Raw genomic sequence first — 57,671 nt, forward strand, 5'->3', positions numbered from 1 at the left:
GTGGCGGTGATGTACACCTGTTTCATCTTCAGCTTCACCGAACTGACCACCGCCATCCCCAACGCCGGCGGCCCGTTCGCCTACAGCCTGCGCGCGTTCGGCACCGCCGGCGGCATGATCGCCGGCATCGCCACCCTGATCGAGTTCGTGTTCGCGCCGCCGGCGATCGCGATGGCGATCGGCGCCTACCTCAACGTGCAGTTCCCGACCCTGGACCCGCGCCTGGCCGCGGTCAGCGCCTATGCCATCTTCATGACCTTGAACATCCTCGGCGTCGGCATCGCCGCCACCTTCGAACTGATCGTCACGGTGCTGGCGGTGATCGAGCTGCTGGTATTCATGGGCGTGGTCGCGCCGGGCTTCAGCGTGGCCAACTTCGTGCGCGGCGGCTGGGCCGGGTCGGACACGTTCGGCGTGGCGGCGATCGGCGGCATCTTCGCCGCGATCCCGTTCGCGATCTGGTTCTTCCTGGCGATCGAGGGCGCGGCGATGGCCGCCGAGGAGGCCAAGGACCCCAGGCGCACCATCCCGCGCGCCTACATCGCCGGCATCCTGACCCTGGTGACGCTGGCGTTCGGGGTGATGATCATGGCCGGCGGCGTCGGCGACTGGCGCACCCTGTCCAACATCAACGATCCGCTGCCGCAGGCGATGAAGGCGGTGGTCGGGCACAACTCGACCTGGCTGCACATGCTGGTGTGGATCGGCCTGTTCGGCCTGGTGGCCAGCTTCCACGGCATCATCCTCGGCTATTCGCGGCAGTTCTTCGCGCTGGCGCGCGCCGGCTTCCTGCCGCACGGCCTGGCCAGGCTGTCGCGCTTCCGCACCCCGCACCGCGCGATCCTGGCCGGCGGCGTGGTCGGCGTGGCGGCGATCTACAGCGACGGACTGGTGCAGGTGCAGGGCATGTCGCTGACCGCGGCGATGATCACCTTGTCGGTGTTCGGCGCGATCGTCATGTACATCATGAGCATGCTCAGCCTGTTCAAGCTGCGCCGCGCCGAGCCGCAGCTGGAACGCAGCTACCGCGCGCCGGGCTATCCGCTGGTGCCGGCGCTGGCGCTGCTGCTGGCAGTGGTGTGCCTGGCGGCGATGGTGTGGTTCAACGCGTTGCTGGCGCTGCTGTTCCTGGGCCTGATGCTGCTCGGCGCCGGCTGCTGCGCGCTGAGACTGCGCGGCAACGGCGGCGTCATCGCCGCCGAGGCCAGCGGCGAGGCATGATCGAGGACACGGCGCCCGCCGCGCGCGGGCGCCTGCAGGAGGATCCGGCATGAGCGGTTTCGCACACAGCGTCGGCGGCCAGAGCTGGCGCTTCGACGACCTCAAGGACCTGCTGGCCAAGGCCACGCCGGCGCGCTCGGGCGACCGCCTGGCCGGGCTGGCCGCGGCCAGCGAGCCGCAGCGGGTGGCGGCGCAGATGGCATTGGCCGATCTCCCGCTGCGGCACTTCCTGCACGAGGCGGTGATTCCCTACGAGGACGACGAGGTGACCCGGCTGATCGTCGACAGCCACGACGCCGCCGCGTTCGCGCCGGTGGCGCACCTGACCGTCGGCGGCTTCCGCGACTGGCTGCTCGGCGAAGCGGCCGACGAAGCCGCGCTGGCCGCGCTGGCCCCGGGCCTGACTCCGGAGATGGTCGCGGCGGTGTCCAAGCTGATGCGCATCCAGGACCTGATCCTGGTGGCGCAGAAGATCCGCGTGGTCACCGCGTTCCGCAACACGCTCGGCTTGCGCGGGCGGCTGTCCACCCGGCTGCAACCCAACCACCCCACCGACGACCTGGCCGGCATCGCCGCCAGCGTGCTCGACGGGCTGCTGTACGCCAACGGCGATGCGGTGATCGGGATCAACCCGGCCAGCGACAACACCCAGACCATCTGCGAACTGCTGAAGATGCTCGACGCGGTGATCGCCGGCTACCAGATTCCGACCCAGGCCTGCGTGCTGACCCACGTCACCACCTCGATCGAGGCGATCGAACGCGGCGTGCCGCTGGACCTGGTGTTCCAGTCCATCGCCGGCACGCAGAAGGCCAACGCCAGCTTCGGCATCGACCTGGCGCTGCTGCAGCAAGGCTACGAGGCCGGGCTGAGCCTCAGGCGCGGCAGCGTCGGCGACAACGTGATGTATTTCGAGACCGGCCAGGGCAGCGCGCTGTCGGCCGACGCGCACCACGGCGTGGACCAGCAGACCTGCGAGGTGCGCGCCTATGCGGTGGCGCGCCGCTTCAAGCCGCTGCTGGTCAACACCGTGGTCGGCTTCATCGGCCCCGAATACCTGTACGACGGCAAGCAGATCATCCGCGCCGGCCTGGAAGACCACTTCTGCGGCAAGCTGCTCGGCGTGCCGATGGGCTGCGACATCTGCTACACCAACCATGCCGAGGCCGACCAGGACGACATGGACGTGCTGCTGACCCTGCTCGGCACCGCCGGGATCAACTTCATCATGGGCATCCCCGGCTCCGACGACGTGATGCTCAACTATCAGACCACCTCGTTCCACGATGCGCTGTACGCGCGCCAGGCGCTGGGCCTGCGTCCGGCGCCGGAGTTCGAAGCCTGGCTGGAGCGGCTGGACATCCTGCGCCTGGACAACGGCCGCTTCCGCCTCGGCCACGAGCCGCCGGCCGCGTTCCGGCGCGCGCTGGCGCAACTGAGCTGAGCGGGCCGCGCATGCACGACGACAGCGAACGCCCCTCCCGCGCCGATCCATGGGCCGCGCTGCGCCGGCTGACCCCGGCGCGCATCGCCCTGGGCCGCACCGGCACCAGCCTGCCGACCGCGGCGCAACTGGACTTCCAGTTCGCGCATGCGCAGGCGCGCGACGCGGTGCACCTGCGCTTCGATCCGGCACCGCTGGCCGCGGCGCTGGACGCACGCGGCCGCGCGCACGTCGCGCTGCGCAGCGCCGCGGCCGACCGCCACCTTTACCTGCAGCGGCCCGACCTGGGCCGCCGGCTGAGCGAGGACGCGGCCAGCGAACTGCGCGGCCTTGTAGCCATGCAACGCCGCAGCTACGACCTGGCCGTGATGGTGGCCGACGGCCTGTCGGCGCTGGCGGTGCATCGCCACGCCACGCCGATGCTGGAACGCATCGACGCGCTGGCCGCGGCCGAAGGCTGGACGCTGGCGCCGGTGGCGCTGGTCGAACAGGGCCGCGTGGCGATCGGCGACGAGATCGGCGAACTGCTGGACGCGCGCATGAGCGTGGTGCTGATCGGCGAACGCCCCGGCCTCAGCTCGCCGGACAGCCTCGGCCTGTACTTCACCTACGCCCCGCGCGTGGGCCTCAACGACGCCTGCCGCAACTGCATCTCCAATGTGCGCGAGGCCGGCCTGAGCTATGCGCAGGCCGCGCACAAACTGGCCTGGCTGATGCGCGAGGCGTGCCGGCGGCAGCTGTCCGGCGTGCAGCTGAAGGACCAGGCCGACACGCCGGCGCTGTCGGCCGACGACGATCCGCCACGCAAGCCGCTGGGCAATTTCCTGATCCCCGAGTAAGTCGGCTCCGGGACTGAGCCCCGCCCCGACTGTCCACGCCATGGACAGCGCCGCCGCAGACACATAGCTGCGCGCGCAACCGGCGGTCCCGGCAAGCGCAGGCGCTGCACGCGGCCCCGTTTCGGCAACGCGCCCTCACCGGCGTTGCCAGCGTCGGGCCTCCGCCTGAAAACGTGGCCTGCGATCCTGTCGGGCATCGCGCAGCGCCGTGGCGCAACGCAGCAGCCTGCGCGACGCGCGCACGGGGCCGCCGACTGGCCTGGGATCCGATTCCGCGCAGGCGCTGCAACCGATCACACAAGCCGCGCCGACGACGACAGCGGCCGGGGCGCGTCCCGCGTCAAAGCGTGATCGCTCCGCCACAACCGGGATTTGGCTGCGGCATCGAACGGCAGCGCGCCAAGGCGCGCCTAGCATTCGCGCCGGCCACGCCATGGCCACCGATCGCCACCATGCGGCTACCGGATGACACCGGTATCAATCGCCTGTCGGCGACGGTGTGCCGCTGTGGCGCAGGCCCCATCCCAACCGAGAGAGCACCGCCATGACCGCATCGCGCTGGTTCCAGATCCCCGCCACCCTCGCCCTGGCCGGCGGCGCCATCGCCACCGCCTGGGCGCTGACCGGTACCGCCTCCAGGCCGCAACTGACCAGCTCGGAAGCGGCCAACCAGACCGTCGCCAAGCACCTGGCCCAGGCCGGCACCATCGGCGCGCTGACGACCGACAACTGGAACCCCAGCGCCGGCGTCGCCCTGCTCACGGCCGACTACGCGGTCGCCGCCGACGGCTCCACCCGCTACCGCACCGTGCAGGCCGCGGTCGATGCCGCGGTCGCAGCCGGCGGCACGATGCGGCGCTACATCAGCGTCAAGCCGGGCACCTACAAGGAAGTGGTCTGCGTGCCCGCGGCGGCGCCGCCGATCACCCTGTTCGGCCTGGGCAGCGCGCCGGCCAACACCACCATCAGCTTCGGCAACGCCAACCCGACGCCGAAACCCAGCGGCAGCGCCACCCATCCCTGCGCCAGCAACGCGGCCAGCACCACCGTCGGCACCTCCGACAGCGGCACCGTCACCGTGCGCGCGGCGCAGTTCCAGGCGCGCAACCTGGCGATCGTCAACAGCTACGTCGAGGACACCTACGCCAGCAGCAACCAGTCGGCGGTGGCGCTGGCGCTGCGCGGCGACAAGGCGGTGCTGGAGAACGTAGCGCTCACCGGCAACCAGGACACCCTGCTGGTCAGCGCCGGCAGCGCCAACACGGTGATCCGCGCGTTCTTCAAGGGCGGCAGCATCGAGGGCGATACCGACTTCATCTTCGGCTCCGGCGTGGCGGTGTTCTCCGGCAGCACCATCCGCTACACCGCCGCGCGCCGCGGCGCCGGCAACGGCGGGGTGATCTTCGCCCCCAGCACCCGCCCCGGCAGCGGCTACGGCTTCCTGGCCGTCGCCAGCATCTTCGACGCGGTCGGCAGCCCGTCGGCGAACACGGTGTACCTGGGCCGCGCCTGGGACGAGAGCGTCGGCAGCCTGTCCAACTACGTCAACGGCAGCTCGCCCAACGGCAAGGTGGTGATCCGCGAATCCACCTTGGGCGCGCACGTGCGCAAGAGCGCGCCATGGAACGCGTCCACGGTCGGCCGGCCGTATTGCAGCAGCGGCTGCACGCAATCGGCCAACCGCTTCTTCGAGTACGCCAACAGCGGTGCCGGCAGCGCCGACTAGGGCGCGCCGCCGCTCCCGCTCGGGCATCGCACGAGCACGCCGCAGGAAGCCGACATGCGTCTGCGCCCGGGGACGACGCGGCCCCGGGCGCGCGCAGGAACGGGGCTGCGGACCGGCCCGGCGCTCAGCCCAGGCCGGCCCACCAGGCGCGCCACAGCGTGGCCATCGCGCTCGGCGGCTTGCGCACGGCGCGGGCCTGCTGCGCGATCCGCGCACGCGCCAACGCCGACACGATGCGCCGCGGCCGCGGCCCGTGCACGCGCCGCGGCCAGCGCTGCAGCAAGGCCTGCGCCCAGCGCTGCTGCGCCTGCGCCGCCTCGCCGCCGCGGAGCGACAGCGGCACCGCGGCGATGCCGGCGTCGGCCAGCCGCTGCGCCAGCACCTGCGTGGCCAGCGCCGCTGCCGCGTCGCGCTGTCCTTCGAACACCGCGCATTCGACCTGCGCCGCGGCCAGCGCGAACGGCTCCAGGCGCTCGTAGGCATGCGCCGGATCGGCCGCGGCCGCGCGCGAGGCGAGCAGCCCCGGCAAGGCCTCGGCCAGCTGCGCCCATGGCGCGGCGACCGGCTCCAGCACCCGCCCCAGCGGATGCCGCGAGCGCTGCCCGGCCCAACTGCGCAATTCCTCGCCCCACCACGCCAGCTTGGCGTCGGCCGGCAGCGGATCGCCGGCGATGTTGAGGATGTCGTCGAATTCCTGCAGCAGCGCGAACCAGGCCACCGCGCGCGCGCGCTGCGGCGCCGGCACGAAGGTCTCGGCCACCGTCCATTCCGGCCAGCGGCTGCGCCATTTGTCGAGGAAGGCATCCAGGGCGGAGGTGCTGCTCATGCGATCGGAAAGTCCGGAAGGTCAGGGAAGCTGCGGCGCGCCCGGCCAGGCGCGCGCATCGAGCAAGTCGGCGGGCGCGGCGACCAGCGCATCGGCACGCCAGGCCAGCGGATCCTCGCCGTCCAGGCGGTAGCCCCACAGCACCGCCACCGAGGCCATGCCGGCGGCGCGCGCGGCGAGGATGTCGCGTTCGTCGTCGCCGACGTAGGCGACCTGCGCCGGCGGCACCTCGATGCGCTGTGCGGCGACCTGCAGCGGCAGCGGGTGCGGCTTGCGCTCGGCCAGCGTGTCGCCGCCGATCAGCACCGCGCAGCGCCGTTCCCAGCCCAGCTGCGGCAGGATCAGCCGCGCCAGATATTCGGGCTTGTTGGTGACGATGCCCCACACGCAGCCGGCATCTTCCAGCCGCTGCAGCACCACCGCGATGCCGTCGAACAACTGCGAATGCCGGCCGATCAGGGTTTCGTACTGGCGCAGGAAATCGGGAATCAGCGCATCGCGCGCGGCGGCCGGCAGCTCGGGAAAGGCGACGCCCAGCATCGCCCGCGAGCCCTTGGACACCACCGGGCGCAGCTGCTCCAGGGTCAGCGCGTCACGCCCGCGCTCGGCCAGCAGCGCATTGGCCGCGGCCAGCAGATCCGGCGCACTGTCCAGCAGCGTGCCATCCAGGTCGAACAGCACCGCGCGCGGGAATCCGTCGCGCGGCGGCCGTGCCGATTCCCTACTCCCCATTCCCGATTCCCGGCTTCACCGCACACGCCAGGTAATTCACCTCGGTGCGCGTGGACAGCCGCGCGCGGTTGCGCCACGGCTCGTACAGCATGCCGCTGACGTCGTGCAGCTGCAGTTCGGCCTGGCGCAGCCACGCCGCCAGCTCGGCCGGCTTGATGAAATCCTGGTAGCGGTGGGTGCCGGTGGGCAGCAGCCGCGCCACGTACTCGGCGCCGACGATGGCCAGCGCGAACGCGGCCGGGGTGCGGTTGAGCGTGGACAGGAACAGCTGGCCGCCGGGCTTGAGCAGGGTCGCGCAGGCGCGCACGATCGCAGCCGGATCGGGTACGTGCTCGAGCATCTCCATGCAGGTGATCGCGTCGAAGCTGCCCGGGCGCTCGGCGGCCAGGTCCTCGACCGACTGCACGCGGTAGTCGACCTCCACCCCGGATTCGAACTGGTGCAGCCGCGCCACCTTGACCAGCTCCGGCGACAGGTCGATCGCGGTGACCTGCGCGCCCTCCTTGGCCAGCGCCTCGCTGAGCAGGCCGCCGCCGCAGCCCACGTCGAGCACGCTGGCGCCGCGCAGCGGCAGCCGCTCGGCGACGTAGCGCAGGCGCACCGGGTTCAGCGCGTGCAGCGGTTTCTGCGGGCCGTCGGCGTCCCACCAACGGGTGGCCAGCGCGCCGAACTTGTCCAGTTCGGCCTGATCGAAGTTGGCGGACGTGTTGGAAGCGGAAGCGGTCATGGCAGCATCTCGGTTGGGCCGCGCGCGGATCGCGGCACGGCAGTAAAGCGGATCAGGCGTGCACGCTGCGGATGCGCTCGCGCCACTGCCGCGCGTTGGCGACCAGCGCGTCGGCGTCCATGTCCACCAGCATGCGCTGCTCGAGCTTGCGCTGGCCGGCGATCCACACGTCGCTGACCTGCTGCCGGCCGGCCGCATACACCAGCTGCGACAGCACGTTGTGCAGCGGCTGGGTCTCCAGCGCCGACAGGTCCACGCAGATCAGGTCGGCCTGCTTGCCGACCTCGATCGAACCGATCTTCTCGCCGAAGCCCAGCGCGCGCGCGCCGCCCAGCGTGGCCGCGCGCAGCGTGGTGGCCGCGTCCAGCGCGGTGGCGTCGTTGGCCACCGCCTTGGCCAGGATCGCCGCGGTGCGGTTCTCGCTGAACATGTCCAGGTCGTTGTTGCTGGCGCAGCCGTCGGTGCCGATCGCCAGGTTCACGCCCGCGCGCTGCAGCGCGCAGGCCGGGCAGAAGCCGGAGGCGAGCTTGAGGTTGGATTCGGGGCAATGCACCACGCTGACCCCGCGCTCGGCGCACAGGTGGATCTCCGCGTCGGTGAGCTGGGTCATGTGCACCGCGATCAGGCGGTCGTTGACCAGGCCGAGCCGGTCCAGCCGCGCCAGCGGGCGCTGGCCGTACTGCTTGAGCGAGTCGGCGATTTCCTGCGCGGTCTCGTGGGTGTGCAGGTGCACCGGCACGTCGAGCTGGTCGGACAACATCCGCACCCGCTCGAAGTTGGCGTCGTTGACTGTGTACGGCGCGTGCGGGGCGAAGGCGATGCCGATCAGCGGATCGTCGCGCCACTGGTCGTGCACCTCGCAGGCGCGTTCGAAGTATTCGTCGGAGGTCTTGGCCCAGGCGGTCGGGAAATCGATGATCACCGTGCCCACCCGCGCGCGGAAACCGTGCTGCTTGTACACCGCGGCCTGCACGTCGGAGAAGAAGTAGTTCTCGTTGGCGCAGGTGGTGCCGCCGCGCAGCATCTCGGCGATCGCCAGCGCGGTGCCGTCGGCGACGAACTCCGGGCCGATCACCGCGGTCTCCACCGGCCAGATGTGCTGCTGCAGCCACACCATCAGCGGCAGGTCGTCGGCGATGCCGCGCAGCAGCGTCATCGGATTGTGGGTGTGCGCGTTGACCAGGCCCGGCAGCAGCGCCGCGTCCGGGCGCGACACGGTGCGCGCGGCGGCGAAGCGCGCCTGCGCCTCGGCGCGCGGCAGCACCGCGACGATCTCGCTGCCGCGCACCGCCACCGCGTGGTCTTCCAGCACCACCGCATGCGGCTCGATCGGGACCACGTAGCCGGCTTCGATCAGCAGGTCGCAGGATTCGGGAATGGAGGTCATCGCACGCTCTTTGGAAATGGAAGGATCAGGCGGCCTGCGCCTGGCGAATGCGCCGCTGGTACACGCGCATCACGAGCCACTGCAACACGAACACCCCCAGGAAGCCCAGGCGTCCAAGCCACGGCGCCACCATTGCCAGCGGAATGCACAGCGCGAACACCACCGGCGCGACCGCCACGCGCAGCGTCATCGCACGCGCCTGCAGCGCGCCCAGGCGCTGCGCCAGGCCCTCCTTGCGCACCGCATAGGCATGCAGCAGGTAGGCGGCCAGGCCGATCGCGGCCAGATGCGCGCAATACACCGAGAACGCCTCGTGGCTGCCGAAATAGTCCGAATACAGCGCGGTGGAAAACGGCAGCAGGCCGATCAGCAGCAGCTGCAGCACGTTGAGCCAGATCAGCCGGTCGTCGAACTGGCGGATATGCCGGCACAGCTGCAGGTGCGACTTCCAAAACAGCGCGGTGACCAGGAAGCTCACCGCGAACCCGATGAACAGCGGCAGCATCCGGTGCAGCGCGGCCAGGATGCCGCCGGCGGCCTCGACCTGCGCATGCCCCGGCACCTTGATCTCCACCGCCAGCAAGGTGATGGCGATGGCGAACACCGCATCGCTGAAGAACACGACCCGGTCGTGCGGGTACTTGGCATCGGCGCTGTCGGCGTGGCTGGTCGTCACGGAAATTCCTGGAAGCGGGGTCGGCCGGCACCGCCCCGCGGCGATCCGGCATTGCAGTGCCTGGCCGCCGCACGCCAGCGCATGGGCACGCCCGCGGCCGGCTGCGGCCGCAGGCGCGTCGGCTTACTTGACCCGCGAGAAGTACTCGCCCGAGCGGGTATCGACCTTGATGATTTCGTCCTGGCCGACGAACAGCGGCACGCGCACCACCGCGCCGGTTTCCAGCGTGGCCGGCTTGCCGCCGCCGCCGGAGGTGTCGCCGCGCACGCCCGGGTCGGTCTCGACGATCTTCAGTTCGACGAAGTTCGGCGGGGTGACCTGGATCGGGGTGCCGTTCCACAGCGTCACCACGCAATCCTCCTCGCCCTTGATCCACTTGGCGGCGTCGCCGACGCCGACCTTGTCGGCCTGCACCTGCTCGAAGGTCTCCTGCTGCATGAAGTGCCAGTACTCGCCGTCGGTGTACAGGTACTGCATGTTGGTATCGACCACATCGGCCGCTTCCACGCTGTCGGTCGCCTTCATGGTCATTTCGACCACGCGCCCGGACTTGATGAAACGGTACTTGATGCGGGTGAAGGCCTGGCCCTTGCCCGGCTTCACGTATTCGGTCTCGGTGATGATCGCGGGTTCGTTGTTGACCAGGATCTTCATCCCGGTCTTGACGTCGTTCATGCCGTAGCTGGCCATCTGAAACTCCTCGGGTAAGGCAAACCCGCCGCGTTCGGCGGCCGGCCGGATAGAATGGAAAGCCCCGCCGCAACCGGCGGGCACTCGTTTTATGACCGCATATGATAACCGCAGCCCCCCGCCCGATGCAGCCGTCCCCGTCCCCCGCCGTCCTGGCCCCGCCGCGCTGGCAGCAGCTGTGGCGCGATGCCGTGCGCGACCCGCGCGAGTTGCTGGCATTGCTGGGGCTGGACCCGCAGGCGCTTGGCGTCTCCGAACAGGCTGCGACGCAGTTCGCGCTGCGCGTGCCGCGCGGCTTCGTCGCGCGCATGCGCCATGGCGACCCGCACGATCCGCTGCTGCGCCAGGTGCTGCCGATCGATGCCGAGCTGCGCCGGGTGCCGGGCTTCGCGCTGGACGCGGTCGGCGACGCCGCGGCCAAGAAGGCCGACGGGGTGATCCAGAAATACCGCGGCCGCGCGCTGCTGGTCGCCACCGGCAGCTGCGCGGTGCACTGCCGCTACTGCTTCCGCCGCCACTTCCCGTATGCCGAGGAGACCGCGGCGCGCGACGGCTGGCGCGAGGCGGTGGCGGCGATCGCCGCCGATCCGGACATCGACGAGGTGATCCTGTCCGGCGGCGACCCGCTGTCGCTGGCCACCTCCAAGCTGGTCGAGCTGAGCGAGGCGCTGGCGGCCATTCCGCACCTCAAGCGCCTGCGTCTCCATAGCCGCCTGCCGGTGGTACTGCCCGAGCGCGTCGATGCGCCGCTGCTGGCCTGGCTGCGCACGCTGCCGTGGCCAGTGGCGTTCGTGATCCACGCCAACCACGCCAACGAATTCGACGCCAGCGTGGATGCCGCGCTGGCGCAGCTGCGCGGCACCGGCGCGCAACTGCTGAACCAGGCGGTGCTGCTGCGCGGGGTCAACGACAGCGTCGCCGCGCTGGCCGCGTTGAGCGAGCGCAGCTTCGCCGCCGGCGTGCTGCCCTACTACCTGCACCAGTTGGACAAGGTCGAAGGCGTGGCCCATTTCGAAGTGGACGACGCCACCGCGCGTGCGCTGCACCAGGCCCTGGCCGCGCGGCTGTCCGGCTATCTGGTGCCGAAGCTGGTGCGCGAGATCCCTGGCGATACGGGCAAGCGCGCGTTGTAGGTTGAGCCGGGACTCGGGACTCGGGACTCGGGACTCGGGACTCGGGACGCGGGACCCGGGACCCGGGACCCGGAACAGCAAAAGCCGGGACGCCGGGAACGACGGCGACACCTCATTCCCTGGCACCCTTTACCGAATAAAAAAGCCGCTATCTACGCGGCCAATTTTATTAAGAGCCTTGCAGTACTGCTCCCCCACTCCTCCGAGTCCCCAGTCCCCAGTCCCCAGTCCCGGCACTTCAGTTAGGCTGCGCATGCGGCCGCCGCTGCGCCGCGATGCTAGCGCTACCAAAGGGAGACCCCGATGCATGCCTTGACCAAGACCTGGCGCCGCCGGCGATGCCGCTTCGGACTCGTAGCGCTGCTTGCCGCGGCGGCAACCGCAGCGGTCGCGGCGGAGCCGCCAGCGGCCGCCGGCTCCAATCCCATCGTCCGCGACCGGTTCACCGCCGACCCGGCGCCCCTGGTGGTCGGCGACACGCTGTATCTGTACGTCGGCCACGACGAGGCGCAGCGCGACGAGATGTTCACCATGCGCGAGTGGCTGGTCTATTCGACCAGGGACATGAAGACCTGGACCGCGCATGCGCCGATCATGAACGTCAAGGATTTCAAGTGGGCCAAGCAGGATGCGTGGGCATCGCAGGCCATCGCGAAGAACGGCAAGTTCTATTTCTACGCGGCGGTGGAGCACGACGCCACGCATCCGGGCAAGGCGATCGCGGTGGCGGTCGCGGACACGCCGACCGGCCCGTTCGTGGACGCGCGCGGCTCGGCGCTGATCACCAATGAGATGACGCCCAAGGGCACGCACAGCTGGGAAGACATCGACCCGACCGTGCTGACCGACGACGACGGCAGCACCTGGATCGCCTGGGGCAACCGCCAGTGCTATCTGGCCAAGCTCAAGCCGAACATGATCGAACTCGACGGCCCGATCCGCGAGATCAACCCGCCGCATTTCGAGGAAGGCCCGTGGCTGCACAAGCGCGGCGATCTGTACTACCTGACCTACGCCTCGCTGGACCGGGCCACGCAACGCGACGAGCACGTGTCCTACTCGACCGCGCCGGCCATCACCGGGCCGTGGACCTATCGCGGCGAACTGACCGGCTCGGGCAAGTACAGCTTCACCATCCACCCGGGCATCGTCGAGTTCAAGCGGCACTGGTACCTGTTCCTGCACAACGCGACCCTGGCGATCGGCGACTTGAACGGCGCCATCGGCCGGCGCGCGGTGACGGTGGAGTACCTGCATTACAACCCGGACGGCACCATGCAACCGGTGCGGCAGAGCCAGGCCGGGGTGTCGATTCCCGACGTGGCGCGGTGAGGCACCGCCTTTCGTAGGAGCGGCTTCGGCCGCGACAGGCGTTACCGACAATGCCTGTCGCGGCTGAAGCCGCTCCTACAAAAAACGCGCGCGATCGTCCGAATCGGCACCGCGCCTAGCCGCGCGGCATGCCCTCGTTGGCCAGCAGTTGCCGGAACTCGGCGGCGCTGAGCGGATGGCTGAGCCAGAAGCCCTGCCCCAGTTCGCAGCCGCGCTCGCGCAGCAGTTCGAACTGCACTTCCTGCTCGATGCCCTCGGCGACCACGGTGATGCCCAGCGAATGCGCCATGGCGATGATCGCGGTGGTCAGGGCCAGGTCGTCGGGGTCGCGCTGCAGGTCGGCGACGAAGCTCTTGTCGATCTTGACCCCGTCCACCGGCACCTGGCGCAGGTGGCTCAGCCCGGAGAAGCCGGTGCCGAAGTCGTCCAGCCACACCTTGACCCCGGTGCGATGCAACCGCGCCAGCATGCTCGCGGCCTGCAGCTCGTCGCCGATCACCGCGGTCTCGGTCAGTTCCAGGTGCAGCTGCGCCGCCGGCAGCCCGGACTCGCGCAGGCAGTCGGCGACGATTTCCGGCAGGTCGCCGCTGCGCAGCTGCCGCGGCGACACGTTGACCGATACGAACAGGTCGCGGCTGCCGTCGAAGCGCTGCCATTGCGTGGCCTCCATGCATGCCGCACGCAGCACCTTGGGACCGATGCTCTCGATCAACCCGCTCTGCTCGGCCACGTCGATGAACACCGTCGGCGAGATCGTGCCCAGCGCCGGATGCTGCCAGCGCAGCAGCACTTCCACGCCGACCATGCGCCGGTCCAGGGTGCGGAAGATCGGCTGGTACACCAGCTTCAGTTCGTCGCGGTCCCAGGCGCCGCGCAACTCGTGCTCCATGTGCACGCGCCGCTCCACCGCATAGTCCATCGCGCGGCTGTAGAAACGGTGGCAGTTCTTGCCGGCCAGCTTGGCCTGGTACATCGCGATGTCGCCGTTCTTCAACAGCGCCGAGGCGTCCTCGGCATCGCCGGGGTAGACGGTGATGCCGATCGAGGTGCCCATGAACACCTCGCGGTCCTGGATCCGCAGCGGCTCGCGCAGTTCCTGCACCAGGCGCTCGGCCAGGCCGGTGGCGACCTGCACCACGTGCTCGTCCTCGACCAGGATCACGAACTCGTCGCCGCCGAAGCGCGCCAGCAGCGCGTCGTGCCCGCCCAGCTGATCCACCGCCAGCTGGATGCGCCGCGCGAACTGCAGCAGCGCCTCGTCGCCGGCCTCGTGGCCGAGGGTATCGTTGATCCGCTTGAAGTCGTCGATGTCGGCGAACAGCAGCGCCAGGCGCCGATGCGAGGCGCGCGCCGACAGCATGCGGTGGTCCAGCGCTTCGCGGAACGCGAGCCGGTTGGTCAGCCCGGTCAGGGCATCGGTATAGGCCATGTGGCGCACGTCGCGGTCGTGGCGCGCGATCGCCTCGCTCATGCGTCCGAACGCGCGCAGCAGTTCGCTGACCTCGTCGTGGCGGCCGCTGTCGCGGCGCTCCACCACGTAGTCGCCGGCCTCGATCTGGCGCGCGGCCGCGGCCAGCCAGCGCACCGGCGCCACCAGCGTGCGCTGCACATAGATCGCCACCATCACCGCGGTCAGCCCCAGCGCCGCCAGCAGCAGCAACAGCCAGCCCAGATGGCGCTTGCCCAGCGCATCCAGGCGTTCGTCCAGGTTCTCGCCGGCCTTGCGCTCGTAGACCAGCGCCCGCGTCCAGGACATGCCCACGCGCACCCCGCCCACGCGCTGGTCGCCGATCATGATCGGCATCGACACGTCCAGGATCTCGTCGGATTCCTGCGCCAGCAGGCCGTTGGCCTTGATCGCCGCATCGGCCATCGGGCCGCGCATGCGCTGGCCGTAGCCGGGCAGATCGTCGCTGCCGTCGTGGATCAGGCGGCCGTCGGCGTCGTACACCAGCACGTAGGCCACCGCCACGTAGCCCAGCGCCGCGCGCACCTGGGTGCCGATCGCGTCCAGGTCCGAGTAGTACACCGGATTGGCCAGCGAATCGGACAGCTGCCGCGCCAGGGTTTCGCCGCGGGTGCGCATGCTGCGGTCGAACAGGCCATGGATCACGTTGCCGCTGAGCGTGCGCACCTCGTTCTGCATCGCCGCCTGCCGCTCCAGCATCAACGCCAGGATCGCCATGATCAGCAACGCGGCCACGCCCATCGCCAGCAGGAACCTGGCCTGCAGTCCGAAACGCAACTTCTTCATTCGACTTCCAGCTTGACCTGCGCAACGCCGGCACGCAGCTGGTCCAGCCGCTTCTGCGAGGCCGGATCGACCGGGTAGAAGCCGGAGGTGCCGAAGAACTTGTGCAGCGCGGCGCTGCCCTGCGGGTCGTCGGCGGCTTCCAGCAACACCTCGCGCAGACGCGCCTCCACCGGCGAGGCCAGGTCGCTGCGCACCATCTCCACCGCGCGCGGGAACGGCTCGGTGCGGTAGATCACCCGGAAATCGCGGCGGAACGCGGGCGGCACGCGGCGGTCGTCGTCCCAGTCCAGGTTGCTCAGCGCGCCGGCGTCGACCAGGTGCTTGTGCACATAGGAGGCGATGTTGAGTTCGGAGCGCGCGAACACGTAGCCGACCGTGTTCACCGAGGCCTGATCCTTCGGCGAGAGCAGGATCTCCGGATGCAGATCGTGCTCGAACAGGGTCATCATCGGCACCAGGTAGGCGCTGGTGGACAAGGTGCTCTGCAGCGCCAGGGTGCGGCCCTGCAGGTCGTGCAGGGTGTGCACCGGCCCGTCGCGGCGCACGAAGAACACGGTGTGGTACTCGCGCACGCCGTTGCGCTCGGTCAGCAGCAGCGGCCGCACCCCGCCGCGCTGTTGCAGCGCCATCGCGGTGGCCGCGGTCTCGGTGACCCAGTCGACGCGGCCGCGGCGCAGGTAGCTGCTCATCTGCTGGCTGTCGCGGGCCATCAGGATCTGCCCAGAGGTGATGCCGACGTCGCGCATGCGCGGCACCACGTAGTCCAGCAACGGCTTCAACTGCTCGTAATGGGCCTTGGGGTTGTCGCTGATGCGGCCCAGGACCAGCACCGTCGGACGCGCGTGCGCCAGCCCAGGCCAGCAGATCGCCAGCGCCAGCCACACCATGACGAAACGCCACCGCGGATTTTGCAAACCACATTCCCCATGTAGAGGCTGTAAGCCTAGCCGAAAGCGTCAGCCGGCGACAGCTGGTGACGCCGGGATTGGGGATTTGGGATTGGGGATTCGGGCGGTCATGGCGCAGCAAGGGAGAGAACCTCCTGTGCGCTACCGCAAGCGAACCGTCGTCGATGACCGCAATCCCTGCTTTGCCGGCTCCTTGTTCCCCGGTCCCGAAACTAACTGCGCGCCTGGCCCGCCAGCCGCGCCATGCGCTGCGCATCGGACAGGATGCCGCGCAGCAGCCGCACTTCCTGCTCGGTCAGCGCGTTGCGCAGGAACAGCCGGCGCAGCTTGCGCATCGCCGAATCCGGCGCGCGGCCCTTGTGGAAGTCGATCTCGTCCAGGGTGTCGGCCAACTGCCCGAACAGGCCCTCCAGCTGCGCATGGCTGGCTGGCGCCTCGCGGAAACCGGGTTCCGCGGCGGCCGGCGCCGCGGCCTCGCCGCGCAGCAGCGCCAGACGCAGTTCGTAGGCCAGCACCTGCACCGCCGCGGCCAGGTTGAGCGAACTGAATGCGGGATCGGAGGGAATGTGCACCGCCGCGTGGCACAGCTGCAGTTCCTCGTTGGTCAGGCCGGTGCGCTCACGCCCGAACACCAGCGCCACCTCGGCCTGCTCGGCGGCGGCGCTCACCAGCCGCTGCGCACCGTCCGCCGGCAGCAGTTCTTCCAGCGACACCCGCCGGCTGCGCGCAGTGCAGCCGAGCACCAGTTGGCAGTCGGCGACCGCCTCGGCCAGGGTGGCCAGCACCGGCGCCTGCTGCAGCACGTCCTCGGCGCCGGCCGAGCGCCGGTAGCCGTCCTCGTCGAGCGCGCGCTCCGGCGCCACCAGCACCAGCCGCGCCTGGCCCATGGTCTTCATCGCCCGCGCCGCCGCCCCGATATTGCCGGGGTGCTGGGTACCGACCAGGACGAAGCGGATGCGGGCGGATGCGGTCATGGCAGGAAGATGCGGAGCGAACGGGGCGTAGATGGTAAACTGTGCGGCCGGCCTTCGCGCCGGACTGTTCTTTTCCTCCGCCAGATCCTTCTCCGCCCTCTCGGGAGCCGTTGCCATGCAAAAACCCGCCGTCACCGTCATGGTCAAGGCCGCCCGCCTCGCCGGCAATGTGTTGTTGCGCCACATCAACCGGCTGGAAGCGCTGAACGTGGTGCAGAAGGACCGCATGGACTACGCCAGCGAAGTCGATGCCGACGCGGAGAAGGTGATCGTCAAGGAACTGCGCCGCGCCTATCCCGATTACGGGGTGATGGGCGAGGAAGGCGGCGTGCAGGGCGGCGGCCGCTACATGTGGGTGATCGACCCGCTCGACGGCACCAGCAACTACCTGCGCGGCTTCCCGCATTACTGCGTGTCGATCGCCCTGGTCGAAAACGGCGAGCCGATCGACGCGGTGGTCTTCGATCCGCTGCGCAACGAGCTGTTCACCGCCAGCCGCGGCAACGGCGCGGTGCTCAACGACCGCCGCATCCGCGTCAGCGAGCGCAAGGAGCTGAACGGGGCGATGGTCAACACCGGCTTCGCCCCGCGCGAACGCAAGCGCACCAGCGCCCAGCTCAAGTGCGTGGACGCGCTGATGGTGCAGGCCGAGGACATCCGCCGCACCGGCTCGGCCGCGCTGGACCTGGCCTACGTGGCCTGCGGCCGCACCGACGCCTACTTCGAGGCCGGGGTGAAGGCCTGGGACATCGCCGCCGGCGTGCTGCTGGTGCGCGAGGCCGGCGGCCGCATCACCGACTTCAAGGGCGCCACCCCGGGCCGCATCGACGACCGCGGCACCCCGCAGTACCAGATCGTGGCCGGCAACATCAAGGTCAGCGAAGCGCTGCAGAAGCTGATCGTCAATACGGGATATGCGGCGGAGTTCGACGCGAAGTTTTGAGGGGGCCGGGATTGGGGAGTCGGGATTGGGGATTCGCAAGAGCGGCACCCATCGCTGACCTTCTTCTCTTCCCAAAACGAAAAAGCCGCGCAGATGCGCGGCTTTTTCGTTACAGAACCGGGAACCCGCTCTTGCGAATCCCCAATCCCGACTCCCTAATCCCGGCCCCTCAGGGCCTGCGCGCCAACGCCTCGACGTCCTTGGTCTTGGGCAGCAGGTCCTGCTTGGTGACCTGGAACGGGCCGATCGACAGCAGCGGCACCGCCACGATCACCGAGGACACCACCACGATGATCGCGCCGATCATGTGGGTCAGCGCCAGGCCTTCCATCGAGTTGCCGCCGTACAGGTACAGCGCCAGCGCCGACAGGAAGAACATCACCGCGGTGATCACGGTGCGCGACAGGGTCTGGTTGATCGAGCGGTTCAGCACCTCCACCGGCTCCACGCGCAGGCTGCGGAAGTTCTCGCGCACGCGGTCGAACACCACGATGATGTCGTTGATCGCAAAGCCCATCACCGACAGCAGACCGGCCAGCACGGTCAGGTCGAACTCGCGGCCGGTGAGCGAGATGTAGGCCACCGTCACCAGCAGGTCGAACAGCGCGGTCAGGCTGGCCACCACCGCGAACTTCCACTCGAAGCGGAAGCCGATGTAGATCAGGAAGCCGACCAGCATGAACAGGGTCGCGTAGACGCCGTTCAGCGCCAGGTCCTTGCCGACCTGCGGGCCGACGAATTCGCCCGGCTTCACCGTCGCCGGGTTCTCCGCGGTGGTCACCGCCTTGCGCACCTGCTCGGCGAGGTTCTTGGTCACGTCCTCGTTGTTGTGCTCGCCCTGCGGCTGCAGGCGGATCACGATCTCGTTGCCGCTGCCGACGTTCTGCACCTGCGCGTTCTCGAAGCCGGCCGTGGCCAGCTGCTCGCGCACATGGTCGATGTCCACCGGCTTCTGGAAGCTGGTCTGCACCAGCGCGCCGCCGGTGAATTCCAACGCGTAGTTGAAGCCCTTGGCGAAGATCACCCCGAGCGACGCCACCGCCAGCACCAGCATCAGCACCAGGGTCGGACGCCGCCAACGCATGAAGTCGATCTTGGTGTCGTTCGGGATCAGATGAAGCGGGAAGATTTTCATGGAGACATGCTCTTCAATTTTTTGGACCCCGCACATCGATGGGCGGGCTCTTGCGAAGGACTCGCATTGTTCATCCCCTGCGCAGCGATGCGCAGGGTCGTGCGAAGGATTCGCGTGCGGCTCAGATCGCCAGCGACTTGAGCTTCTTGCGACGGCTGTAGATCAGCGTCGCCAGCGCGCGCGACACGGTGATCGCGGTGAACATCGAAGCGAAGATGCCGATGATCATGGTCAACGCGAATCCCTTCAGCGGGCCTGTCCCGAACGCGTACAGGGCCACGCCGACGATCAGGCCGGTGAGGTTGGCGTCGAGGATGGTGCCGCCCGCCTTGTCGTAGCCGGCCACGATCGCCGACTTCGGCGGGACACCCAGCCGCAGCTCCTCGCGGATACGTTCGTTGATCAGCACGTTGGCGTCCACCGACAGGCCGACCGACAGGGCCAGGCCGGCGAAGCCGGGCAAGGTCATGGTGGCGCCGAACAGCGACATCACCGAGACCACGATCAGCAGGTTCATCAGCAGCGCCACCGAGGTGATCGCGCCGAACATGCGGTAGTACACGCCGAAGAACACCAGGGTGAACAGGAACGCGTACAGCACCGCGGTGACGCCGCGCTCGACGTTCTCCGCACCCAGGCTCGGGCCGATCACGTATTCCTCGACGAAGTCCATCGGCGCGGCCAGCGAACCGGCGCGCAGCAGCTTGGCCAGGTTCTCGGCCTCGACCTTCTCCAGGCCGGTGGTCTGGAAGTTCTTGCCGAACACGCCGGCGATGCGGGTCGGCGCCAGGGCTTCTTCCTTGACCCGCACGCTGCGCACTTCCTTGCCGTCGACCATGCTCACGGTCGGGATGCGCTCGATGTAGACCACCGACATCAGCTTGCCGGTGTTGGCGCTGGTGTAGTCGAACATGCGCTGGCCGGCGACGTTGTTGAGCGTGACCGACACCGCCGGCAGGCCATTCTGGTCGTTGCTGACGGTGGCGTTGACCATCTGGTCGCCGGACACCAGCACGCGCTTGTTCAGCAGCACCGGGGCGCCGCTGTCGCGCAGGCGGAACACCTTGGCCTCCGGCGGGATGTTGCCGGTGCGCACCGCGTCCTCGGCATTGCCCTCGACCACGCCGCGGAACTCCAGCGTGGCGGTGGCGCCGATCATGCGCTTGGCCTCGGCGGTGTCCTGCACGCCCGGCAGTTCGACCACGATGCGGTCTTCGCCCTGGCGCTGGATGATCGGCTCGGCCACGCCCAGCTGATTAACGCGGTTGCGCAGCGTGGTCAGGTTCTGCTCGATCGCGCCGGCGGCGATCTGCTTGAGCTCGGCGTCGGGCACGCTGACCGCGATGGTCTGTCCGGACACGGCATAGCTCAGCGTCGGCTGCGCCTTGGCCAGCGCGGCACGCGCGGCGTTGACGTCGGCGCCCTCGCCCAGGCCGACCTGGATGCTGTTGTCGGCACGGCGCTCGACCGAGCGGTAGGCAATGCGGCTGTCGCGCAGCGTGGTGCGGATGTCCTCGGCGAAGGCGTCCAGGCGCTTGTCCAGCGCCGCCTTCTGGTCTACCTGCAGCGCGAAGTGCACGCCGCCGACCAGGTCCAGGCCCAGCACCATCGGCTTGCCGCCGATCGCCGACAGCCACTGCGGCACGGTCGAGGCCAGGTTCAGCGCCACCGTGTAGTTCTCGCCCACCTGCTGGCGCAGGATGTCGTTGGCGCGGGTCTGCGCCTGCAGGCTCGGCAGGCGCACCATCAGGCTGTCGCCCTCCTTGGCCACCGACTTGGGAGTGATCCCGGCCGCTTTCAGCTCGGCGCTGACCCGCTCGCGCAGGGCCTCGTCGAGCTGGCCGCCGCGGCTGGCGGTGATCTGTACCGAGGGGTCCTTCTGGTAGACGTTGGGCAGCGCGTACAACGCACTGAACGCCAGCACGATCAGGATGAGGAAATACTTCCAGCGCGGAAACTCGAGCATTGCAGGACCCCGCGCGACGCCACGCCGGCGCCGCGCCTAGCAGTAAGAGAAATGGATCAGGCGGACTTCAGCGTGCCCTTGGGCAGCACGTTGCCGATGGCGCCCTTCTGCACGCGGATGCGCACGTTGTCGGCGATTTCCACGGTGATGAAGTTGTCGCCGATGTCGGTGACCACGCCGGCCACGCCGCCGGAGGTGATGACCTCGTCGCCGCGGCCGAGCTTGTCGAGCATCGACTTGTGCTCCTTCTGCCGCTTCATCTGCGGGCGGATCATCACGAAGTACATCACCGCGATCAGGATGATCGGCAGCAGGAACATCTGCATGCCGCCGCCAGCGGCAGGAGCGGCACCGGCGGTCTGCGCCTGGGCTACGGGAATCAGGAAATCGAGCGGGTTCATCGGTGTGTCCTATGGTTTGGGCAGCCGTCGCCGGTGAAGGCGCGGACTGCTGGTTTGTCGCCGGAGGCGGCAAGCAGCCGCCGATTATGCCACGATCTCCCCTTACCCCCGGAACGACCGTCGCGCCCTGCCTTCTCCCACCGGCAGCTTCCCCCCTTCTCGGCGGAAGGTGCTGCGCAGCGACGGATAAGGGTACGGGCAACGCCTCTTGTGCTTTCGATGCTCGCGAGGCTGCGCCCCGTACCCTCACCCCAACCCCTCTCCCGGGGGGAGAGGGGCTTTATCCCTGCTCCGATGGGAGTGGCGTTGCTTCCACTCCGCGTGCCGCATAGAAGGACCGCCGGAACTGGGCAAAGGTTCCCGCGGCGATCGCCGCGCGCATGTCGGCCATCAGCTTCTGGTAATACCAGAGGTTGTGCAGGGTGCCCAGCATCGGCGCCAGCATCTCGTTGCAGCGGTCCAGATGGCGCAGGTAGGAGCGGGTATAGCCGCCGCTGCAGGCGTGGCAGCCGCAGCCCGGCTCGATCGGCGCCAGGTCGCGCTCGTAGCGGGCGTTGCGGATGCGTACGGTGCCGAACGAAGTGAAATAGTGGCCGTTGCGCGCGTTGCGGGTCGGCATCACGCAGTCGAACATGTCCACGCCGCGGGCCACGCCCTCGACCAGGTCCTCCGGCCGCCCTACCCCCATCAGGTAGCGCGGCCGGTCGGCCGGCAGCCGCGGATGCAGGTGTTCGAGCATCGCGTTGCGCTCGTGCTCCGGCTCGCCCACCGCCAGCCCGCCGATCGCGTAGCCGTCGAAGCCGATCGCCTGCAGGCCCTCGATCGAGCGCGTGCGCAGGTCCGCATGCACGCCGCCCTGGACGATGCCGAACAGCGCCGCGTCGTTGCTCAAGGCCTCGTGCGCATCGCGCGAGCGCTGCGCCCAGCGCAGGCTCAGCTCCATCGAACGGCGCGCCACGTCCTCGGTGGCCGGGTACGGCGTGCACTCGTCGAAGATCATCACGATGTCCGAGTCGAGCACCTTCTGGATCCGCATGCTCTCCTCGGGCCCCAGGAACACCTTGGCGCCGTCGGTCGGCGAGGCGAAGGTCACCCCCTGCTCGCTGATCTTGCGCCGGTGCGCCAGCGAGAACACCTGGAAACCGCCCGAATCGGTCAGGATCGGCCCGTCCCAGCGGGCGAAGCCGTGCAGACCGCCGTGGTCGCCGATCACGTCCAGCCCCGGCCGCAGGTAAAGGTGGAAGGTATTGCCGAGGATGATCTGCGCGCCCAGCGCCTTGATCTGCTCGGGCAGCACGCCCTTGACCGAACCGTAGGTCCCGACCGGCATGAACGCAGGGGTTTCCACCGTGCCGCGCGGAAAGGTCAGGCGGCCGCGGCGCGCGGCGCCGTCGGTGGTGTCTAGCTGGAACTGCAATCGGGACATTGAAAGGCCGGGATTCGAGATTCGGGATTCGGGATTGGCAAACGCACGGGCGGTGACGGGTAAGAGTGTGCTTCTACGAATCTCCAATCCCCAATCCCCAATCCCGGCCCCACAGCAACATCGCATCGCCATAGCTGAAGAAGCGGTAGTGCTGTTCGATCGCATGCCGGTACGCGTCGAAGATGCGTTCGCGGCCGGCGAAGGCCGAGACCATCATCAGCAGCGTGCTTTCCGGCAGATGGAAGTTGGTGACCATCGCATCGACGCTGCGGATGCGGTAGCCGGGCAGGATGAAGATCTGGGTTTCGCCGGCGAACGGATGCAGCTCGCCGTCCTTCGATGCGCTCTCCAGCGCACGCACCACGGTGGTCCCGACCGCGATCACGCGGCCGCCGGCGGCGCGCGTGCGCCGCACCTGCTCGACCAGGCTGGCGCCGACGTTGAGCCATTCGCGATGCATCACATGCTGCGCGAGCGCCTCCACCCGCACCGGCTGGAAGGTGCCTGCGCCCACGTGCAGGGTGACATGGCCGACGCTCACGCCGCGCGCCTGCAGTGCCTCCAGCAACGGCGCATCGAAATGCAGGCCGGCGGTCGGCGCGGCGACCGCGCCGGCCTCGCGCGCGAACACGGTCTGGTAGCGTTCGCGGTCGTCCAGGCCGGGTTCGCGGCGGATGTACGGGGGCAACGGCAGGCGCCCGGCCCGTTGCAGCCACGCCTCCAGCGTATCGGGCACGTGGAATTGCAGCACGTAGAACTCGCCGTCGCGGTCCAGCACCTCGGCCTCGCCACCGGCATCCAGCGCGATGCGGGCCCCGGCCTTGGGCGACTTGCTCACGCCCAGCTGCGCGCGCGCGCGCTGGCCGCCGAGCAGGCGCTCGATCAGGATCTCCACGCGACCGCCGCTGCGCTTGTTGCCGAACAGCCGCGCCGGGATCACCCGGGTATCGTTGAACACCAGCATATCGCCCGGCTGCAACAGCTCGGGCAGATCGCGCACCTGGCGGTCGGCGAACGGCGCCGGCGCCGGCGGCACCAGCAGCAGGCGGCTGGCGGAACGTTCGGCCAGCGGCGCCTGCGCGATCAGTTCCTCGGGCAGCTCGTAGCGGAAATCGGACTTCTTCAAGGCCGGCGTATCACAGTGCAGGTGGTCGGTCATTGTAGCTGGAGGGCCGGGATTGGGGATTCGGGATTGGGGATTCGCAAAAGCGCGGCGCCTGGCTCCGCTTTGCCGAATCCCCAATCCCGAATTCCGAATCCCCGCCTATCAGCGCTCGAATTTGGTCGAAAGAATGATCGACGACGTCGTCCGCTCCACCCCGTCGACCGCGCCGATGCGGTCGGTCAGCACGTCCATGTCGTTGACTCCCGGCACCACGCCCAGCGCGATCAGGTCGTAGGAGCCGCTGACCGAGTGCAGCACGCGGATCTCGTCGATCTCGCGCAGCGCCTTGACCACCGAGGTCATCTTCTTCGGCAGCACGGTGATCAGGATGTGCGCGCGGATGTGGCCCTGCTCGAAGTCGCCGCGGGTGCGCACCGTATAGCCGCAGATCACCCCCTCGCGCTCCAGCCGCTCGATCCGGCTCTGCACGGTGGTGCGCGACAGGCCGAGCTTGCGGGCGATCTGCGCGGTGGAGGCGCGGGCGTCCTCGCGCAGCAGCGAGAGCAGGCGTTCGTCGGAGGACGTGATCTTCATGCGCGGCCGGATTTCGTCGAATCGACGAAATTATCCGATTTCCTGCACAAATCAACTCTGCCAATCGACGATCCGGTCCTGATAATAGAAGGTCTATCGCTAGACGACCCGCCTCCAGGAGATCCCGCATGTCCGTACTCGGCCCCCTCGCCCCGCTGCGCGCCCATGCCGGCGAACGCCTGACCGCCGGCCTGGACGATGCCAGCATCGACCGCCTGGCCGCCTCGCACCCGCAGCTGGGCGCCGCGATCGAGGCCGCCGGCGCGGACCATGCGCGCCTGGCCGCGGAGTTCGCCGACCTGCTCGAACTGGACGAGGTCGAGCAGATCCGCACGCTGCAGGCCGGCTTCGTCAATTTCTACGCCGACGACGCGGTGACCCCGTACGTGGCGCTGGCCGCGCGCGGGCCGTGGGTGGTCACGCTGAAGGGCGCGGTGCTGTACGACGCCGGCGGCTACGGCATGCTCGGCTTTGGCCACACCCCGGACGCGGTGCTGGAAGCGATGGCACGGCCGCAGGCGATGGCCAACGTGATGACCCCGAGCCTGTCGCAGCTGCGCTTCGACCGCGCGCTGCGCGCCGAGATCGGCCAGCAGCGCGGCGGCTGTCCGTACAGCAAGTTCATGTGCCTCAACTCCGGCTCCGAAGCGGTGGGCCTGGCCGCGCGCATCGCCGACATCAACGCCAAGCTGCAGACCGATCCGGGCGCGCGCCATGCCGGTGCCAGAATCAAGCGCATCGTGGTCAAGGGCAGCTTCCACGGCCGTACCGACCGGCCGGGTCTGTATTCCGATTCCAGCCGCAAGGCCTACGTGCAGCACCTGGCCAGCTATCGCGGCGAGGATTCGGTGATCGCGATCGCGCCCTACGACGTGGAGGCCCTGCGCCGCGCGTTCGCCGACGCCGAGCAGCACGGCTGGTTCGTCGAGGCGGTGTTCCTGGAGCCGGTGATGGGCGAAGGCGACCCGGGCCGCGCGCTGCCGCCGGCGTTCTACGCCGCCGCGCGCGAACTCACCCGCGCCCACGGCAGCCTGCTGCTGGTCGATTCGATCCAGGCCGGGCTGCGCGCCCACGGCGTGCTGTCGGTGGTGGATTACCCCGGCTTCGAACAGCTCGATCCGCCGGACATGGAAACCTATTCCAAGGCGCTCAACGCCGCGCAGTACCCGCTGTCGGTGCTGGCGGTGACCGAACATGCCGCGCAGCTGTACCGCAAGGGCACCTACGGCAACACCATGACCAGCAACCCGCGCGCGCTGGACGTGGCCAGCGCCACGCTGGCGCAGCTGACCCCGCAGGTACGCGCCAACATCCGCGCGCGCGGCGCCGAGGCGGTACAGAAACTGGAGAAGCTCAAGAGCGAGCTCGGCGGGCTGATTACCCAGGTGCAGGGCACCGGGCTGCTGTTCTCCTGCGCGCTGGCCCCGCAGTTCAAGTGCTACGGCGCCGGCTCCACTGAGGAATGGCTGCGCCAGCACGGGGTCAACGTGATCCACGGCGGCGAGAACTCGCTGCGCTTCACCCCGCATTTCGCGATGGACAGCGACGAACTGGACCTGCTGGTCGGCCTGATCGGCCGCGCGCTGCGCGAGGGCCCGCGCCTGGCGCAGGCCGCCGCCGCTTAAGGCCGGCTGGCACATGGTGCAGGAACTGGCCGAGGCGATCGCCCGGCCGCTGTTCGAACTCGTCCTGCAACTGTTCGGCTACTGGAGCGGCCGCCTGCTGCTGCCGGTGCTGTCGCTGGGCTGGATCCGCGCCGAAGCCCGCCGCGACCGGCCACCGCGGCGGCCCGGCAAGCGCCGCCACGGCCAACCGCTGTTCTACCGCAACGCCAGCGGCAGCCTGATCGCCAGCGACGACGCGGTGATCGGGGTCGGCCTGCTGTGCTGGGCGCTGCTGGCGCTGGCGGCGTTCCTGCTCTACCGCCTGGCGCAGTGAGTCGCGCGAGCGCGGCATCCCCCGGACGATTCGACCGCGCCTCATAGCGCCACCGATCCGAACGAAACCGATCGATCGGCTGCGGCCGCGCGCGTGGTGCCGGCGAAGGGCGATCTGCGCGCGGGTTGCGCGGCAGATCGCCATCCACCTCAGCGCGCGCACTCCTTCAGCCGCAAGCTGCGCGCGATGTCGCGCCAGTCGAACGCGGCCACCGCCTGGTCGTCGTGCAAGGCATAGAACACGCCCTGCGGGAAGCGCCTGTCGCCGCGCTGATCCAGCCACACGCCGTCGGTGTTGGCGGTGACCTTGCCGGCGAAGGCGCCGACATGCGCCAGCGTCTGCCGGTCGAACACGTGGAACAGGCTGCGGTCCTTGAACTGGTCGGTACCAATCCAGTAGCCGCTGCCGTCGGCGCAGCTCAGCAGCGCGATGCCCTCGGCCTGCGCCTTGTAGAGGTCGGCGCCGATGTCGCGTCCGCGGTACTTGCCGTCGGCCAGGCCGTATTCGCGCAGGCGGGTGCCGCTGGCCACGTCTTCCTCCGCCAGCAGCAGGCGGTCGTGCGCCGGATCGGCGTACACCGATTCGGCGATGCGGATCGCGCCGGCCGCCGAGGTCTCGCCGAAGGTCTGGGTCAGCGTCGCGGTCCAGGCCTGGCCTTGCCTGCGCAGCTGGTAGCGGCGGAAGCGCTGGCCCAGCTGCGCCAGCGGCGGCACGGTTTCCTCGTCCGCGCCGAGCATGTAGTTGTCGCTGACGATGACCTCGATGCCGTCGTCCTTCGGCTGCGCCCACAGCCCGTACGGCTTCTTCAGATCCTCGGCGCCGAACAGCGCGACCGAGGCGAAGTCCGGCAGCGAGAAGGCCTGCACGCGATGGTTGTCGCGCTCGACCACCAACGCCAGGTCGCCGACCACGGCGATGCCGTTGGGCCGGTCCATCTGCCCGGGCGCGGCGCCCTTGCCGCCGACGGTGCGCAGGCGCTGGCCGCTGTCGCCGTCGAACACCACCAGCTCGCCGCTCTTCTTGGCGGTGGTGATGATCCAACGCTGGCCCTGCGGCGTGGTCCAGCTGGCCGGCGAATCGAGGTTGTCGGCCGGGGTGGACGCGGTGAGGAACGCTTCTGCGATCACCTCATGCGGCAGCTTGGCCTCGCTCAGCAACGGATCGTGTTGCGCGCCCTCGTCCGGTTCGCGGTCGGCCGCTGCCGGCTTGGCGACGGGCGTAGCAGGTATCGCCGCCGCGCCGGTCGACCGCGTGTTGGCACAGGCCACGAGCAGCCCGCAGGCCAGTGCGAGCGCCCCCAGACGCAGCATCGAATGCGCGCCGGTCACAGCTTCACCCGCACGCCGACGGCGAAGGTGCGGCCGTATTCCTCGTACTGCTGGGTGTGCGCACGCGTGCCCTGGTAGCGCTCCAGCGGCTTGTCGAGCAGGTTGGAGGCGTCGAAGTACAACTGCACGGTGTCGGTCACCTGGTAATCGAGACTGAAGTCGAGCTGGGTGTTGGGCGCCACGAAGATATCGTAATCGCGGGCCTTGCCCAGCTCGTCGAGGTACGCGCTGCGGTACACCGCCGAGAGCCGGGTGGAGAAGCCGTCGCGTTCGTAGCCGAGGAAGGCGGTATAGACGTTCCTGGAGGCGCGCGGCAAGGTGAAGTCCTCGCCTTCGCGATCGTCCAGGCCCGGGTCGAACTCGGTATGCAGCCAGGTGCCGCTGACGCCGCCGAGCATGCCGTTCCAGCCTTCCGGCAGGAACGCGAACTGCTGCTGCCAGTTGAACTCGGCGCCGTAGACCTTGGCGCGCTTGCCGTTGATCGCCATGCTGACGTCGTAACCGGCGTAGGCGGGCGCGTTGTCGATCACCGTGTCCACGATGTAGCCGTCGATCGACTTGCCGAACAGGCCCAGCGAGACGATGCCGGTCTTGCCCAGGTAGCGCTCGAACGACAGGTCGAGGTTGGTCGACGCGTAGGGATCCAGGTTCGGATTGCCCAGTTCCACTTCCTCGTCGTCGTTGTTGATGGTCGCGTGCGGCGCGACCTGGCCGAAGCCGGGCCGCGACACGGTCTTGTTCAGCGCCGCGCGCAGCGACCAGTCCTCGCCGCCGTTCCAGCGCAGGTGCAGGCCCGGCAACACATTGGTGTAGCTGCTGCTGGCCTGCAGCGGGCTGGCGGCGAACGACTCGCCGTCGTCGCCGACGTCGACCTGGTAGCCGCTGGCCTTGAACCGGGTGCTCTCCACGCGCACGCCGGCGATCACCCGCAACGCGCCGATATCCCGGGTGCCCATCGCATACGCGGCCAGCACGTCCTCCTTGGCGACGTAGTCCTCCGACAACGCGCCGACCGCATTGCTGCCGACATCGCCGTCGTCGGCGCTGTACTGGCTGCCGTTGCGCGCCCAGTAGGCGCGCATCGCCGAGGAACTCAACGCCTGGCCCAGGCTGTTGTGGCGGTGTTCGGGCGGCGCCACGGTCCAGTCGGCCAGGTCGATGTCGGGACCTTCCGACAGCTCGCTCTCGTTCTTGTCCACGTCGCGGTCGCGCCAGCGCCCGAGCAGGCCGAATTTGTAGCTGGCGTTGTCGGCGTCGAAGCGCACGTTGATCTTTGCGCTGTATTCGTCGTCGTCGGTGCGGCCGGGCGAGAGCACGAACTTGTCGAACACGTAGTTGCCGTTGGACACCCAGTCGTCGCCGGACAGGCCGATGGCCGGCAGGCGGCCGTTCTGGTCGATGGTCGCGTCGAGATCGTCGCCGTCGTACTTGAAGCGCGCCTCCTTCTCGTCGTTCACCCGCTCGCGGGTCTTGGTATAGCCGGCCTGGTAGTCCAGCACCGCGCCGCCCAGGTTGTTCTCGCCACCGAAGCTCGCCGCCAGCGTGTCCTGCTGCTTGGTGCGGTAGCGCACCCGCTTGGACAGCTTGTCCACCGGCGCCGAGTAGGTGCCGTCGCCGTTGGCCTGGATGTCGTCGGCGTCGAAGGAGATCACCGTGTTCTGCCGGGTCTCGGCATCCTTGAAGCTGCTGAACAGCGTGCGCAGGTAATAGCGGTTGTCCTGGTCCGGATGCCAGTCCAGGTTGAGATTGGCGCCGATGCGCTTGCGGTCGATGTGGTACTTGCGGCGCTGCTGCTCGACCATGACCAGGTCGCCGTTGTCGATCGCGTCGTACTCGCCTTCGGTGTTGTCGGACTCGAACTCGCGGTCCTGGTAGTTCAGGCCCAGCGCGATCCCGACCGTGTCGTCGGCGAACAGGTCGCTGTAGTTGAACGAGGCCTTGGGGCTGGTCTTGCCGCTGAGCTGCTGGTGATTGGCCTCGAGCTTGGCGCGGATGCTGCGGCCGTCGCGATCGAACGCCGAGGCCGACTCGACCAGGATCGCGCCGCCGATCGCATCGCCGGGCATGTCCGGGGTCGGCGACTTGACCACCTTCAGCCGCTCGGTGGATTCGGACGGGATCACGTCCATCGGCGCGGCGCGGTTGTCGCTCTCCGGGGTGCCGATGGCGATGCCGTCGATGCTGACGCTGTTGAGCGCCGCATCCAGCCCGCGCACCACCACGAAACGGCCCTCGCCCTGGTCGCGAGTGACGCTGACCCCGGGCAGGCGCTGCAGCGATTCGGCCACGTTCTGGTCCGGATAGTCGCCGACCTCGTCGGCCGAGACCGCGTCCAGGATCGCGTCGGCGCCACGTTTGAGATCCACCGCGCGGGCCTGGGCCTCGAGTTGCGGGCGGACTTCGACCCGCTCCAGATCGATCGCCGCATCGGCGGCGTCGGCGGCCTGCGCGCCGTAGCCGGCGCAGGCGGCGCCCAGGCCGAAGGCGATCGCCACGAACAGCGGAGTCTTGCTAGGCACGATATGCACGGATGCGGATCCCCATCTAACGTTAAGAATTGGGAAACAACATATTTCCGACACGTTGCGTGCTAGTGACACGCCTGCGCCGGACGGGCAGCTGGCGGCCACGGAGCCGGCTGCGGCACACTGTGCGCACCCCCGTTGCGAGTGCGCCCATGAAGATCGTCGAAGTCCGCCATCCCCTGGTGCAGCACAAGATCGGCCTGCTGCGCGATGCCGCACTGAGCACCAAGGGCTTCCGCGAACTGGTCACCGAACTGGGCACCCTGCTCGGCTACGAGGCCACCGCCGATCTGGAAACCGAGACGCACACGATGGACGGCTGGGCCGGCCCCACCCAGGTGCAACGCATCGCCGGCGCCAAGATCACCCTGGTGCCGATCCTGCGCGCGGGGCTGGGCATGCTGCCGGGCGTGCTGGCGCTGATCCCGGCGGCGCGGGTCAGCGTGGTCGGCCTGCAGCGCGACGAGGAGACGCTGCAACCGGTGCCCTACTTCGAGCGCCTCACCGGCCGCCTGGAGGAACGCGACGCGCTGATCCTGGACCCGATGCTGGCCACCGGCGGCACCCTGATCGCCACTGTGGACATGCTCAAGCGCGCCGGCGCGCGGCGGATCAAGGGCATCTTCCTGGTCGCCGCGCCGGAAGGACTGCGCGCGCTGGAAGCGGCGCATCCGGACGTGGAGGTCTATACCGCCGCGATCGACGACCACCTCAACGACAAGGGCTACATCCTGCCCGGCCTCGGCGACGCCGGCGACCGCATCTTCGGCACCCGGGTGGGTTGAGCCCGCCGCCGCCGCGCGCGGCGGCACTCACAAGGCGTTCGTGTCCACGTTCTAGGCAAGGCGGCCATGGCCGTCGCTGCCCCAGGCGGCGGCCGCGGCCCGGTCTCCGTCCGCACCCCCGCGGCGGGCGTCGCCGTCGGCGCGCCCGCTGTCCCACCGCGGACGCGCCGGGCCGGCCGCATCCCTTCTTCCTTCAGGACACGGCACATGAGCTATTCCCTCAATCAAGCCTCCAATCCGCTGGCGATCGGCCCGCAGCAATTCGCGCAACTGGATCTGGAAAGCGGCAACAACCAGGGCGCCCTGTTGCGGTTCAGCACCTTGCTGTCCAGCGTGGGCATCGCCGTAGTGAGCAACGGCAACCTGATCGGGATCAATCTCCCCCTCTACGACAACCTTGGCGAAACGTTCACCGCCGCCGACGTGGCCACGGTGCTGAACGTGTTGCAGACCGGCCTGGCGCCGGGAAGCACGCCGCCTTGCATCGTGTTCGGCCAACTCGCCTACTGGGAAAATTCCGCCAGCCAGGCCTACCAGGCGCTGATCACGGCATTGGCGCCGCAGGATGCGGTCGGGCTCGGCAATGTCGCGCCGGCCATCGGCGTCAACGACGGCGGCGTGCCTTACCTGATCCAGTCCTAGTGCGCTCGCGGTGGCGGCGCGCTGCCGCCGCGGCGGCCGTGGGCATCGGCAAGCGGAACGCAGCCGCCAGGAGACGGCGCGGCGGCCACCACGCAGCGCCGGCACCGCCGGCGCACCAGGCTCAGCGCTGCAGGTTCTGCAGCGCTGCGCTCACGTACACCAGCGGCGCGTTCCAGTTGATCGCCACCTCGTTGCTGGCATAACTGCATTCCTGGTCCAGGTAGGACAGCGCCGGCAACGACGAGGCGTAGGCGTGCTTGCACTCCCGGGCGTCCTGCTGGCCCGGCTGCGGACCGCCGACCAGCAGGCCCGGCACCGGCAGGGCGACGCCATCGGCGATGGAGATGCGATGGTGGATGTGCAGCGGCGAACGCGCGCCGATGCCGGTCACGAACGACATGCCCAGCGGGTTGCGCCCGAGCACGTAGTCCAGCTGCGACTGTGCGGCCTGCAGGTACTCCGGCTTGCCTTGCAGCCGATAGGCCTGCAGCAGCAGCATCGCCTGGTTCAGCGCGGTGCTGTTGCTGCCCCAATGGAAGTCGCCCGGGGCCATCGCCACTTTCCACGCCGAGCCCTGCCAGGCATGCAGCAAGTGCGTGGCCACGCTGTCGATCTCGTGCGCGATGCGCGCCTGGTCCGCGTGCGCGGTCAGCCGCGTGCGGTGCTGCGCCAGCGACATCCACGCCAGCCCGCCGACCGAGCCCCAGTTCGGCACGCTCGCCGGCACGTTGCGCGCCATCGCCGCGTCGTAGAACGCGTCGTCGCCGGTGGCCAGGTACAGTTCGGTCGCCGCCCAGGCGAACTCGTCGTCGAGCTTGTCGTCGTTGTAGCCGCCGGTGTGCACGTCCGCCGGCTGCCGGTAGACCGCATCCGGATGCGCCTGCGCCCACGCCCAGGCGCGGCGCGAGGCCTGCAGCATGCGCTTGGACACGCCGTCGAAGCGGTCGTCGAACGGGGCGTAGATGCGGCTGGCCTGGGCCATCACCGCCGCGAAGTCGAGCGTGGCCGCGGTGCTCTTCTGCACCACGTAACGCGGCGCGCGCGCCTGGTCGGGCATCTGCATGCCGCCGAAGTCCAGGTTGGTCAGCTTGTGGTAGACCCCGCCGTCGCCCGGATCCTGCATCGCCAACAGCCACTGCAGGTTCCAGTCGACCTCGCGCAGGATGTCGGGCACGCCGCCGCCGCTGTCCGGAATGCCTTCCTTCTGCGCGGCGAAGTAGGCCGGGAATTGTTCGTAGGCGGCCAGCAGCGTGTACACGGTGATGCCGGAATTGACCACGTACTTGTTGTAGTCGCCGGCGTCGTACCAACCCTTCGGCGCGGAGATCGCGGTGCCGGCCGGACGTCCCGGCGAGGCCGCCGAGGCATGGATCAGCACGTGGGTGTCGGGATGCCCTTCCGCGCGCGCGTGGCGGCCGGCGTACTCGCCGGGCAGCGCGGTGCTGGCGCGGTTGAAGTAATAGGCCTTCAGTGCCGCGCGCGTCACCGCGTCGTAGGCGTCGGCGGCAACGGCGAAGCTGTCCGATGGCGCCAGCCCGTCCACGCGCAGGCGATAGCGGCCCGGGTCGCGCAGCGCGGAGAAATCGGCGATGCGCACCGCCTGTTGCGCCGGCGCCCATGTCGCCACCGGCCCCAGCGTGCCGCGCAGCACCACCTTGCCCGAGTCGGCGCGTTCGACCGCGAAGGCGTCGCCGTGGCCATCGGGCACCACCGCGAGCTTGCTGGCGGCCGGCAGATAGCCGACCTGGTTGAGCCGGATCGGCGACATGGCGGCATCCTCGGAACGCGAGGCGCAGCCACCGACGACCAGGCAGGCGAGAAGCAGGCAACGCAAGGCGGTAGGCAGGTTCATGCGCCGATACTGGCCGGCCGCGATGACGGCTGCAAGCACGGCGCGGCGCGCTTTCAGCCGCCAGCCGGAATGCCGCGGCGCCTGCGGCCTGTCACGCGATCAGGGCTGGCGCCCTAGCCCGCCAGCGACCGCGCCTGCAGCGACGGCAGCTCGTGCGTGGTGACGAAACGGCCCTTGCCGTCGCGCGCCAGTTGCGCCAGCGCGCAGTCGGGGTCGTGGGTAAAGAACAGGTGCACGTTGCGCGCCAGCGCGTCTTCCAGGAACGCGCGCTTCTCGTCGATCAGCAGTTCGGCGTTGCGGTCGTAGCCCATCGTGATCGGCACATGCACCCAGGAGCGCCCGGGGATCAGGTCGGCGCAGAAGGCGACGCCGCCATGCGCCTGGCCCTCGACCTGCTGCGCGCCGACGATCTCGGCCAGCATCAGCCCCGGCGTGTGCCCGTCGCTGAAACGGAAGCGCACCGCCTCGCCCAGGCTGCGCGAATAGTCGCCGTCGACCAGCTCCAGGCGGCCGCTGGCCTCCAGCAGGCCGGGCAATTCGGGAATGAAGCTGGCGCGGTCGCGCGGATGCGGCTGCAGCGCGCGCTGCCAGTGCGCCGCGCCGACCAGGAAGCGCGCGTTCGGGAACAGCAGTTCCGGCGCGGCGCCTTCGCGCCATGGCGCCAACAGCCCGCCGGCATGGTCGAAGTGCAGGTGGCTCAGCACCACCACGTCGATGTCGGTATGCGCGACGCCGGCCTCGTGCAACGACTCCAGCAGCACGTGGCGCTCTTCCTGGATCCCGTAGCGCTCGCGCAGCGCCGGCGCGAAGAACGCGCCGACACCGGTCTCGAACAGCACCGTCTTGCCGGCCAGCGGGCGCGCCAGCAGCGCGCGGCAGGCCAGCGCGATGCGGTTGCCGTCGTCGGGGGCGGCCCACTGCTGCCACATCGCCTTGGGCGCGTTGCCGAACATCGCGCCGCCGTCGAGTTTCTGGGAGTTGCCTTGGATGGACCAGAGCTTCATTGCAGGGATTCGGGATTGGGGATTCGCAAAAGCGGGCGGCTCAGCGCGCCGGCGCTGCCAGTTGCAGGACCTCGGCGCTGCCGACCTCGTTGCGCGGGTCGCTGCCGCCGCTGAGCGTGTTGCTGCGCTTGTCCCACTCCACCGTCTGCAGGTTGCCCCACACGTGGCTGGAACCGCGGCCGCCCTCGGCGCTGTCGCCCGGCAGCTTGAGCGCATGGCCCATCGCCTGCAGGCCCTGCACGGTGGCCGCGTCGAAGGTGCCGGTCTCGGCCTCGATCACGTCCGGCAGCCACTGGTGGTGGTAGCGCGGCAACGCGGCGACCTGCTGCGCACTCAGGCCGTCGTCGTAGCCGAGGATGCCGAGCAGCACCATGGTGATGATGCGGCTGCCGCCCGGGGTGCCGAGCACGATGGTCTTGTCGGCATTCTCCATGAAGGTCGGCGTCATCGAACTGAGCGGGCGCTTGCCCGGCTTGGGCGCGTTGGCTTCGTAGCCCATCACCCCGAACGCGTTGGGCGTGCCCGGCTTGAGCGCGAAGTCGTCCATCTCGTCGTTGAGCAGCACGCCGGTGCCCTTGGGAATCAGCCCGGAGCCGAACAGCAGGTTCACGGTCTGGGTCGCACCGACGCGGTTGCCCTCGCCGTCGATGATCGAGAAATGGGTGGTCTCGTCGTCTTCCAGCGGGGTCGGCTTGCCCGACAGCAGGTCGCTGGGCGTGGCCTTCTCCGGGTTGATCGTCGAGCGCAGGCCGACCGCATAGTCCTTGCTCAGCAGCACGCGCTGCGGCACCGCGGTGAAGTCCGGATCGCCGAGGAAGAAGGTGCGATCGCGGTAGGCGCGGCGCATCGCCTCCACCACCAGGTGGGTGCGGTGCACCGGGTCCATCGCCTTCAGGTCGTAGCCTTCCAGGATCTGCAGCATGCTGGCCAGGGCGATGCCGCCGGACGACGGCGGCGGCGCGGTGGTGATGCTCCAGCCCTTGTAGTCGAACCGGATCGGCGTGCGCTGCTTGACCGTGTAGCCGGCCAGCTCCTCGGCGGTCCAGTGGCCGCCGGCCTGCTTGACCCCGGCCAGCAGCTTCTTGGCGGTGGCGCCGCGGTAGAACCCGTCGAAGCCCTTGGCGCCCAGCAACTGCAGCGTGTTGGCCAGCTCCGGCTGCTTGAACAGGTCGCCTTCGGTGATCGGCTTGCCGTTGCGCAGATACACCTCGCGGGTGCCGGGATAGCGCTCCATCACCTCGCGCCGCGACCGGTAGCCCTCGGCCATGCGCCGGTACACCGGGAAGCCGTCGCGGGCGATGCGGATCGCCGGCGCCAGCGACTGTTGCAGCGGCAGCTTGCCGTGCTTGGTCGCCAGTTCCACCAGCGCCGCAGGCAGGCCGGGAATGCCGGCCGACCACGGGCCGTTGACCGAGCGGTCGCGGTCCAGCGCGCCCTTGGCATCCAGGAACTTGTCGGCGGTCGCCGATTCCGGCGCGACTTCGCGCGCGTCCAGCATCACGTCCTTGCCGGTCTTGGCGTCGTGCAGCAGGAAGAAGCCGCCGCCGCCCAGCCCGGAGCTGATCGGCTCGACCACCGCCAGCGTCGAGGACACCGCCACCGCCGCGTCGAACGCGTTGCCGCCCTCGCGCAGGATCTGCAGGCCGGCCTCGGTGGCCAGGCGGTGGCCGCTGGCGACGGCGGCACCGGGCGGATGTGCGGCAGAGGCAGCGGCAACGACCGGCGCCTCGGCCCACGCCGACGGCGTCAGGACCAGGGCGAGCAGCAGGACACGGCGGACGAGGGTTCTCATGCGGCGGGGGGCTCCTGTCGGTAAAACTCGGGATGATCGCGCTGCAGTTGCAGCAGCTTGGCCAGCAACTGGTCGTGGCTTTCCGGGATCGCCGGATCCGGGTCGATGCATTCGACCGGGCACACCACCACGCACTGCGGCTCGTCAAAATGGCCGACGCATTCGGTACAGCGGGCCGGATCGATCACATAGATCGTCTCGCCCATCGCGATGGCCTGGTTCGGGCAGGCCGGCTCGCAGACGTCGCAGTTGACGCAGAGCTCGTTGATCTTGAGGGACATTTCACAGAAGTCGGCACTAACCGCGCCATCTTACCGGATCGGGCGCGGCGGCCCCGGCATGGCGGTCACGTCCGGCGGGACGCTGCGTCGCGCAGGCGACGGCTTGATACGCCAGCGGGCCGGGCCGGCGGCGCGGATGCCCGTGGCAATGGCTTGCGGCGTCCCAGGGAATGCACCTGCCGCCCTGCCGGGCCGAGGCGCGCGCAGGAGCCGGATCGGGCGAGGGATGCCGCTGGCGAGACGGAGACGCTGCCGGCGACGGGCGGACGGTCGCGGCCGCAGGCCAGCCGAAGCTGGCAACTGCGTCGGCCGGCGGGCGTGCGATGGCCGGCCCGCCACGCCAGGCCGGCGCGCCCATGCAGGCACGCCGGCGCGACGGCGCTTACTTCGCTTCGACGAAGATGTACTCGGCGCCGGTCGGCTGGATCACGGTCTGCACGCGCGCGTTGTCGGCGGCGTTGCCGATGTAGACCACGCGCACGCCCTTCATCGTGTTCGGCTCGACCTTGGCGAAGGCGGCGGCGATCAGGTCGGCCATCTTGGCCGAGGCCGAGGAGCCGAACGCCAGCATGTTGCCCGGCTGGATGCCGCGGCCGATGGCGGTGGTGGCGCTTTCGACCTGGCGATCGTACTTGGCCTGGAAGTCCGCATCCGACTCCGGCGGCAGGTAGTACAGGAACGGGCTGTTGGTGATGGTGCCCATGTTCTGCAGCGCCACTTCCTGCAGGTACTTCTTCCAGCCGGCATCGTCGTCCTTGGACGGCACGGTGAGCGCAGGCTGCGCGTCGGCGGCGGGCGCGGCGGCCTCTTCCTTCTTGCAGGCGGTGAAGCCCAGTGCCAGCGAGGCGATCAGCAGCACGCGTACGGTGTTCTTCATGGATGGCTCCCTTGTTGTCTGTGAATGGCGGACGGCTCAGCGCTGCGCCGCGGCTTGGCGGGCCTGGACCAGCGCCTGCACCACCGACGGCGGCACGAAGCCGGACACGTCCCCGCCCAGCCGCGCGATCTCGCGCACCAGCGACGACGAAATGAAACTGTGTTGCTCGGCCGGGGTGAGGAACAGCGTCTCCACCTCCGGGATCAGATGCCGGTTCATGCTCGCCATCTGGAACTCGTATTCGAAATCCGACACCGCGCGCAGGCCGCGCAGCAGCACCCCGCCGCCGACCGAGCGCACGAAATGCGCCAGCAGCGTGTCGAAGCCGATCACCTCCACGTTGCGGTGCCCGGCCAGCGCCTCGCGGGCCAGGTTCACGCGCAACTCCAGCGGCAGCGTCGGTCCCTTGGACGGGCTCTGCGCCACGCCCACCACCACCTGCTCGAACAGCGGCGCGGCCCGGTTGACCAGGTCGATGTGACCGTTGGTGATCGGATCGAAGGTGCCGGGGTAGACGGCGATGCGGCTGTGGGCCACGGTCATGCGTTGGATACCGCGTGAAGGTCGCCGGGAAGTGTAGCAGCGGTGCGCCGGTACAGGGCAGCGCGGACCTCGCGGCTGCCGCCCTCGCGGTACAGCGCCCACGGCGCCGGCACTGCGGGCGCCTGCCTGGCCGGCGACTCCAGGTACAGCCAGGCGTCGGCGGCCAGCCGCGCCGGCAGCCGCTGCAGCACCGCATCCCACAGCCCATCGGCGAACGGCGGGTCGACGAAGGCGATGTCGGCCGGGGCGTCGGCGCCCGGCGCCGCCAGCCAGCGCAGCGCGTCGTCCTGCACCACCTGGATCTGCGCCTGCGCCTGCAGCCTGGCGACGCTGGCGCGCAGGCCGGCGGCCAGCGCCGGGTCGCGTTCGACCAGGCAGGCCGAGGCCGCGCCGCGCGACACCGCCTCCAGGCCGAGCGCGCCGCTGCCGGCGAACAGGTCCAGCACGCGCGCGCCGGGCAGCGCCGGCAGCAGCCAGTTGAACAGCGTCTCGCGGACCCGGTCGGAGGTCGGGCGCAGGCCCGGCAGGTCCGGCACCGGCAGCCGCGTGTTGCGCCAGCGCCCGCCGATGATGCGTACCTGGCCCGCGCCGGCGCGGCTCATCGGCGGCCTCGCGACGGCCGGGAATCGGGGGGCAACGGGCACGGGATCGGCATCGACGGCGGCGGCACGGAACGGGGCCCGGATGATAGACCAGCGCCATGGCGCCCGCTCGCGCCGGCTGGCGCTTGAAGCCGGGCCTGGCCGCCACCATGTCCGCTGGCAGAGTCGCGCCCTCCTCCGCGCGGCCAGCCATCACCCATGGAGCAAGCACCGATGAGCGTGGAAACCCAAAAAGAAACCCTGGGCTTTCAGACCGAGGTCAAGCAGCTGCTGCAGCTGATGATCCACTCGCTGTATTCCAATAAAGAGATCTTCCTGCGCGAACTGATCTCCAATGCCTCCGACGCGGCCGACAAGCTGCGCTTCGAGGCGCTGGTCAAGCCGGAGCTGCTGGACGGCGATGCGCAGTTGCGCATCCGCATCGGCTTCGACAAGGACGCCGGCACCGTCACCATCGACGACAACGGCATCGGCATGAGCCGCGAGGAGATCGTCTCGCACCTGGGCACCATCGCCAAGTCCGGCACGTCCGACTTCCTCAAGCACCTGTCCGGCGACCAGAAGAAGGATTCGCACCTGATCGGCCAGTTCGGCGTGGGCTTCTACAGCGCCTTCATCGTCGCCGACCAGGTCGACGTGTACAGCCGCCGCGCCGGGCTGCCGGCCAGCGAGGGCGTGCACTGGTCCTCGCGCGGCGAAGGCGAGTTCGAGGTCGCCACCATCGACAAGCCCGAGCGCGGTACCCGCATCGTGCTGCAGCTGAAGGAAGGCGAGCAGGACTTCGCCGACGGCTGGAAGCTGCGCGGCATCGTGCGCAAGTATTCCGACCACATCGCCCTGCCGATCGAACTGCCCAAGGAACACCACGGCGAGGACAAGGACAAGCCGGAAACGCCGGAGTGGGAAACCGTCAACCGCGCCAGCGCGCTGTGGACGCGGCCGCGCAACGAGATCAAGGACGAGGAATACCAGGAACTCTACAAGCACATCGCGCACGACCACGAGAACCCGGTGGCGTGGAGCCACAACAAGGTCGAAGGCAAGCTCGACTACACCTCGCTGCTGTACGTGCCCGGGCGCGCGCCGTTCGACCTGTACCAGCGCGACGCCTCGCGCGGGCTCAAGCTGTACGTGCAGCGCGTCTTCATCATGGACCAGGCCGAGCAGTTCCTGCCGCTGTACCTACGCTTCGTCAAGGGCATCGTCGATTCCAGCGACCTGCCGCTGAACGTGTCGCGCGAGATCCTGCAGTCCGGCCCGGTGATCGACTCGATGAAGTCGGCGCTGACCAAGCGTGCGCTGGACATGCTGGAGAAGCTGGCCAAGGACGAACCCGAGCGCTACAAGAGCGTGTGGAAGAACTTCGGCCAGGTGCTGAAGGAAGGCCCGGCCGAGGACTTCGCCAACCGCGAGAAGATCGCCGGCCTGCTGCGCTTCGCCTCCACCCACAGCGGCGACGCCGAGCACAGCGTGGCGCTGGCCGACTACGTCGCGCGGATGAAGGAAGGCCAGGACAAGCTGTACTACCTGAGCGGCGAGAGCTACGCGCAGATCAAGGACAGCCCGCACCTGGAAGTGTTCCGCAAGAAGGGCATCGAAGTGCTGCTGCTCACCGACCGCATCGACGAGTGGCTGATGAGCTACCTCACCGAGTTCGACGGCAAGTCATTCGTCGACGTGGCACGCGGCGACCTGGACCTGGGCAAGCTCGACAGCGACGAAGAGAAGCAGGCCATGGAAGAAGCGGCCAAGGCCAAGAAGGGCCTGGTCGAGCGCATCCAGCAGGCGCTGGGCGAGGACGTCTCGGAAGTGCGCGTGTCGCACCGCCTGACCGATTCGCCGGCGATCCTGGCCATCGGCCAGGGCGACCTGGGCCTGCAGATGCGGCAGATCCTGGAAGCCAGCGGGCAGAAGCTGCCGGAGAGCAAGCCGGTGTTCGAGTTCAACCCGGCGCATCCGCTGATCGAGAAGCTGGACGCGGAAGCCGACGGCGACCGCTTCGGCGACCTGGCGCGGGTGCTGTTCGATCAGGCTGCGCTGGCTGCGGGCGACAGCCTGAAGGATCCGGCTGCGTATGTGCGGCGGCTTAATAAGTTGTTGTTGGAGCTGTCGGCCTAAGCATGTGGCACGAGATCGCTTAGAACGAAGCCGGCATCTGCCGGCTTTGTTTTTTGCGCATAGCCAGCTTACGACCCTACCGTCCAGCACACCAAGCAAGGCGTAATTCTCTTATCTGATGCTCCTTGATTAGCCTCTCCCTCAAGCGGCACGACTATGGCGGCAAACCAGGCTGAGCAGCCATTCTTGTTGCAGGCAGAGCGGGCTTGGACGTTGTGGCGCTGCCTGTATTATTCAACGTAACGATGATGTTGGGGCCGGAGTAGCTGACCGCGCAGGGTCACCTGATAGCAGATCGCGCGCACCCTGGCGGTCCATTGCAGGTAGTAATTCCCAATGCCGCCGCTGCCATAGCGATAGCTGGGTGGGTTGAATGCCGGCATCGTCGGCATTTGCCAGAAGTAAAATCTCAGAAGCTAAAATATTAAATTACGTCAATTAATATTTACCAGGGTATTCAAAATAAAGCGCAAATATCTTTTTTGGCTCTATTTTATTTTTCACCGAAAATCTATATTTTTCCACGGTGTATTTTGCCGCCATATCCACAACCCTACTTCTTGAACTCTCCTCAATTTTAATATTTATTGGAACCCCTCTTTCATCTATTTCAAAGGTAATGATGGCGCATGTCTTATTTTCTACTTTTTCAACAGCCTCCTTCGGCACAATAAAACGAGGCTTTGTGATCGCGAGAGCCTCTGTAGCCTTCACTGTCTCAATCCAATTTTCGTAATTGCATGAGCAATTTGCAGCCCCTAGAGCGAGGACTGCAACTAGATTGATTGCTGCCATTTTATTTATCCCCCATATTTAAGGGTGCGGGAACGGGAATGCCCGAGTATGTGGTGCGCAGCGGAATTCCCAGATAGCTTCTATACGGGTTTTCGTAAAATCTTACGGCATTGAATTCATCCTGATTCGGATCGTCAGTAATTGGGGTGTATCCACGTGCGTTACCACCAATTGCGGTATGCCCAATTTCATGCGCCAGCAATACATCCAAGCCTCCCACTCCAAATTCTTTTTTAAACTTACTAGCTTCTATGTACTGCTTCCATTCGAGACTATAGGTAATCAAGTTACCGCCTGCATATCCTCCCGCAAAAGCTGGAGGATATCCAGATGAAGGCAATATTTGTTCCAAATCAATCTTTTTACCTTGCCTTATTGCTTCGCGACCAACGGCACCACCCACGGCTGACCCAAGAAACTTCTTTAGTGCAGCCCTGGTCTCTTTTGGAATTTCGGAAGGAATACCTTCTCCACCCATTGTAGCAATACTAGCGTGAGAAAAAACTCTATCAACATTTCGCGCATCCACGCTTTTAACATTTTCGGCGACGGTCGTATATTCCCCAGTACTCACGCAGGTGCCATCTTCATTACTAATATGCGATCCAGTGCAGCGACCATCAAGATCGAAGAATTTATATGGATTGTTATTCCCATACCAATATCGGTTAAAATTCGCTCCGGAGATCGAGTTGGCTGCCACAGGATCAACCGACAAGAACCGCCCGATCAGCGGATCATAGTACCGCTGCTGCATGTACGTCAGCCCGGTCGCTGCATCCTGCACGTGGCCGGTGAACCCAGGTCCATCCGTCAACGGGCGATTGAGTAGCTTGCCGTAGGGCTCGTACTCGCTGGTCTCGATCAGGTTGCCGCTGGCGTCGGTGACCGCGATCGGAGTGCCGAGGGCGTCGGTGTGGACGTACTCCACCGTTTCGGCTGCCGCGTGGAGAGGCAGTGCGACGGCAAGCAGCCACAGCAGCTTGGTCAAGGGCTTAGCGATTCCTTTCATCGTGGGTCCGATCTTCATTTGTCCTTCCCTCCCTCGAGCGTCGGCGTGAAGACGGCCGACCAAGCCGAGCAGCCGTTCTCGTTGCAGGCGCGCACCTGCACGGTGTTGACGCTGCCGGTCTTGCTCAAGGTGACGAAGGTCTTGGGGCCGGAGTAGCTGACCGCACCACTTATCTCGTACCGCGTGGCGCGCGCGCTGGCGGTCCAGTCCAGTTCGAAAGTGGCTGGGGAGGTGTTGATGTAGCGATAGCCCGTATTGAACGACGGTGTAGTTGGTGGCGAGGTATCCACCACCGTGGTCTGCGTATTGGAGTACGGTCCGCAGCCGGCGATGTTGCAGGCCTTAGCCCGGTAGGCATAGCTACCGTTGCCCTTGCCGGAAAACGCCTGGCTGGTGGCATTGGCGTTCTGAGTAGCCGTCCAGCCGCCGCCGTTGGCGCTTTCTTCCAGCGTGTAGCTGCTGGCAGTGGCTACCCCGCTCCAGCTCACCGTGTAGCCGTTGACGCCGGCGCTGGCTGGGGCACTCAGGCTGGGTGCGCCAGTGGGGGCGAAGATCACCTGGGTGGAGGCGTTACCGGAGTATGGTCCACAGCCAGCCGCGTTGCAGGCCTTGATCCGGTACAGATAGGTGCCGGCACCGCGCCCGCTGACACTTGCGCTGGTTCCGCCCACCGAGGCGATCCCGCTCCAGTTGCTGCCGCCGTTGCTGCTTTCTTCCAGGTTGTAGCTGACGGTGGTGGCGACCGTGCTCCAGCTGAGCGTGTAGCTGCCGCTGGTGTTGGTTGCAGGCGCACTGAGCGTCGGGGCGGAACCCGGGGCATAGACCGCCTGCACCGTGCCGGTGCCCGAGTAAGGCCCGCAGCCGGCCGGGTTGCAGCCGCGCACGCGATAGGCATAGCTGCCCGCGGCCTTGCCGCTGTAGGCATTGCTCTGCGCGCTGCCGTTGTAGGACACGCTCCAGCTGCCACCGTTGGCGCTCTCTTCCAGCGAATAACTGGCCGCGCCGGTGACCGTGCCCCAGCTGATGGTGTAGTTGCCGACCACGCCGGTGCCCGGCACGCTGATGCTCGGTGCATCGCTCGGTGCGAACTGCACCACTGTCGTGCCGGTGGCGCTCCACCCGCCGCAGTAGCTGCCCAGGCAGGCACGGGCGCGATAGGCGTAGCTGCCCGCAGCCTTGCCGGAGACCGCCTGGCTGGTCGCGGTGCCCGAGTACAGCGCCGTCCAGCTACCGCCGTTGGCTTGTTCCTGCAGTTCGTAGCGGTTGGCAGAGGCCACCGTCGTCCACTGCACGGTATAGCTGCCGGAACTACTGTAGCCGGGGACGGTCACGCTGGGCGAGGCCAGCGTCGGCAGGTTGCTGACCTTGGCCAGCAGGCTGCCGCCCAGGTACACGTACTCGGTGATCTTGCCGACACGTTCGTCGCGCTGGTAACGCAGCACGCCGTCCTGCCCGTACAGCGAGACGATATTGCCCAGGCTCGGGCTGTTGGCCAGCACCCGGCGGCCCTGCGCGTCGTAGCGGTAGGTCTCCACGCCGGTGACCTCGCGCAGGCGGTTGCCCTTGTCGAACAGATAGTGGATGCCGTTCTTGTTGGACAGGTTGCCCTGCGCGTCGTAGCTCAGGCCGATCACCGCCGAGCTGTCGGAGCTGTTGTTGACGCTCAACAGCTGTCGGTTGGCGTTGTAGAAGTAGCTGTAGTCGCGACTGCCGCCGACCTTGACCGCGGTCAGGTCGTCGAGCACGTTGTAGCTGTAGCGCGCCAGGTTGTCGCCGCCGAACATCGCCGATTGCGTGGTCGACAGGCGATCCAGTCCGTCATAGCTCATGCTGCGCGTCTGCCGGCCGCGGGCGTAGTCGGTGATGCCACCGACGTTGCCGTTTGCGTCGTAGGTATAGCCCAGGTCCAGCGGATTGCTGGCACCGCTGTCGCTGCTGCGCGCCGGCAGCTGGCGGGCGTTCTGCGCCATCGTGTGCACGATGCCGTTGCCATATGTGAACTGCTTGATCGCCCCGTTCGGGTAGTAGCTCACGCCCAGCGCATAGCCGTTGGCCTGCGAAGCCTGGCCGAGCGCATCGGGTGCGTAGTTCAACACCAGGCCCGAGGGATAGGTGACGCCGGCCGGATGGCCGTTGGCCGTATAGGCGTAGCCAAGGCTAAGCGCACTCGATCCCGGCTGGGTCATGCTCTCGCTCAGCAGCAGGCGGCGCTTGTTATACGTGTACGCGTTGACCACGGCGTTGCCGCCGTTGCTGTTGTTGGTGGTGACCTGCGCGGGCAGGCCATCGGCGGTGTAGACGAAGGACTGGTTGCCGACGCCATCGGGGAACGCGAGCGTGGCCAGGCGGTTGCGCGCGTCGTAGCTCCTGCCGACCTTGGCGCCTGCGGCGACGTCGGCACTGTTGCACGACGAGGTCGAGGTGTAGCTCTGCCCGCTGGCCGACCAGGCCAAGTTGCCAGCCGCATCGTAGTCCATCACCGTGGCGCCAGTCTCCGGCTCCACGGTCTTGCACAGCTGCTGGTAGCCGTCGTAGACGTAGCTGCGCGTGACCGACAGCGATCCGTCGGCGTTATGCCGGCGGATCGAGGTCGGCTTGCCGAATACGTCCAATGAGATATCGGTATTGGCGCCTTCCGGATGCATGATCCACACCGGCTTGGCGTAATCCGGCTGATCGAATATCTGGAAACCGCTCACCGTCTGCTGGCCGCGCGGATTGGTCACGCGGGTCTGGTTGTTGGGCAGATATTCGGTGCGCGTGGTCAGCAAGCCCAGTTCGCTATCCTGCGACACGGAGGTGGCGCGGCCAAGTGCGTCGTACTCGCTCCAGGTGCCGGTGCTCAGCGTATCGCTGGTTCCCGGATACGAACTGAAGGTGGTGCGGCCGGCGTAGTCGTAGGCGAACTTCTGGAAGCGCTGCGCGCCGCCGGTGTCGAACTCGTGAACCAACAACGGTCGCCACAGCGCATCGAAGTAGGTCACCTTGCGCCCGTTGCCGGTGGCCACGGTCTGCCGCCAGTGGCCCGCATCCAGGCCGTACTCGCTGCTGGTGACCTGCTCGAACGTCTGCAAGGTGGTGTTCCACGCGACGTTGTCGTTGGACGGATAGGAGATGGCCCCCAGCCGGCCCATGGCGTCGTAGCCATAGGTGGTGGTGTAGCCGTTCTCGTCGGTGGTCGAGGTGATCCAGCCGCTGTCGTTGACGGTGGCCGACTCGGTGGTGCCGTCGGCGGAACGGATCGATTGCGGGACGCCACGCTTCCAACTGGAAACCGCCGTCGTGTTGTTGTTACCGTCCTTCACCGTGGCCAACGTGCCGTCGCTGTTGTAGCTCACGGTCAGGCGCAGCTTGCCGAACGACCAGTGCTGCGACGGCATCGCGTTGGCGTCGTAGCTAGTCTGCGATTCCACCAAGCCGGTATTGGTGTTGGTGCTCTTGGCGCCCTGGCCGATGATCCACTTGCCCAGGTCGTCGTAGTACTCGGTCGCATCCGTGCGTGAGTGCCAGGGGCTGGCGCGGGTGACGCTGAGCGTTCGTGCGAACGCGTCGAAGCCGTTCGCCGTCCACGTGTAGCTAATGCCCTCCTGCTGTACCACCTTGCTGCGCAGCGGACGCAGCACGTTGGTCAGGGGATTGGGGATGCCGAGCAACGACTGCCCCATTTCCGCAGGGAAGGGCTGCGCGTCCACGTCGCCATCGGCGAAATAGGTGTTGCTGGTCTTGGACACCGTGTTGCCGTTGGCGTCCAGCGCCGTGGTGCTCAGCAGGCGGCCATCGTTGAGGCCGTACATGATTCCGAATTCGTAAGCTGTGGCGGTGCCGTCCGGATTTGTCACCTTGGCCGTCTTGCTCGGCGTGCAGGTTGGGCAGGGATCGGTCGCTTTACCCGTCTTGTAAAATTGCGTTACGCCATCGCCCGGCAGGTAATGCCAAACCTGCTGCGCAAGACCCGGGCCCATCACGGTCTTCGACGTCAGGACATAGTTGTCGAAGTAGTTGGGAACATAAGGATTCGGCGGCTCCTGACCAGTCGGCAGAGCACACCGGATGATGGGGGTATGGCTCCGATACTGACGTCGATAGCCGAAGGCGAACACGCCTACGGCACCGGAAGGATGGGTCACCTGCAGCGACACCGCCCCGTCCATAGGATCGGTCTCATAGACGCAACTGCTTGCACCACCGCCTGCTGGTGGCTCGCGCTTCGGCAGCATGTTCCCGCTCACGATGCTGTAGATCCACTGCGAGCCATCGGGCTGGGTGACGGTCTTCAGGCGATAGGCGCCCTGCGCCGTCGGATACGCCGTGCTGAATTCGTAGCCGTAACTCCAAGTCTGACCGTTCGCCTGGATACTGCTGATCAAATCGCCGTTATAGTTCAGCGTGATCGCACGGCCGTCGCTGGATTGGATCGAGGAGAGCTTGTCGCCCGAATAAGTGTAGGTCACCCAGTTACCGAAACGGTCTTCGACGCGACTGGCAGCAAGCGCGACGCGCACACGCACCGCAGGGCTACCTGCGCCTGGCTGTAGATAGCCCTTGATCTGAGTGACGATCGCGTAATCGAAGTAATACTTCACCCCGGAAGGCGAAACAGCCAAAAACCCCTCGCCACCGTAATTGCTCGCGTTGGCAAGACAGCCCAAGCGCCACCCATCCTTAGTGATCCAGGGGCGTGTAACGCCATCGGTCGGGCGCGGCGTCTTGGTCTGATTGTCGACCAATAGCTCCTGCTCGCCGCTACCGGGGACATGCAAGTAGTAACCATGCCACATGTCGTAAACGCTATACGAAACGTTGCCGACGGTCATTGCAGCATCGGGTATCGCAGGAATGGAACAACGTGCAGTAGGCGATGCACTGGCCGTCACCCAGCCCTTGTCAGACCGGAACTCGCCGTACACGCGCGGCGTGTCGGTTTCCCAGTCACCGAACCCCTTCGCCACATACTCCGAGCGCCGGTTCATGACCTTGAACTCGCGCCCCACTGCGACCGGCAGTGCGTTGTTGCCCGGCACGTCCACATCGGTGGCGTGGAAGCCGACGCTCATGTCATACAGGCTGATGTTCTCGCCGAAGATATCGCCCTTTAGCGGACCGACGACCTGCGAGGCCTTGATCTTCTTCTCGTATTCCTCATAGGGCGACATGTCGTCCGACGCGTGCACACGCGCCCCCATGCACACCAGCAGCATGCCGATCACAAGCCGTACTCTGAACATCCGCTCGCCTCTTCCTTTTCAGCCCGTTGCGGGCCGAATTCCCTGAACGATCGCGAGGCTCCCAACGGCGAGTATCGCGACAACGAAAATCGCAAAAAACGCAATAAAAACTCATCGCGCCAAGGCACGAGGCAATGAGTTGAACGGAAAATCCCCTGCGGGCCGGATCCCGGCTTGTCGAATTATCGGACTAATTCAGGGATAGCTGTCAACAAAATTTTTTCAGCATCCGACGAGCGGTGTCGTCTTCTGAAAAATCCGGCACCGTCAGCTTGGCCGCTACACAATTCGCGCACAGCCGAGTCATTACGACGTCATCTACTTATGCAGGCGTTGCGAGTAGCACGTACCTGACCGGCACACGCAGAGCAAGCCGCCCGGTGCCGGCAGGCAACCCGAGGGTTTTCACGAAGCGCGGCGCGGGCGAGAATCCGGTTCACCCCCGCCCATGCTTTTTCGATGAACACCAGCGATCCCGTCGCACTGTCCCTGGACCAGGCCACCGCGCTGGTCGAACGTATCCTGCGCCATGCCGGCTTCGGCCCCGCGCATGTGCGCACCCTCACCGCCACGATCGTCGCGGGCGAACGCGACGGTTGCGCGTCACATGGGCTGTACCGAACCCTGGGATGCGCGGCGACGCTGCGCAACGGCAAGGTCGTGGGCGATGCCGAGCCGGTCGTGCACGATCAGGCGCCCGGCATCGTCCGCGTCGACGCACGCGGTGGCTTTTCGCTGCTGGCGTTCGAGCGCGGCCTGCCGGCGCTGATCGACAAGGCGCGCGGCAATGGACTGGCGGCGCTGGCGATCAACCATTGCGTGCACTTCTCCGCGCTGTGGCCGGAAGTCGAACGCATCACCGAGGCCGGGCTGGTCGCGCTGATCTGCAATCCCAGCCATGCCTGGGTCACGCCGGCAGGCGGCCATACGCCCTTGCTGGGAACCAACCCGCTCGCGTTCGGCTGGCCGCGCGTTGACGCGCTTCCCTTCGTGTTCGATTTCGCCACCAGCGCGGTGGCACGCGGCGACATCGAATTGCACCGCCGCGCCGGCCTGCCGATTCCCGAGGGCTGGGGCGTGGACGCCGAAGGCAAGCCGAGCACCGATCCGAACGTGGTCGCCGGCGGCGGTGGCGCGATGCTGACCTTCGGTGGGCACAAGGGGTCGGCACTGTCGGCGATGATCGAACTGATCGCCGGGCCGCTGATCGGCGATCTCACCAGCGCCGAATCGCTGGCGCACGACGCCGGCGCCGGCGCCTCGCCCTACCATGGCGAATTGATCCTGGCGCTGGACCCGGTGCGCTTCCTCGGCGCGGAGTGGGCCACGCACATGGCACGCGCCGAAACCTTCTTCGCCGCCTACCAGGACACCGGTGCGCGACTGCCCTCGCAACGCCGCTATCAGGCGCGCGCACGCAGCCTTCGCGAGGGCGTGCGGATTCCAAGCGACCTGCATCGGGACCTGCTGAAGTTGCTGGAATAAGCCGATGCAGCGCGGCGGCGGCGCGAGCGTCTAGCCCCGCCCCACCTCACCTCACAGCTGCGCAGGCGACCAGGCACCGCACCAATCGATCCGAAACCCTGGCGGTCCAGCGTCAACGGCAACCAGGCATCACGCCGATCGATGGGGTTGCCGGGATTCCAGCAGGCGCCGATCTACCGGCAGTCTTGTACTCATCAAACCACCAGTAGTAGGCGCCGTCACGTTCGCGCAGCAGGCCAGCGCCATGGACGTTGATCGCTACATCCTGACAATCGTGCCAAAGCGCCCCACGGCGGATCTGCTCGGCACCGGCGGCAGCCATGTACAGGCTGCCGCCGACATCGCGCATCACTACATCGAAGCGTCAGCAGACGCCAATCGGAAACGGCATCTGCAACGCCCTGGTTCGGACTGACCGAACGCAGGCTTAGAACTTCACCGTCGCCCGCGCCCAGTAGTAGCGGCCGAGCAGATCGTAGGTGGCCACGTCGGTGTTGGCGTTGGTGACGTTGTTGGCGTAGTACAGCGGCGGCTGCTTGTCGGCCAGGTTGTCCACGCCCAGCTCGAGGCGGGTATGCCAGGGCTTGACGTTATAGCCGACCTGCACGTTGTGATACACGTACGAACCGATGCCGCGCACCACGGCGGCCTGGTCGGCGTCGGCCGACAGCCCCTGCCGCGTATCGGCACTGCCGATCTCGGTGCTGCCGATGTAGCGGATGCGCCACGATGCGCTCCAGTCGCCCAGGTTCCAGCTCAGCGTGCCCAGCCCGCGCCAGCGCGGGAAATTGCCGTAGGCGTAGGTGTACTTGCCGGCGTTGTGGATGGTGACGGTGCTGGCGTCGGTGGTATCCGGGTTGATGTCGTAGCGGATCACGTAGGTGCCGTTGAGGCTGGCGTTGAAGCTGCCCCACGCGGTGTCCGGCAGGCGGTAGTTGAGGCTGAAATCGGCGCCGCTGGCCCACAGCTTGCCGAGGTTCACGGTCGGCTCGGCGATATAGTTGATGGTGCCGTTGTCGTTGCGGTGGATCAGCGCGCAGAACGCGCTGGACGCATTGGCGTAGCACTGGTTGAGCACGGTCTGCGCCGACACCTGGGTGATGGTGTCCTGCAGGTTGATCTTCCACAGGTCCGCGCTCATCGACAGGCCGTCCAGCCAACCCGGATCGTAGACCACGCCGAAGTCGTAGGACTTGCCGGTCTCCGGCTTGAGCTGGTAGCCGGCCACCACCGCGCCGGACGCCTTGGCGCCGACCTGGTTGTCGGCCTGCTGGTAGCTGCCGTCGGTGGGCACGTTGGCGCAGGCCGCGGCATGGCCGCCGGTGTAGCCGTTGCACGGATCGTTGACCGACGGCGAATCGCCGGCCACGCCGGCGTACAGCTCGTTGATGTTCGGCGCGCGGAACACCTGCGACACGGTGCCGCGCAGCAGCAGGTTCTCGATCGGACGGTATTCCAGCGAGACCTTGCTGTTGGTCTTGCTGCCGACGGTGTCGTAGTCGGAGAAGCGGCTGCCCACGGTCAGGTTCAGCGAATGCACCAGCGGCAGGTCGGCCAACAGCGGGAACAGCGCCTCGGCATAGGCCTCCTTGACGCTGAAGCTGCCGCCGAGCACGGTGGCGCAGAATTCGATCACCCCGCACATGCCGTTCTCGTCGCCGGTCCACAGCGCATCGGCCGAAGTGGAGGTGCTTTCCTTGCGGTAGGAGACGCCCGCCGCCAGGCTCACCGTGCCGGCCGGCAGGTCGAACAGGTTGCCGTTGGCGTTGGCCTCGAACTGCTTGACCGTGTAGACGCTGGTGACGATCGGGTTGACCACCAGCGCTTCCAGCGCGGCCTTGTTGCTCTCGCTGTTGAGGTTGAACACGTCGATCGGGGTACAGCCGGCGATCACCGCACCGGCGCTGCCGCACTTGACCGTGCCGTCGCTGTCCAGGAACGAGGGACCCACCGCGGCGTTGAAGCCGGCGTAGTCGAGGAAGCCGTAGTTGATCGACTTCTGCTTGACCTTGCCATAGTTGACGCTGGCGTCCCACTGCCAGGAACTGTCGCCGAAGCTGCCGCGCAGGCCGGGATTGATCTGGAAATTGTAGGTGTTGTACTCGTAGCGGCGGTTGCCCAGTACCGTGGCGCGGGTGTTGAAGCTGTTGTACGAGGTACCGGTGCTGCGGTCGGTGCCGAAGTTGACCCCGAACGGGTTGTAGTAGCTGTCGGCCGAGACCAGGAAGTTGTCGCCGTTGGCGAAGATCGGGATCGGCGCGATGATCGAGGACGAGGTGGTCTTGCTGAAGTAGGTGTTGACGTAGCCTTCCAGGTGATCGTTGAAGCGGAAGCTGCCGAGCACGAAGGCGTTGGTGCGTTCCTGCGGGGTCTGCAGCAGGTTGTACGGCTGGTAGTTGTAGGAGTCGGTGGAGGCGACGTAGCAGTGGTACTGGCTGGCATTGGTCGGGCTGCTGCTGCCGCCGTTGAAGGTGACCCGCGAACAGCCGTTGCTCGCCGCCAGCGCCTTGGACTGGGCGGAACCTTCGTCGAAGCTGATGCTGCCGGTGGGCGTGGCCGAGGAGCCCTGCTTCACCGGCACCCCGTCGATCAGCGATAGCGCGTCCTTGGAATAGCTGCGCTCGCCGGCCGAGACCGGATCGATGTTGTGGTAGGACAGGCCGGCGACGATGCTGCCGCGCTCGCTGGTCTTGCCGGCGGTCAGCGAGAAGTTGCGGCGGTTGCCGTCGCTGCGCGAGCTGGTGCCGAAGTCGGTGCTGCCCTCGATGCCGTCGAAGCCCTTGCGCAGGATGAAGTTGACCACGCCGCCGATCGCGTCCGAGCCGTACACCGCCGAGGCGCCGTCGCTGAGCACTTCCACGCGCTCGATCATCGTCGCCGGGATCGCGTTGACGTCGTTGCTGGCCAGGCGCGTGCCGTTGACCAGGATCAGCGTGCGCTTCTCGCCCAGGCCGCGCAGCGAGATGGTCGAGGCGCCGGTGCCGCCGCCGTTGTTGGTATTGGGGTTGGTCGCGTTGCCGGCGATCGACGGCAGTTCCTGCACCAGATCGCCGAGCGTGGCCTTGCCGGTCGCCTCGATCTGCGCGCGATTGATCGTCACCACCGGATTGGCGGTCTCGGTATCGACGCGGCGCAGGCGCGAGCCGGTGACCACGATGCTGTCCAGGGTCTGGGTCTTGCCGTCGTCCGCGCTCGCCTCCTGTGCCAGCGCCGACCAGGAGGTGCCCAGCGACAAGGCGGCGACCACGGCCAGTGCCAGCGGCTGCGGCACCGGTGCGCGGCGATGGGAAGGATGGGGTGCGTGCGGAAACGACATGGAGATCTCCTGAGCGATGGCGACACGTGGCGTAAGCAAAAACGGTGGGCCGAACGGGTCCGCGCCGGCTTGCGCCAACGGCGGAACATGCGATGAGGACGCCGCTGCAACAGCGGCGCCGGTGATACGCATCCTGCGCCGCGGCTTGACAAGGCCGGACGCAATCGCGGGGATGCTTGCTGTCCTTCGCACGCTGCACGTGCGCAGATCCCCGGTCCTGCGGTGGGTGGCGAAGGGCGGTGGCGGATCCTGTCCCGCGCACCGGCCGCTGGCCGGAAAGCAAAAGGTCATCACGTTTTAACGATGCAATCACAATGTGCCCGTAACCACGGCCCGCGTCTTGTCGCAATTAGCGGTTCTGCATGCGGAATAACGCATGGTCGCGACACGGCGGCGCGATCGGGCAGCCCACGGGCATGCATGCCCGTTGCTTTCGGTTCAGCCAGGGAGCCGGTGCATGCCGGCGTCGCGCTACGTGGAACTCGGCACACCGCGTGTCGTTCCGTGGCGATGGATGTCATCCATCGCAAAACCGCGCCACGCGCGCAACACGCAGGCAGGCGCGCAGGCAGGACGGACCGCGCCGGTACTGGCGCGTCGCTGCCTTCCCGTCGAACTCAATGCGGGTGCGCGATCGGCGGCGACAGCCGCAACAACACCACGCCATGCGCCGCGACCTGCACGTCGCGCAGCTGGCCGGCAGGATGGCTGCCGCCGCGCCACAGATCGCGCCAACGGCGTCCGCGCAGCGCGGTGCCGGCATCCTCCGCCGTCAGCGCCACACGATGCGATTGCGCATCGCGATTGAACACGCCGAGCGCGACGCCGCCATCGGCCAGCGGCTTGCGCCAGATCTCGATCGCGCCGTCCTTGCGCACCGCCCTGCCCTGCACGCCCAGCGCATCCTGGTCGATCGCCAGCACGTCGCGGTTGCGCAGCAGCGCCAGCGTCGCCGGCGTCATCTGCCGCAGGTCGTTGCCGAGCAGCAACGGCGCCGCCGACAGCGCCCACAGCGCCAGGTGCGTGCGGTACTCGTCCGCGCTCATGCCGCCGTTGCCGATCTCGAGCATGTCCGGATCGTTCCAGCCGCCAGGCCCGGCGTCGGCGGGATCGCCGTTGCGGTCGAAACCGATCGAGGCCATCTTCGCGTAGGTGTCCTCGATGTCACCGGTGGTGCGCCACAGATGGCCGCCGACCTCGCGCCCCCACTGGCCGACATGGTCGCGGCCGTACTGGCACAGGCTGTAGACGATCGGCCGTCCGCTCGCGCGCAGCGCCTGGCCCATCTGCAGGTAGGCGCGGCGCACCTGTTGCGGTTCGCGGAAGATGCCCTCGCCCGAGCACAGGTCGTACTTGACGTAGTCGACGCCCCAGCCGGCCCAGGTGCGCGCGTCCTGTTCGACGTGGCCGTAGCTGCCGGTGTAGCCGGCGCAGGTCTTGGGACCGGGCGAGCTGTACAGGCCCAGCTTCAGCCCCTTGCCGTGCACGTAGTCGGCCAGCGCGCGCATGTCGGGAAAACGCGCGTTCGGCTGCAGCACGCCGTCGCGGTCGCGCTGGCCCTGCCAGCCATCGTCGATGTTGACGTAGACGTAACCGGCATCGCGCAATCCGGAGGCGACCATCGCATCGGCGATGCGGCGCACGGTGGCGTCGTCGATGTGTTCGGCGAAGCGGTTCCAGCTGCTCCAACCCAGCGGCGGGGTCTTCGCCAGGCCGTCGACCGGCAGTGCGGCATAGGCCGGCAGCGGCGCGACCGGGAACGCCAGCCGTGCCGCATCGGCCTCGCTGCCGCGGCTCGCGCGCACGTCCACCTGCTCGTCCCAGATGCGGCCGGCCACGTGCAGCTGGCCGTGCTCCAGGGTCGCGGTCCACGGCTGCGCCGGCAGCCGCGGATTGCCGTTGTCGATCTGGAAATGGGCCACGTCGCCGTCGATGCGCAGTTGCTGCATCGGCACGTCGCCATACCAATCGGTGGTGATGCTGCCCTGCGCCTGGCCGTCGCGCTGGACGATGCGCAGGTAACGCGGACCGGGAAACGACGGCCCCTGCGCGATCACCCAGATGCCGTGCAGCGGACTGGCCGGCGCCATCGCCGCGGCCGGCGGCGGCGCGTGCGCGCAGCTGCCGCAGCCAGCCACGGCGAGTGCGAGCAGGCCGCGCCACAGCCAGCGGCGGGCGGGAAAAGCGAAGCGCGAGCGTGACGCCATCGATGGTTCCTTTCAGGGCGCGACGCCAGCGCCGCCTGCGTGCGTTGCCGCAGCCGTCATGCGCGCGCGGCCGGGATCAACCAACCGCCGAACAGCGGCCCGGCGGTATCGCCGTGCTGCGGCTCGATGCGGAAGGTCAGCTGCTTGGCGCCGGTCAGCGCCGGCGGCAACGCGTAATCGCGATCGACGAAGTCGATGACCTGGCTGCGGTCCACCTGCACTTCCACGGCCAGCTTGCCGTCGATCAGGATGTTGAAGCGGCCCTTGTCGCTGCCCCAGAAACGCAGGCGCAACGCCAGCGGCTGCGCGCTGCCTTTCATCTGGAACTCGACGAAGCCCTTGCCGCGCACGTCGCGGCATTGCTGGCGGCGGTAGGCGCCGCCGAAGGACGTATCGCTGCGCAGCTTGTGCGCCTGTTCGGAAGCCTCGTCGCCGAACTGGATCATGTCCACCGCGGTGGCCTGCAGCGCGGCGCGTTCGGCCTGCTGGCGCGCGCGCCGCGCCGCTTCCTGCGCCCATTGCGCCGGCGCCATGCGCTTGAAGTACAGCGCGCTGCGGCGGTCGTACTGCGCGTAGAACGGCACGAAGGTCAGCCCCGGCGGCTGCGTGGCGGCGGCCAGGAAATGCCCGGGCTGCGGCAATTCGGCGAACCCTGCCAAGGGATCGGCCGCGGCCACCAGCGCCGGGTCCGGCGCATCGTAGGGATCGGCGACCGGGCCCAGATCGGCGGCCAGCGCCAGCGGACCGCGCATCACCACCACCGTATCGGCATCGCCGGCGGCATGCTCCAGGCGCAGCGGCATCGCCAGCTCCAGTTCGATCACGTCGCCGCTGCGCCACTGCCGCTCCAGCGCCAGGTAGCCATCGGCGGACGTGCCGCGCTGGGCCTTGCCGTTGACGCGCAGCGTGTAGCCGCCCTGGCACCAGGCCGGCAGCCGCAGCAGCAGGCGGCGCGGCGTGCGTGCGCCGGCGCGGCGCAGTTGCAACCGCACCTTGCCGTTGTCCGGCACGCCGCTGTCCAGCTCCAGCGCCAGATCGCGCTCGGGCCAATCCAGGGTCGAGGGGATGTACAGATTGACGTAAAGCGAGGCCGCGTCCTGCCAATAGATCGAGTCGCCGAACTGCGCGTGCGCCTCCATGCCGCTGCCGACGCAGCACCAGAACGAATCGAACTTGTCGGAGAAGCCGCGCTCGCCGCCGCTGATCATCGGCGTCATGTAGGTGAACATGCCGGTGGCCGGATGCTGCGCGGCCATGGTGTGGTTGTGCAGGGTGCGCTCGTAGTAGTCGAAATAGCGTGCCTGCGGCGTCCACTGGTACAGGTGCCGGGTCAGCTTGAGCATGTTGTAGCTGTTGCAGTGCTCGCAGGTCTGCTCGGTCAGGAACGCGGCGATGGTGTCCGGTTCCTGGAAATACTCGCGGTCGGCATTGCCGCCGATCGCGTAGCTGTAGTGGCCGGTCACCGTCTCCCAGAAGAAACGCGCCGCCGCCGCCGCGTCGGCATCGCCGGCGACCTCGAACTGGCGTGCCTCGCCGATGAACTTGGGCACCTGGGTATTGGCATGGATGTGCGGCAGCTCGTCGCGGCCGGCCGCGGCCGGATCGATCACCTTCTCGTGCCGCAGGCGCTTGCCCAGCGCGACCCAGCGCTGATCGCCGGTGCGCGCGCCCAGTTCGATGTAGGACTCGTTGAGGCCGCCGAACTCGGTGTCCAGCAGGGTCTGCATCTGCGCGTGGTCGAGCGCGTCGAACACCCCGCCCAGATAGCCGGCCAGCGGCAGCAGCACGTGCAGCGCCTGCGCGTTGCCGGCCAGTTCGTGCGCATCGAGCAGGCCGGCGAACAGTTTGTGCACCGTGTACAGCGGCGACCAGCTGCCATTGAGATTGAACTTGCTGCCCTTGATGACGCCGCGGCGCACCTCTTCGAACACTACCTTGCCGTTGTCGATGGCGCCCTTGTCGTTCTTGCGGGTGAGCCCGCCGACGTAGCCGTCCGCGTCCTTGGCCTGCGCACGCGCCAACTCGGCGACGATGTAGTCGATGCGCTGGCGCAGCACCGCATCGCGGGTCTGCGCATGCATCTTGGCCAGCGCGCTGAGGTAGTGGCCGAGCGTGTGCCCGGCGATGGTGTCGCCCTCCCAGCCGCCGTAGACCTCACCCTTGGGCGGCAGGCCGGCGTACTGCAGGAAGTTGTGCAGCAGGCGGTCCGGTTCCAGTTCCAGCAGATAGCGGCGATTGGTCTGCAGCGAATCCAGGAACAGCGAGGGCTTGAGCGTGACCTGCTTGAGCGGCAGCGCCTGCACGGCACCGGCGCTGGACGCGGCGGCATCCAGCGGGAAACGCAGCAATCCCGCGGCCACGGCCAATGCGCTCCATTGCAGGAAACGGCGCCGCGATGGATCCAGCGCCGCCGCAGCGTCCGCGGACGCGGTGTGCGCGCAGTGCGCCGTGTGGACATGTCCGGAGCGCGCGCTCATCGGGCACCGCGCGAATGGATGACCACGGGGAACCGAGGGGAAAGGCGAGACGGCATTGCTTGCTCCTTTGCGCTTGGCGGCGGCAGGCGCAGGCCCGACCGCGGCCACGAACGGGCGGCCTGTCGCCACTGTGTCATCGATACGTCATCGCGTCTTGTCGCCACGGCTGCGCGAACATGCGGATTTGTGCCGAATCGCGCCCGCCGCTCACAGCGCCAGGCGGATCCCGCCGTAGTACATGCGCCCGATCACGTCGTACACGCCGGCGTGGTAGCCCAGCTCGAAGTTGGCGCCGCCCGCCTCCGCCCCCGGCACCCGCGGCGGCGCGCGATCGAACAGATTGCTGACCCCGCCGAACACTTCCAGCCCCGACTTGAGCCGGTAGTAGCCGGACACGTCGCTGTAGAACACGTTGCCGGTCCACACCT

The 57,671-nt window shown here is 67.9% G+C and carries 45 protein-coding genes (2 of these 45 running past the window's edge); 13 read left to right on the forward strand and 32 right to left on the reverse strand.

From position 1 onward, the window contains the following. The 4 genes from eat to JR064_RS01240 all read left to right on the forward strand — a co-directional run. Positions 1-1,221: the 3' portion of an ethanolamine permease gene (eat, locus tag JR064_RS01225; RefSeq protein WP_425510265.1), read on the forward strand. The gene continues 147 nt to the left of window position 1, outside the view; only the last 1,221 of its 1,368 coding nucleotides appear in the window; the start codon falls outside the window, past its left edge; the stop codon is at positions 1,219-1,221. A gap of 49 nt (positions 1,222-1,270) precedes the next feature. Then, the gene (locus tag JR064_RS01230; protein WP_206228542.1) at positions 1,271-2,665 is read left to right on the forward strand and encodes an ethanolamine ammonia-lyase subunit EutB; all 1,395 of its coding nucleotides are present in this window, start codon (positions 1,271-1,273) and stop codon (positions 2,663-2,665) included. Between the two features lie 11 nt (positions 2,666-2,676). Then, positions 2,677-3,504, forward strand: a complete 828-nt coding sequence (eutC, locus tag JR064_RS01235; protein WP_206228543.1) for an ethanolamine ammonia-lyase subunit EutC — start codon at positions 2,677-2,679, stop codon at positions 3,502-3,504. A 544-nt stretch (positions 3,505-4,048) separates the two neighbouring features. After that, positions 4,049-5,230 carry a putative acyl-CoA thioester hydrolase gene (locus JR064_RS01240; protein WP_206228544.1) on the forward strand — a complete coding sequence of 394 codons (1,182 nt, stop codon included), beginning with the start codon at positions 4,049-4,051 and terminating at the stop codon, positions 5,228-5,230. Positions 5,231-5,354: 124 nt separating this feature from the next. Here JR064_RS01240 and JR064_RS01245 read toward each other — a convergent pair whose 3' ends face one another. The 6 genes from JR064_RS01245 to efp form a co-directional block, all read right to left on the reverse strand. Beyond that, on the reverse strand, positions 5,355-6,056 hold the full coding sequence (locus JR064_RS01245; RefSeq protein ID WP_206228545.1) for an isoprenoid biosynthesis enzyme family protein: 702 nt from the start codon (positions 6,054-6,056) through the stop codon (positions 5,355-5,357). Between the two features lie 21 nt (positions 6,057-6,077). Beyond that, on the reverse strand, positions 6,078-6,788 hold the full coding sequence (locus tag JR064_RS01250; protein ID WP_206228546.1) for a phosphoglycolate phosphatase: 711 nt from the start codon (positions 6,786-6,788) through the stop codon (positions 6,078-6,080). Beyond that, positions 6,778-7,515, reverse strand: coding sequence for a bifunctional 2-polyprenyl-6-hydroxyphenol methylase/3-demethylubiquinol 3-O-methyltransferase UbiG (ubiG, locus tag JR064_RS01255; RefSeq protein WP_179563924.1), 738 nt, complete (start codon positions 7,513-7,515; stop codon positions 6,778-6,780). The genes JR064_RS01250 and ubiG overlap by 11 nt, the downstream gene beginning before the upstream one ends. A gap of 52 nt (positions 7,516-7,567) precedes the next feature. Then, positions 7,568-8,902: a TRZ/ATZ family hydrolase gene (locus tag JR064_RS01260; protein WP_179563923.1), complete on the reverse strand. Its 1,335-nt coding sequence runs from the start codon at positions 8,900-8,902 to the stop codon at positions 7,568-7,570. Positions 8,903-8,927: 25 nt separating this feature from the next. Further along, positions 8,928-9,578 (reverse strand): TMEM175 family protein, encoded by a 651-nt coding sequence (locus tag JR064_RS01265; protein WP_206228547.1) that lies wholly within the window; start codon positions 9,576-9,578, stop codon positions 8,928-8,930. Positions 9,579-9,701: 123 nt separating this feature from the next. After that, on the reverse strand, positions 9,702-10,268 hold the full coding sequence (efp, locus tag JR064_RS01270; RefSeq protein WP_179563921.1) for an elongation factor P: 567 nt from the start codon (positions 10,266-10,268) through the stop codon (positions 9,702-9,704). Between the two features lie 101 nt (positions 10,269-10,369). Here efp and epmB point away from each other — a divergent pair, with 101 nt between their 5' ends. Together epmB and JR064_RS01280 are read left to right on the forward strand one after the other, a co-directional pair. Next, positions 10,370-11,401 carry an EF-P beta-lysylation protein EpmB gene (gene epmB, locus JR064_RS01275; RefSeq protein WP_179563920.1) on the forward strand — a complete coding sequence of 344 codons (1,032 nt, stop codon included), beginning with the start codon at positions 10,370-10,372 and terminating at the stop codon, positions 11,399-11,401. A 303-nt stretch (positions 11,402-11,704) separates the two neighbouring features. Continuing rightward, positions 11,705-12,733: a glycoside hydrolase family 43 protein gene (locus JR064_RS01280; protein WP_206228548.1), complete on the forward strand. Its 1,029-nt coding sequence runs from the start codon at positions 11,705-11,707 to the stop codon at positions 12,731-12,733. A gap of 115 nt (positions 12,734-12,848) precedes the next feature. On the opposite strand, the gene JR064_RS01285 is transcribed toward JR064_RS01280, so the two are convergent. From JR064_RS01285 to JR064_RS01295, 3 genes are all read right to left on the reverse strand, one after another. Then, the gene (locus JR064_RS01285) at positions 12,849-14,987 is read right to left on the reverse strand and encodes a putative bifunctional diguanylate cyclase/phosphodiesterase (protein ID WP_206228549.1); all 2,139 of its coding nucleotides are present in this window, start codon (positions 14,985-14,987) and stop codon (positions 12,849-12,851) included. Beyond that, positions 14,984-15,874 carry a phosphate/phosphite/phosphonate ABC transporter substrate-binding protein gene (locus JR064_RS01290; RefSeq protein ID WP_179565537.1) on the reverse strand — a complete coding sequence of 297 codons (891 nt, stop codon included), beginning with the start codon at positions 15,872-15,874 and terminating at the stop codon, positions 14,984-14,986. Before JR064_RS01290 ends, JR064_RS01285 begins: the two co-directional genes overlap by 4 nt. Positions 15,875-16,107: 233 nt before the next feature. Continuing rightward, the gene (locus tag JR064_RS01295) at positions 16,108-16,869 is read right to left on the reverse strand and encodes an RNA methyltransferase (protein WP_206228550.1); all 762 of its coding nucleotides are present in this window, start codon (positions 16,867-16,869) and stop codon (positions 16,108-16,110) included. A 115-nt stretch (positions 16,870-16,984) separates the two neighbouring features. Between JR064_RS01295 and JR064_RS01300 the strand changes: the two genes are divergently transcribed. Further along, positions 16,985-17,812, forward strand: a complete 828-nt coding sequence (locus JR064_RS01300; RefSeq protein WP_206228551.1) for an inositol monophosphatase family protein — start codon at positions 16,985-16,987, stop codon at positions 17,810-17,812. A 169-nt stretch (positions 17,813-17,981) separates the two neighbouring features. Here JR064_RS01300 and secF read toward each other — a convergent pair whose 3' ends face one another. The 6 genes from secF to JR064_RS01330 all read right to left on the reverse strand — a co-directional run bounded on the left by secF (position 17,982) and on the right by JR064_RS01330 (position 24,439). Next, a complete protein-coding gene (gene secF, locus JR064_RS01305; RefSeq protein WP_179563915.1) occupies positions 17,982-18,947 on the reverse strand; it encodes a protein translocase subunit SecF in 966 nt (321 codons plus the stop codon). 121 nt (positions 18,948-19,068) lie between these two features. Beyond that, entirely contained in the window at positions 19,069-20,913 is a 1,845-nt protein-coding gene (secD, locus tag JR064_RS01310; protein ID WP_179563914.1) for a protein translocase subunit SecD, read from the reverse strand. Positions 20,914-20,969: 56 nt separating this feature from the next. Then, a complete protein-coding gene (gene yajC, locus JR064_RS01315; protein ID WP_145700623.1) occupies positions 20,970-21,314 on the reverse strand; it encodes a preprotein translocase subunit YajC in 345 nt (114 codons plus the stop codon). 280 nt (positions 21,315-21,594) lie between these two features. After that, entirely contained in the window at positions 21,595-22,740 is a 1,146-nt protein-coding gene (gene tgt, locus JR064_RS01320) for a tRNA guanosine(34) transglycosylase Tgt (RefSeq protein ID WP_179563913.1), read from the reverse strand. A 73-nt stretch (positions 22,741-22,813) separates the two neighbouring features. Then, entirely contained in the window at positions 22,814-23,899 is a 1,086-nt protein-coding gene (gene queA, locus JR064_RS01325; protein WP_206228552.1) for a tRNA preQ1(34) S-adenosylmethionine ribosyltransferase-isomerase QueA, read from the reverse strand. A gap of 108 nt (positions 23,900-24,007) precedes the next feature. Continuing rightward, a complete protein-coding gene (locus JR064_RS01330) occupies positions 24,008-24,439 on the reverse strand; it encodes an Lrp/AsnC family transcriptional regulator (RefSeq protein WP_179563911.1) in 432 nt (143 codons plus the stop codon). A 128-nt stretch (positions 24,440-24,567) separates the two neighbouring features. On the opposite strand from JR064_RS01330, the gene JR064_RS01335 reads away from it, so the two are divergent. Further along, positions 24,568-26,064 carry an aminotransferase class III-fold pyridoxal phosphate-dependent enzyme gene (locus JR064_RS01335; RefSeq protein ID WP_206228553.1) on the forward strand — a complete coding sequence of 499 codons (1,497 nt, stop codon included), beginning with the start codon at positions 24,568-24,570 and terminating at the stop codon, positions 26,062-26,064. Between the two features lie 13 nt (positions 26,065-26,077). Beyond that, positions 26,078-26,377, forward strand: a complete 300-nt coding sequence (locus tag JR064_RS01340; protein ID WP_179563909.1) for a hypothetical protein — start codon at positions 26,078-26,080, stop codon at positions 26,375-26,377. Between the two features lie 149 nt (positions 26,378-26,526). Here the strand turns inward: JR064_RS01340 and JR064_RS01345 are convergent, their stop codons facing one another. Together JR064_RS01345 and JR064_RS01350 are read right to left on the reverse strand one after the other, a co-directional pair. Continuing rightward, positions 26,527-27,687 (reverse strand): phytase, encoded by a 1,161-nt coding sequence (locus tag JR064_RS01345; RefSeq protein WP_206228554.1) that lies wholly within the window; start codon positions 27,685-27,687, stop codon positions 26,527-26,529. 14 nt (positions 27,688-27,701) lie between these two features. Beyond that, entirely contained in the window at positions 27,702-30,224 is a 2,523-nt protein-coding gene (locus JR064_RS01350; protein WP_425510267.1) for a TonB-dependent receptor, read from the reverse strand. Between the two features lie 158 nt (positions 30,225-30,382). Between JR064_RS01350 and upp the strand changes: the two genes are divergently transcribed. Continuing rightward, on the forward strand, positions 30,383-31,015 hold the full coding sequence (upp, locus tag JR064_RS01355) for a uracil phosphoribosyltransferase (RefSeq protein WP_145700641.1): 633 nt from the start codon (positions 30,383-30,385) through the stop codon (positions 31,013-31,015). 207 nt (positions 31,016-31,222) lie between these two features. Beyond that, complete coding sequence (locus tag JR064_RS01360; protein ID WP_206228556.1) at positions 31,223-31,657, forward strand: hypothetical protein; 435 nt, start codon at positions 31,223-31,225, stop codon at positions 31,655-31,657. Positions 31,658-31,778: 121 nt separating this feature from the next. Here JR064_RS01360 and JR064_RS01365 read toward each other — a convergent pair whose 3' ends face one another. The 7 genes from JR064_RS01365 to rsmD form a co-directional block, all read right to left on the reverse strand. After that, positions 31,779-33,509, reverse strand: coding sequence for a glycoside hydrolase family 9 protein (locus tag JR064_RS01365; protein WP_206228557.1), 1,731 nt, complete (start codon positions 33,507-33,509; stop codon positions 31,779-31,781). Between the two features lie 113 nt (positions 33,510-33,622). Further along, on the reverse strand, positions 33,623-34,513 hold the full coding sequence (locus JR064_RS01370) for an MBL fold metallo-hydrolase (RefSeq protein WP_191824661.1): 891 nt from the start codon (positions 34,511-34,513) through the stop codon (positions 33,623-33,625). A 40-nt stretch (positions 34,514-34,553) separates the two neighbouring features. Continuing rightward, positions 34,554-36,305, reverse strand: a complete 1,752-nt coding sequence (gene ggt, locus JR064_RS01375; protein ID WP_206228558.1) for a gamma-glutamyltransferase — start codon at positions 36,303-36,305, stop codon at positions 34,554-34,556. Beyond that, positions 36,302-36,586, reverse strand: coding sequence for a YfhL family 4Fe-4S dicluster ferredoxin (locus tag JR064_RS01380; protein ID WP_179563903.1), 285 nt, complete (start codon positions 36,584-36,586; stop codon positions 36,302-36,304). Before JR064_RS01380 ends, ggt begins: the two co-directional genes overlap by 4 nt. Before the next feature lie 382 nt (positions 36,587-36,968). Beyond that, positions 36,969-37,463, reverse strand: coding sequence for a hypothetical protein (locus JR064_RS01385; protein WP_179563902.1), 495 nt, complete (start codon positions 37,461-37,463; stop codon positions 36,969-36,971). Between the two features lie 36 nt (positions 37,464-37,499). Beyond that, positions 37,500-38,006, reverse strand: a complete 507-nt coding sequence (gene coaD / locus JR064_RS01390; RefSeq protein WP_184411109.1) for a pantetheine-phosphate adenylyltransferase — start codon at positions 38,004-38,006, stop codon at positions 37,500-37,502. After that, positions 38,003-38,608, reverse strand: coding sequence for a 16S rRNA (guanine(966)-N(2))-methyltransferase RsmD (gene rsmD, locus JR064_RS01395; protein WP_206228559.1), 606 nt, complete (start codon positions 38,606-38,608; stop codon positions 38,003-38,005). Before rsmD ends, coaD begins: the two co-directional genes overlap by 4 nt. 213 nt (positions 38,609-38,821) lie before the next feature. Between rsmD and htpG the strand changes: the two genes are divergently transcribed. Next, entirely contained in the window at positions 38,822-40,726 is a 1,905-nt protein-coding gene (gene htpG / locus JR064_RS01400) for a molecular chaperone HtpG (RefSeq protein ID WP_206228560.1), read from the forward strand. A 438-nt stretch (positions 40,727-41,164) separates the two neighbouring features. On the opposite strand, the gene JR064_RS01405 is transcribed toward htpG, so the two are convergent. From JR064_RS01405 to JR064_RS01415, 3 genes are read right to left on the reverse strand one after another with little or no spacing between them, the layout of a single operon-like run. Continuing rightward, positions 41,165-41,521 carry an energy transducer TonB family protein gene (locus JR064_RS01405; RefSeq protein ID WP_206228561.1) on the reverse strand — a complete coding sequence of 119 codons (357 nt, stop codon included), beginning with the start codon at positions 41,519-41,521 and terminating at the stop codon, positions 41,165-41,167. 1 nt (position 41,522) lies between these two features. Next, the gene (locus JR064_RS01410) at positions 41,523-42,551 is read right to left on the reverse strand and encodes an RHS repeat domain-containing protein (protein ID WP_206228562.1); all 1,029 of its coding nucleotides are present in this window, start codon (positions 42,549-42,551) and stop codon (positions 41,523-41,525) included. Further along, on the reverse strand, positions 42,548-47,686 hold the full coding sequence (locus JR064_RS01415) for an RHS repeat protein (protein ID WP_206228563.1): 5,139 nt from the start codon (positions 47,684-47,686) through the stop codon (positions 42,548-42,550). Before JR064_RS01415 ends, JR064_RS01410 begins: the two co-directional genes overlap by 4 nt. Positions 47,687-48,217: 531 nt before the next feature. On the opposite strand from JR064_RS01415, the gene JR064_RS01420 reads away from it, so the two are divergent. Then, positions 48,218-49,243 carry an Ldh family oxidoreductase gene (locus JR064_RS01420; protein WP_206228564.1) on the forward strand — a complete coding sequence of 342 codons (1,026 nt, stop codon included), beginning with the start codon at positions 48,218-48,220 and terminating at the stop codon, positions 49,241-49,243. Positions 49,244-49,355: 112 nt separating this feature from the next. Here JR064_RS01420 and JR064_RS01425 read toward each other — a convergent pair whose 3' ends face one another. The 5 genes from JR064_RS01425 to JR064_RS01445 all read right to left on the reverse strand — a co-directional run. Next, positions 49,356-49,592, reverse strand: coding sequence for a hypothetical protein (locus JR064_RS01425; RefSeq protein WP_206228565.1), 237 nt, complete (start codon positions 49,590-49,592; stop codon positions 49,356-49,358). Positions 49,593-49,670: 78 nt separating this feature from the next. Beyond that, positions 49,671-52,559, reverse strand: coding sequence for a TonB-dependent receptor (locus tag JR064_RS01430; protein WP_206228566.1), 2,889 nt, complete (start codon positions 52,557-52,559; stop codon positions 49,671-49,673). A 617-nt stretch (positions 52,560-53,176) separates the two neighbouring features. Next, positions 53,177-54,766, reverse strand: a complete 1,590-nt coding sequence (locus JR064_RS01435; RefSeq protein WP_179563895.1) for a glycoside hydrolase family 27 protein — start codon at positions 54,764-54,766, stop codon at positions 53,177-53,179. A 56-nt stretch (positions 54,767-54,822) separates the two neighbouring features. After that, positions 54,823-57,243 (reverse strand): glycoside hydrolase family 127 protein, encoded by a 2,421-nt coding sequence (locus JR064_RS01440; protein ID WP_206228567.1) that lies wholly within the window; start codon positions 57,241-57,243, stop codon positions 54,823-54,825. Positions 57,244-57,450: 207 nt separating this feature from the next. After that, a protein-coding gene (locus tag JR064_RS01445) for a TonB-dependent receptor plug domain-containing protein (RefSeq protein WP_241092792.1) crosses the window boundary here: on the reverse strand, positions 57,451-57,671 show its 3' end. 2,689 nt of this gene lie beyond the right edge of the window; only the last 221 of its 2,910 coding nucleotides appear in the window; its start codon lies beyond the right edge, outside the window; the stop codon is at positions 57,451-57,453.

Source organism: Xanthomonas bonasiae (assembly GCF_017163705.1).
Lineage (GTDB): Bacteria > Pseudomonadota > Gammaproteobacteria > Xanthomonadales > Xanthomonadaceae > Xanthomonas_A > Xanthomonas_A bonasiae.

Bases quoted from the DNA above. Each gene is read 5' to 3' on its own strand.
- JR064_RS01230 (WP_206228542.1), top strand. From the start codon at position 1,271: ATGAGCGGTTTCGCACACAGCGTCGGCGGCCAGAGCTGGCGCTTCGAC.
- eutC (WP_206228543.1), top strand. From the start codon at position 2,677: ATGCACGACGACAGCGAACGCCCCTCCCGCGCCGATCCATGGGCCGCG.
- JR064_RS01240 (WP_206228544.1), top strand. From the start codon at position 4,049: ATGACCGCATCGCGCTGGTTCCAGATCCCCGCCACCCTCGCCCTGGCC.
- JR064_RS01245 (WP_206228545.1), bottom strand. From the start codon at position 6,056: ATGAGCAGCACCTCCGCCCTGGATGCCTTCCTCGACAAATGGCGCAGC.
- JR064_RS01250 (WP_206228546.1), bottom strand. From the start codon at position 6,788: ATGGGGAGTAGGGAATCGGCACGGCCGCCGCGCGACGGATTCCCGCGC.
- ubiG (WP_179563924.1), bottom strand. From the start codon at position 7,515: ATGACCGCTTCCGCTTCCAACACGTCCGCCAACTTCGATCAGGCCGAA.
- JR064_RS01260 (WP_179563923.1), bottom strand. From the start codon at position 8,902: ATGACCTCCATTCCCGAATCCTGCGACCTGCTGATCGAAGCCGGCTAC.
- efp (WP_179563921.1), bottom strand. From the start codon at position 10,268: ATGGCCAGCTACGGCATGAACGACGTCAAGACCGGGATGAAGATCCTG.
- epmB (WP_179563920.1), top strand. From the start codon at position 10,370: ATGATAACCGCAGCCCCCCGCCCGATGCAGCCGTCCCCGTCCCCCGCC.
- JR064_RS01280 (WP_206228548.1), top strand. From the start codon at position 11,705: ATGCATGCCTTGACCAAGACCTGGCGCCGCCGGCGATGCCGCTTCGGA.
- JR064_RS01285 (WP_206228549.1), bottom strand. From the start codon at position 14,987: ATGAAGAAGTTGCGTTTCGGACTGCAGGCCAGGTTCCTGCTGGCGATG.
- JR064_RS01290 (WP_179565537.1), bottom strand. From the start codon at position 15,874: ATGGTGTGGCTGGCGCTGGCGATCTGCTGGCCTGGGCTGGCGCACGCG.
- JR064_RS01295 (WP_206228550.1), bottom strand. From the start codon at position 16,869: ATGACCGCATCCGCCCGCATCCGCTTCGTCCTGGTCGGTACCCAGCAC.
- JR064_RS01300 (WP_206228551.1), top strand. From the start codon at position 16,985: ATGCAAAAACCCGCCGTCACCGTCATGGTCAAGGCCGCCCGCCTCGCC.
- secF (WP_179563915.1), bottom strand. From the start codon at position 18,947: ATGAAAATCTTCCCGCTTCATCTGATCCCGAACGACACCAAGATCGAC.
- secD (WP_179563914.1), bottom strand. From the start codon at position 20,913: ATGCTCGAGTTTCCGCGCTGGAAGTATTTCCTCATCCTGATCGTGCTG.
- yajC (WP_145700623.1), bottom strand. From the start codon at position 21,314: ATGAACCCGCTCGATTTCCTGATTCCCGTAGCCCAGGCGCAGACCGCC.
- tgt (WP_179563913.1), bottom strand. From the start codon at position 22,740: ATGTCCCGATTGCAGTTCCAGCTAGACACCACCGACGGCGCCGCGCGC.
- queA (WP_206228552.1), bottom strand. From the start codon at position 23,899: ATGACCGACCACCTGCACTGTGATACGCCGGCCTTGAAGAAGTCCGAT.
- JR064_RS01330 (WP_179563911.1), bottom strand. From the start codon at position 24,439: ATGAAGATCACGTCCTCCGACGAACGCCTGCTCTCGCTGCTGCGCGAG.
- JR064_RS01335 (WP_206228553.1), top strand. From the start codon at position 24,568: ATGTCCGTACTCGGCCCCCTCGCCCCGCTGCGCGCCCATGCCGGCGAA.
- JR064_RS01340 (WP_179563909.1), top strand. From the start codon at position 26,078: ATGGTGCAGGAACTGGCCGAGGCGATCGCCCGGCCGCTGTTCGAACTC.
- JR064_RS01345 (WP_206228554.1), bottom strand. From the start codon at position 27,687: ATGCTGCGTCTGGGGGCGCTCGCACTGGCCTGCGGGCTGCTCGTGGCC.
- upp (WP_145700641.1), top strand. From the start codon at position 30,383: ATGAAGATCGTCGAAGTCCGCCATCCCCTGGTGCAGCACAAGATCGGC.
- JR064_RS01360 (WP_206228556.1), top strand. From the start codon at position 31,223: ATGAGCTATTCCCTCAATCAAGCCTCCAATCCGCTGGCGATCGGCCCG.
- JR064_RS01365 (WP_206228557.1), bottom strand. From the start codon at position 33,509: ATGAACCTGCCTACCGCCTTGCGTTGCCTGCTTCTCGCCTGCCTGGTC.
- JR064_RS01370 (WP_191824661.1), bottom strand. From the start codon at position 34,513: ATGAAGCTCTGGTCCATCCAAGGCAACTCCCAGAAACTCGACGGCGGC.
- ggt (WP_206228558.1), bottom strand. From the start codon at position 36,305: ATGAGAACCCTCGTCCGCCGTGTCCTGCTGCTCGCCCTGGTCCTGACG.
- JR064_RS01380 (WP_179563903.1), bottom strand. From the start codon at position 36,586: ATGTCCCTCAAGATCAACGAGCTCTGCGTCAACTGCGACGTCTGCGAG.
- JR064_RS01385 (WP_179563902.1), bottom strand. From the start codon at position 37,463: ATGAAGAACACCGTACGCGTGCTGCTGATCGCCTCGCTGGCACTGGGC.
- coaD (WP_184411109.1), bottom strand. From the start codon at position 38,006: ATGACCGTGGCCCACAGCCGCATCGCCGTCTACCCCGGCACCTTCGAT.
- rsmD (WP_206228559.1), bottom strand. From the start codon at position 38,608: ATGAGCCGCGCCGGCGCGGGCCAGGTACGCATCATCGGCGGGCGCTGG.
- htpG (WP_206228560.1), top strand. From the start codon at position 38,822: ATGAGCGTGGAAACCCAAAAAGAAACCCTGGGCTTTCAGACCGAGGTC.
- JR064_RS01405 (WP_206228561.1), bottom strand. From the start codon at position 41,521: ATGGCAGCAATCAATCTAGTTGCAGTCCTCGCTCTAGGGGCTGCAAAT.
- JR064_RS01410 (WP_206228562.1), bottom strand. From the start codon at position 42,551: ATGAAGATCGGACCCACGATGAAAGGAATCGCTAAGCCCTTGACCAAG.
- JR064_RS01415 (WP_206228563.1), bottom strand. From the start codon at position 47,686: ATGTCGCCCTATGAGGAATACGAGAAGAAGATCAAGGCCTCGCAGGTC.
- JR064_RS01420 (WP_206228564.1), top strand. From the start codon at position 48,218: ATGAACACCAGCGATCCCGTCGCACTGTCCCTGGACCAGGCCACCGCG.
- JR064_RS01425 (WP_206228565.1), bottom strand. From the start codon at position 49,592: ATGCGCGATGTCGGCGGCAGCCTGTACATGGCTGCCGCCGGTGCCGAG.
- JR064_RS01430 (WP_206228566.1), bottom strand. From the start codon at position 52,559: ATGTCGTTTCCGCACGCACCCCATCCTTCCCATCGCCGCGCACCGGTG.
- JR064_RS01435 (WP_179563895.1), bottom strand. From the start codon at position 54,766: ATGGCGTCACGCTCGCGCTTCGCTTTTCCCGCCCGCCGCTGGCTGTGG.
- JR064_RS01440 (WP_206228567.1), bottom strand. From the start codon at position 57,243: ATGAGCGCGCGCTCCGGACATGTCCACACGGCGCACTGCGCGCACACC.